Here is a 57,671-nt window from a genome sequence, read left to right on the forward strand (position 1 = left end):
ACTCTATATCCATTAAATTATAATACTCAATATTAGGAGCTGATTTCATGGAAAAAAAGCCTATCGTGTTCAAAATCCCACCAAATTCAAAGCTAAAAGTTACATTTTTCGGTCCTTGTAACGAAGTAATTACAAATGTGTCTATTATTAATCAACTATGCACCCCAAAATGTCAAACTATCACGCAATATCCAGACTTTAAGAAATATGTAACTGAAGTACGATCGTTATCCCGTTGTTAGTCCGCATAATGCACGATTTTCACAACTTTGTTACCTAAAATAACTGAGAAAGAAAATGACTGCATTTCTAGACTAAAATTACTCATTTTATGATATTCCATCGATAATTCATTGATTTTTTACACGTTTTTATTAAAAGGACATATATTATCGTATGGAGATTATCCACTCATAAAACCTATCTTTCTTTGGAGCGTACTTATTATGTATGCTCTTTTTTTATGTAACCGTCCCCTTCTAAATTGACCAACAATATATTAAAATTCTTTATGTACTCAAGGAGGTCAAATATGTTCAAGCTGCATCCAATACTACTCATCTTAGGATTGATTTTGTTTTTATATAGTGTAATCGCCTTTATGTTATTCTTTTCAGTGTACTAGCATTCCCTACACAAATTTATGTTCAATATGTAATTTCTATATAGTAAAGAAAAAACGTAATGATACGATCTTTTATGTATTTCGTCTTTCTTGTTCTATAAAAAAACTAGTAAACTTACTAACACTGAGTTTTCAGAAGCATGTTACTTATTTACATATTATTTTTTTCATTATCTGAATAAGGTTAAAGCCTCTACAAATTAAACTACACTTTACCTGTTTACTTATATATTTTAGAAAAACAATAATAATCCCCCACCATTTGGTAAGGGGATTAACTAAACCTACTAAAAAACATTTAATGATCTGTTTTATTTAATTGGAGAAGGAAATCTTGCCGCTTCAAAGTGAACCGTATTTAAACCATTAACATTTTGTACAATTACGCCCGCAATACTACTTTCTGCAAAAACTTCAACTGAATCTCCTGCTTCTAATTGAAGAATAGTAGTTACTGAAACATCATTATTAAAAAATACTCCTGTTCCAAAGAAATCATTATCTATCGCTATTGCTGGATTTCCATTTACACGAATTTCTACTCTAGCTCTGTAATTCACATTAAAATCATTTGGAGAAAATGTTATATTTCCTAATACACTATATACTCCTCTAGTTTTCGGAGTGAAAATGGATGTTACTGGATTATATTCATTCGCTAGATCAAATTGTTCATTTTGAAATAATACTTTAACAGGAGTATTTGCTAGAACAGGTTGATTAACTGTATTCACAGCTCTAAATGCCGATGCCCTTACAAGCTCCTCTTTCTTATCATCACAACACTTCACCTTTACATACTTCCTATCACATTTACTACTTTTTCTATAACAATCATGACTTTCCTTTTTGTAATCTTTACAATACTTACAGTAATAATAAGACATAGTTAGTCCCCCTTTACACTTATTTTTATATAGTATGCTATATAGATTAGAATAGCTTGGACGACCTGTTACTATTTTTAATAGAGTAAAAAACCCTCACCATTTCGGTGAGGATTTACCTTTAAGCTTCTGTAAACTCAATGTTTAATGACTTTATTTAATCGGAGAAGGAAATCTTGCTGCTTCAAAATGTGCACCATCTTCTAAAGGACTTAAAACTCCATCTATACTACTTTGTGCATAAACCTCAACTTCATCCCCTGCATTCAATTGAACAATCGTCGAAACACTTACTACATTTCCAAAACTTATTGGACCAAAAAAGTCATTATCTATAGCTATCGCTGCGTTTCCATTCACACGAATTTCTACACGCGCTCTATAATTTAAAGTTGGATCGTTTGGAAAGAAACCAATCGTTCCAATAATAGAATATACTCCTTTAGTCTTCGGCATAAAAATAGATGTTGCTGGATTATACTCATTCGCTAAATCAAATTGTTCATTTTGAAATAACACTTTCACAAAAGTATTAGCAGGAACATTTTGATTCACAGTATTTCTAGCTCTAAATGCCGATGCTCTAACAAGATTGTCCTTGTTATCATGGCACTTACTAGTGTTCTTACAACAATCATGGTGCTTCTTTTTATACTCCTTACAATACTTACAGTAGTAATAACAAGACATACTAATTCCCCTTTCAAACTTATTACTACATATTATGTAAGATTGATTTATAAGGTTTGGACTAGCTATTTTTATTGTTCATAAGGGCGCTATTAACCTGCACCCTTATTTATATACACCACATAATTCCTTACTAGTTATAAGTTGTATACAGTTCCATATGGAATAGTAAGAAAAGAACTTCCATACGGTGTAACATGATGTACTGGGTAAAAATACTCTACGGATGAGTAATATGGTTGTACTCCTTGCTGCTGCATTTGCATTTGTTGTTGCATTTGTAATGCTTGTTGAATAGCTTGGACTGTACTTTGTGCTCCACTATACGTTATAGACGTACCATACGCTGGTCGCATGCCAGCTTGAGAATTAAAATATGAATAAAACATGATTTTCAACTCACTTCCGTATAAGTTATTACAAAATATGTTATGATTCTATATTTCAGTGAGTGCAAAAGCTAATTCACTAGCTCTTATTAAGGTTAAACATTTTCAATATAAATATCATTCTCTAAATAAAAGCACACTCAACGGATGCTTTTTGTTTCTCGCTAAATTTTCCTACTGCCATAATTCATTAGCAATAATTTAGTTGTCCACGAATTTCACCATTAGGATGTTGTACTGTATGAACATTAATATATATGTTTCCAGATATAATCTCATTTATAAGAGTGCCTAATGTTTGACCCACTAGCGTTCCGACCAAATCTTCTTGAGTAATCATTCCCGTAAAAGTTGCACACTCTATTGAAATTGGATTTGTTATCGGTCCAAATAAAAAAGCTACAACAGGACCGTTCTTTCCTTTTAATCCAAGATGCAGATGTGCAGCTACTACATCCTCTATATCGAATAAATCCAACTTAAATTTTAGGCTAAGCTCGTCCCGGCTTAATTTAAAGAAACCTTCTCCTCGAGCATCTGTTTCTACTGGTGGAACTTCATTTCTACCACGCAACTTTGCAAAGAACATATCTATCACTCCTATAATTTTTATACTTCTAATATATTCTGACCCTTCTTATAAAGTGACAAAAAAGCAGCTGTTAGGTCAATTTTAATTTATTAAATATAATAGTTTAATTTATTAATTATATTGAATTCATACATTTAACTATTACACTTTTTAAGTTTAATCCATATACTATATTAGATTACTAGAAAGGAGGCGTAAGCATGGAAAGTTGTGTTTTGTTCGTTAATGGACAACCTCTTTTAGTGATTTCAGTTGCTGGAATCGAAATTGCTAGATTAGAACTTTCTCTTCAAGTAGCATTGACTCTAATAGCATTAGGAATTCCAATTTGCGCATAATAGTTAGATAATTATAAAAAAGAGGGTTTAAACTCTCTTTTTTATTTATTCCTTAACAATAAAAAAAGACACCACTTGGATAATGGCATCTATCGAAATATTCGTCATAAGTTTCATTACTACTAAACTAACAATCCTACTAATTCACGTGTAATTCCTGAGAACGAATAGCCATATGCAAAACCTACAATACGAACTCCTGTATTCCATTTTCAATAAGTATATGTTATTTTTCTAAAAAGCAGTTTCTATTACCAGTTTTCATGAAAACTTTTCGCTTTTGCTAACCGCTCTTTTTTATTAAACTAATAATACTCCTTGAACCCTTTTTACTTACTGCATCATATAATTTTAAACTTAGCATTCAATAAAAAAATTTCCTACTATCAAATATGCGCAATATGTGAGGCTCTTTTACAACTAGTCTATTTATCGCTCCCTTCTAACTCCTCACTTTCTTCACGTATTTGTCCAATTAATGAAAATATAGAACCTACGGCTTGAATCCAACTTCCTATGGTATCTATTGACTGGCCTTCTTTCTTTTTATCCAGTTGACTATTTGCTTGATTGTCTAAAATTTCCCCTGTATCATTTACTAGATTTTCTTTACTATCCTGCCGATCTCCTCTAATACTTTTTAGCTCATATATTCCTCCAATCGCTTGCAAGGAATTTCCTATAGCTTGCAATAAGTTTCCTACAACATTAAAAGACTCATCCTTATCTGAAGTATCTTCAAATTCATCTGCTAATGCTGTAAGTCCTCCTAAAGCCTGCGCCCAATTTCCAGAAATAACTAATTTAACTTTTGTTTCATCTGTAAAATCAATAACTAACCCTGATATTACAGTTACATTACCAATTGATTGGATTTTATTCCCAATTTTTTCAAGAGAAATTCCCCCTTGACCATCAGCCTCTAAAGCGTTACCAACTGCTTGCAATGTGTTTCCATATATATTCAGATTCTCCCTTACATTACTGCTTATAAAATAGAACGGTGTACTTCCAATAGCGGAAGTTATTGTACCTATAGCTGCTATCAATGCACCAAATATTTCTTTTAATTGGTTCTCCATTTATAACCTATCCCAACATTAAATAATTACTTTTATCCTATTTAATCACACAGCTCTCTGTTAGAAATTCAAACTGTCCCTTAACCTGTTCCTTCTTTATTATATTGTCTTATAAAAATAAACATCCTTAAAAATAACACCTATATATTGATCGTTTCTCTACATTGTTTTGTATAATACATATTACTAACACCGCTTTTTTTATGTTCCTATCTTTAAATGTATTAAACCACTCACTAGTCATTATTCTCTTCACATAAATTGCTCATTTTATGATTCGAAAAAATAAATAAATTTCCATTAAACTTTTTAACCTTTATTATATTTCCTATTAATAACCAAGCGTTGATATATATCCAATTAGAACCTCCCAATTTTCTTGAAAATTTTTTAAAAACTCAGAAGCGATAATAATTTATCTATATCACGATCTAAGCTAATCTTCCTAGCCATACATATTCTTCGCCTTCGAATCATGTCTCTATAAAATAAAAAAACAGCTATTAAACTGCTTTAAATTCATTTTATCCCCAAAAGAAATGATATATATATTCTCCCGTTACACTTTAATTGATTCCAACAATTCTAGCAAATCTCATCAAGTCCGCTCCCTGAAGAAAATACATTGTGAGCGTAACTGGCACTTGTGACCACATAAATTGATAAAACTCCTCGACTCTCCGATTTGTCGAAACAATTAAATCATTTACAGGTCCTTGATTCCATATTGAAGTTCTAACTGAAGTAAACGGAAGATCTTTCCCATTAACCACTATTCTGGCCATACTTTGAGTTATGTCCACACCAATTCCCTCCATCGTTATAAAGATCGGACCTGTTTCTACAGTCATATTTTATAAATATTCTTGGCTGTTATAAATGATTAAGGCAAATCCCTAATAAAATTTTTTATTAATTACTTTCCATTACATTTATATAAATTCTAGCCTTATACAGTTTTTATAATAAAATATGAAATATTCATGTGTTATCTTCAGTACGTTCTTTTCTTTTTATAATGTCGTGTGAGATATACCATGACTTGAAGCCCTAGCCTCCTAATCCTAGGGCTTCTCCATTGAAATAACGATTTTAATAAAACTTTTCACCTTTTAACTGGACAAGCATATATTATTGTATGGAGGCATCCACTCATAGAAATCTATCTTTCTTGTGAAAGAGCATGCTTATATGCATGTTCTTTTTCGATATTATGAAATAAAGACTTCACATACATTAGAGAAATACATACAATACTTATGATCATCTCATTATGAATCATTTAGTATCATTTTCCATACATTCCTTGGTCATGGAACGCCTTTCTCCCAAGGCGTTCTTTAATTTCCAGATAAGGGGTTTGTTAAAGAATTGAATAAAGTGAAACTCTAATCAATGGGGGGGTGTTCATCCCCCATTGATTATTAGCCCTCACCAATCGGGCTTTTACGGGCAGCCCGACCCCCACCTAACTTCTTTGCTTCTGCTGAATTTTAAGGTGGGGTCTTACTGCTCACAAATAGCGGGCTAAAATCTTTAAATCCACTGAAACCATGTTCCTTTTTCTCTCTGATTCCATCAATTATAGAAAATAGCTAAACTAATTAACGCCTTTGTTCACTGTAGTAATTTTCTTGTATAATAAAAGTTAATTAATCTAAAAGGAACTGAATTATGCGCAGATATCAATATTTTTAAACTACCTATTCTTACAACATAACGGAGGTAAAAGTATTGATTACTGAACTACACACACAACGATTATATTTAAGGCAAATGAAAGCATCTGATTCATTAAGTATGTTTAAAATATGGTCTGATCCTGATGTTACTAAATTCATGAATATAAGTAATTTCACCGATGAAAGCCAGGCAAAAGATATGATTCAATTTCTTAACGAACTCGCTCAAAATAATAAAGCTATACGTTTTACTATTATTGAAAAAGAATCTAATCACATTATCGGTTCATGTGGCTATAATTCCTTAGATTTTGAAAACTCAAAGACTGAGATTGGTTATGATATTTCAAAAAAATTTTGGGGTAAAGGATATGCCCCTGAAGCAATATCCTCTTTATTAGATTATGCTTTTACACATTTAAAACTATATCGTATTGAAGCAAAAGTTGAACCTGCAAATGTAAATTCCATAAAGGTATTAGAAAAATTAAACTTTACTTTTGAAGGGACTCTGAGAAAGAGCGAAAAATCAGCTGGAAAGCTTATCGATTTAAATATCTATTCGAAATTAATAAGCGATTAATTTTAGTCACTCTGCCCACACTCAATCAAAGTGTGGGCTTCTTTAATTGCTGTATAAAATTCAGAAGTTTGACACAATCCTGGAAAAAGCTTATAAAGAAAAGTGAGGTTCCGTTATTTTCACACTTAGAAGTCCAGTCATGTTATATACAATTTAAAATACAGTTTTATAAGTGTGAACGAACTACAAAACTAAAAAACAAATAATAAGTTTGCAACATGTTTGCAAATACGAATTTTGCATATAAATTCGTGTAATATTGAAAGGAGTTTTACTTATGAAAGAAATTAAAACAGAACAAGAATTCAAAGACATCATCGCAAGCGAGGAGCCTGTAGTTGTTAAGTTCTTTACTACATGGTGCCCAGATTGCGTACGTATGGACAACTTTATCGGAGATGTAATGGAAGAGTTCAATAAATTTGAATGGTATTCTATTAATAAAGATGAGTTTCCAAGTATCGCTGAAGAGTATCAAGTAATGGGTATTCCAAGTTTACTTGTATACCAAAATGGTGAGAAGCTAGGCCACTTACATAGTGCTAATGCAAAAACTGAAGAGCAAGTTACTGAGTTTTTAGAAGCATACTAAAATAAAAGCCCTCTGGAAAATATTTTTCAGAGGGCTTTCATCTGTTTTCACAATTATCTTTTGATGTTTTTCATCGTTTAATGAATTACACCCTGTCATTATAAGAATAGTACATATTAAGAAAAGTATTCGCTTCTTCATCCATCTACCCTCCTATCTCTTTAGTAAATAAACTCTAATTAGGTTCACACCCTGACTTTGTACTTTTCAACATATTTTTCCTTCACGAAACTTTGTTATCCCCTTCTTAAAAAGCTATAAAACGTCAACAATGTTTGTATAGACCCACACGACTTTCGTTTGATACTCTATTTATAGAAAGAAATTCCTTTAAAGAAAGGTGAGTGATTAAAATGGATACTCTTTCTCATAAAGAAGCTGATAAAGGTGCTATTGTCAGCATTATGGCCTACATATTTTTATCCTCTATGAAAATCATCATCAGTTATATTACCCTCTCTAGCGCATTACGTGCTGACGGTTTAAATAACTTAACGGATATCGGTGCTTCTTTAGCGATATTAATTGGTCTAAAAATATCTCGTAAACCTCGTGACCCAGATCATCCGTATGGGCATTCACGGGCCGAACAAATCGCATCACTTGTTGCGTCCTTCATTATGGCAACAGTCGGATTAGAAGTTGTTATTAGTGCCATTCAATCTTTCTTAAATCCGAAACAAGCAGCACCTAATGTACTCGCTGCATGGGTTGCTTTATTTTCTGCTGTCGTTATGTACTGCGTGTATTTGTATACGAAAAAAATTGCAGCACGAACAAAAAGTAAATCACTAGAAGCTGCTGCAAAAGATAATTTATCAGATGCACTCGTAAGTATCGGTACTGTAGTAGGTATTGTCGGTTCTCAGTTCCAAATGCCTATTTTAGACCCTATTGCCGCTTTAATTGTTGGTCTTATTATTTGTAAAACTGCATGGGAGATTTTCGTAGAATCTTCTCATATGCTAACAGATGGAATTGATCCTGATAAAATGGAGGAATACGCTGATGCTATTGAGCATATTGGCGGTGTGGAAAACATTGTAGATATTCGAGCACGTATGTACGGGAATCAAACGTACGTTGATATTACAATTGAAGTAGATGCTCGTATGGATGTTGGAGAAAGTCACTGTATTACCGACAACATCGAAGCTATGCTTCGCAAAAAGTTTGGAATTTACCATGCACACATTCATGTTGAGCCAATGAAAAAAGAACCTATTATGACATAGGTTCTTTTTTTATGAACGTTTTATGGAATATAACACATAAAACGAGCCAGCTACCGCCAGCTGCCCATCCTGCTAATATGTCAGATGGATAGTGCACGCCAAGATATATTCGGCTAACTGAAATAGATAATACAACAAAGCTTGCTATAAGAATAATTAGCAATTTTTTATGCAACGAAATACGATCTTCAGTAATTGTGACGTATGCAATAAATCCTAAAAAAGCCGTAGCATTCATCGTATGACCGCTCGGAAAACTATATCCAGTTGCAGTAACAAGCTGCGTAACATCAGGTCTTGCTCGTTCGTACCATAGTTTAAGCAGACTGTTTAAATAACGAGATCCGTAGTAATTAATTGTTAGAAGCAATGCACTAAGCAACTTTTTTCTAACGAGAAAATACATTACAAGAATAATGAGCAATGGGAAAAATATCCTTTTGGAACCGATAAAAGACACCCAAGTAAAATAGGTCGTCAAATAATCGTTTCGAAAGCTTTGAATAAAATGTGCGACTATATTGTCAAAATTCTCAATACAAGCGGTATGATACGAAAGTGATAATACGACAAAACAAATGAGTAACGTAAAACTTAGCAAGTATAAATGTCGATATCGTTTCACATACATAACCTCACTATGCAAAAAAATGGAGCGGTTGTTTTAGTTTTCCTCTCCATTTCTTTTTTATGCATAGTTTATTAAAAAATATAATTATTAATTTTTTGCTTCATCTCAGGGATATCTTCTCTTGTTACGGTAAAACGAATCACCTTCTCATCAAGATCAAGCGCCTCAGCGAATAATCCAGCTAAACCACGAGATTTTCTATCTACTTCCATAATAATTTCTAGTCGATCGTATGCATGTGGCAAGATTAATAATTCTAATTCATCTAATTTCCCATAATACTCTCCAGAAACTGGAATAAACTCAAATTCTTGTGCGAATGGAACTTGCTTACGTAATCGATGCGGTAATTCTTCACATTCTATATGACGTGCTTTAAACCCTAATTCATTTACACTATCTAAAACACTACTTAATAATGCATTGGGTAACACTTGAACGTAGTCGCGGTCACTTGGGTCTATACTACGTTTAATATCAAGACCTGTATGAATCCAAACCGTTTTCATACCAAGTGTAAGTGGTGCTTCAATTGGCATTGGAAAAGAAAATGGAATTTCAACTTTTTCATTCGGTTCTATAGAAAATGGTTCTGTTAAGCGTACTCGCTCTAAATCATACGTTGCTGTTACTTTTTTATCATCCACTTCTCGTACATACGACGTCGATAATGTTAAGTAAATGCTTTCAATTTGCTGGCTAACTGAACCTCCAGTTATATGAACCTTTCCAACTATTTCTTCCCCAACAATATACTCATCTTTTTCAAGAACAGTATCTACCTTTGCACTTCCAATACCAACGCTTGCTAAAAACTTTTGAAACATGGAGTCTCCATCCTTTCTAAAGCAGAAGCTACATCTTGTTTTAAATCTTGTACATTCTCATAGTACGGCGTTTTTATTTGTAACATTCGCATAAGCATTTCGCGATTATAATTTTCCAAAGTTAATTCTTCGTACCATGGTTTTTCCTGTTTTTCATTAGATTCATATCCTGCATATAATAAAAATAACGAGAAATGACCGAGTGCATAAAAGTCGCTACGAAAGTGGACTTCTCGCATCAAAGCTTGTTCACCTTCGTAAGTTGTAGCTCTCTCATCACCCTCACCTTTCCATTTAGCCAATCCAAAATCAATAATACTAATTTGATTTTCTTTCATTAATATGTTTGGAATGCGTAAATCTCGGTGAATAATGCCTTCACTATGAAACACCGATACAATTTCTAATATTTCATATAAAATCTCAAAAACTTCACGTTCTGTATATACATACCCATCTATGAAAATATAATCTTCAAAATTTTTACCAGGCATGTACTCCATCACAAAGAAGCTCTTTTTCTCCCATATGAAATGATCATACAGACTAGGAATTGCATGATGATTTAATGTTTGTAAAATCATTTTCTCTTGTTCAAATGATTTTCTACCAGACTCATATCTTTGTTTACTTTGTCTTAATTGTTTTAAGACTTTATATCTATTTACTTGTAAATCATTAACGACATATGTGACCCCATAACTGCCCATTCCAATTACTGATTCAATTTTATAACGTTCTGCAACAATTGTATTTTTCCGCAGTGGTCTATCAAATAATGCTAGTACACGACGCCATTTCATCAGCTACTTGAAAAGAAGCTACGGCTTTTACGTTTTCTTTTATAATGTTGATGTCCATAACCAGATGAACGTCGTTTATAATCGCTACTTGAATACGAGCGCCCTCTACGACGATAATCACTACTTGAATACGAACGATATTTTTTCTTTCCTAATAAAGAATCAATAATTTTTTTGAACATCCCTTCACCTCTTGAGTAAAATTTCATTTTAATTATACCAATAATTATTGACTATATTTGTGACAGGTTTGTAAAGAGTAAAAAAACGACGAGTTATGCCCGTCGTTACTTTCATTCATCCTCTTCATCAAAAACTTCATCAATCATGCATTTCTCTAATAAATACTCAAATGTAATATCTGCGAGATCTTCAATTTCTTCTCGTTTCGGGACGTACCCTCTTTCAATTAGTTGCTCATAAAAAAACTCCGCAATCTCTTCCGTATCAATCACGACTTCAATTTCCTTCATGAGCATCACTCCTTTATTTCTGTTTTATGAAAAAATCTCAAAATTATGTATATGAGATTAGAAAAATAGATTTTATTTTTTTATAGGTCATAAGCTTTGGACGAGATGCATACGATTGTAGTACAAGCTATTCAAAGGGGGAAATAATAATGGAAAATCAATATGAAGTAGGACAAACAAAAGAAGAGTTCATGCATGAAGATCAATGGGCAGACTCTCTTATAAAGTGGCTTTTTATTTTTTTAATAATTGTAGGCATACCTTATACTGCATATGTTGTTGTTCAATTTATTCTCTCTTTCTAGTTAACTATTTTTTCTCTGTCAATTTAACTAAATAATTATGAACAACATCCATTACAATTTTATATTCTTCATCTTTAAATGTATCGAACAATAATTGATAATCGTTATAAATATCAAGTAATCCATCAATGATTTCTTGACGATTCGTCTTAACACTCACTTTTTTCGAGTTGTTAATTGACTTTAACTTACCTAAATCTAATTTATTCATACCTGCTTTATCTTGTTTCAGTTTCTTCAAAATTGCATTTGCCGTTTGAGCATTGGCAAGTAACGTTAAATCTGACTCATCCGCTTCTAACCATTCACCATCCGTAATCCGTGACAATTCATAAATTGTATCTTCCCATGCGTCATTCTTATATCTCCATACTTCTGTACGAAAACCAACAATACGGAAAACATCTTTATCATATCCAGTTACTTGCACAAGATCACCAAACGTGAAATTATAATTTAATTCAATCCACTCCGTATCGCCCTTTTTCATATCTTGCTCTGTAACGTGCTGCAGCGTTTGCTCTACGTAAAATCCATCGTGATTATTGACTTCGTATACATAAACTCCATCTAAAACCTTCATATTTGTGATTTTCCCAACGGTTCCATATAGCGTAATCACGACTATGTCCCCTACGTTGTATTTAGGTTGTTTTTTTCTTGCCATCTCTATCTCTCCTTTTTTTGACGTCGTGATTTTGATATCAGTATATGCAACCTACATAAAAACGCTTATCACAGAAGCTTATATTCATAAATTTTTTCAATAAAAATTATAATCTTATAAAATTTACGTTACACTCAAAAAAAAGCTAGTAACTAGACTAGCTTCAAATCAACAAATTTCATATAAAAAAACATACAGAATACTTCACTTTAAACAAAGTAATGTATTCTGTATGTTTTCAAATAGTTTTTATCTATCTTGTATGTATAAATCCCAGGCTTCATCAAATATAGACATACTTTCTAGCATTCCGCTCAACTCTAAGTATGAACTAATTTCATCATAGTCTTCAGATTGCTTCGGAAAACTTAAATCATCATACATCGCCTCTGCTAAATCTGAAATTTCATTTCTAAATAAAGCTGCACGATGCTTCATCATATAATGGTAAAATGTCTTTTTCAAAAATATTCCCTACCTTTCTAACTTGGGTACATTATACAAGGCAAAAAAGAAAAAAACCAGCATAAAAGCTGGTTAAAAGTCGAAGTAATTTCTTTTTAATAGACGTGGTCTTCCCATTAATTCTTCATATGTTAGTTGTTTTGGTAAATCTTTCGTATAAATTAAAAATAACTGATCTTCAATTTCTTTTACTGTATGGTCTGATTGATAGTCCATCCCGCACGAGGAACAAGAAATACATGGTGTCTTTTGGATTTCAATGGCTTTCGTACCATCTGGTAATTCCCAATATACAGTATTCAAGCTTTCTTTCGCTTCTGTACTGTCACACCACATACAATTCATACTGCATCACCCTCAGTTTTTTTGTCGTTTTCTTCTAATTTAGCCATTTGTGCTTGATATTTTTTATCTTTTAATTGATCACGCTTATCACGTTTATCTTTTAAAGATGCATGAGTATCATTATCTTCGTAGTCTTTACGACGGTTCATACGCTGTAAGTCGTCTGGAACGAGGTTAAATTTCTTATCGCTCATAAGACCTGCGATACCAACATCTGAACGTTTTTCTTCGTAGTTCGGATAAATCTCTTTAAAGTATCCTTCCGCTCTTCCTGGAATATAGCTCTCTGGCTCTGGATACGTCGTAATAACACCTTCAAAGTTACGAAGTACAACTTTATCTGCACTTTGTGAGATTAAATAGTTTGGTTGAAGTGCAATTTTACCGCCTCCACCTGGCGCATCAACAACGAATGTCGGAACTGCATAACCAGATGTGTGTCCACGTAAACCTTCAATAATTTCAAGACCTTTAGATACTGGTGCACGGAAGTGACCGATACCTTCAGATAAGTCACATTGATAAATGTAGTATGGACGTACACGGATTTTTACTAAGTCATGCATAAGTTTTTTCATAATTGGAACGCTGTCGTTAATACCAGCTAAAATTACTGCTTGGTTTCCGACTGGAACACCAGCATTCGCTAACATTTCACATGCCTTTTTCGATTCTTCAGTAATTTCAATAGATGTATTGAAATGTGTATTTAACCATACTGGATGGTATTTTTTAATAATGTTACATAAATTTTCTGTAATACGTTGTGGGAATACTACTGGTGCTCTCGTTCCGATACGAATAATCTCAACATGCGGAATCTCTCGTAAATTTTTCAATACATATTCTAAAATTTTATCGTTAATTAGAAGTCCATCACCACCGGAGATTAATACATCTCGTACTTGTGGTGTTTCACTAATATAAGCAATCGCATCATCTAATTGTTTCTTCGGTACACCCATTCCAATTTGTCCACTAAAACGACGGCGTGTACAGTAACGACAATACATAGAACATTGATTTGTTACTAAGAATAGTACACGGTCCGGATAACGATGTGTTAGCCCTGGAACTGGTGAATCTTCATCTTCGTGAAGCGGATCTTCTAAATCATATTTTGTTTTATATAACTCTTCCGAAATCGGTACTGATTGCATCCGAATCGGACAGCGTGGATCATCAGGATTCATTAGCCAAGCATAGTACGGTGTAATGTTTAACGGGATCGTTTTCGTTGAAATTTTAACGCCCTCTTCTTCTTCAGGTGTTAAGTTAATTACTTTTCTTAAGTCATCTAACGTTTTGATCGTATTCGTTAATTGCCAAACCCAATCATTCCATTGCTCTTCAGTAACATCTTTCCATAATTCGATATCCTTCCAGTGACGATTTGGTTTGTATACATCATGTAACATTGCTATTCCCCCTTTTTATACGCTCACCCTTTATATAAGCAATAGTTATGCCAACTTTACATTGTTGATAAGTAAATGTGCGGAGAACCCTATTATATAAGCGAAAAAATATTTTTAAGCGTTGTATGAAATCAATACTTAACATTATATTCATTACTTTATATATATGTAAACGCTCTTTTATTCGTGCAAACACACAAAAACCGCCGATTATTCGGCGGTTTTGTCGTACTTGCTCAGTTTATATTGAAGCGTTTGACGAGGGATACCTAACATTTTTGCGGCTTGTAATATATTCCCTTCCGTTTCAATCAACGCTTGATCTATTAATTCTTTTTCTGTTTGATGAAGTGCTTCTCTAAGTGGCATTATACCCTTCTTCTTCGAAAACTTCTCTTTCCGAAATGTACGTGGTAAACAATTGGCTGTTAATGTATTCCCTTCTGCAATAATAACAGCATGTTCAATCGTATGTTTTAACTCCCGGACATTTCCAGGCCACTGATAAGCTTGCAGTCTATCTTTCGCTTCCTCATCAATTTGAAGTACACCTTTTTTATAACTTTTATTATATTCTTCCAAAAAATAAGATGCTAATAATAGTACATCCTCAGTTCTTTCACGAAGTGGTGGGATATATAATGAAAATACGTTTAAGCGATAATATAAATCAGTGCGAATTTTATTCTCTCGTAAACATATTTCTGGAGGCTGGTTCATTGCGGTAATAACGCGAACATCTACTTTTCTCGTCTTATTATCACCAATTCTTCTAATGACTCCATCTTCTAACACTCGTAACATTTTTGCCTGCAAATCAAGAGGCATTGAATTCAGTTCATCTAAAAATAATGTACCACCATCAACAAGTTCAAATAGCCCAGCTCTTTCAATCGCTCCTGTATAGCTTCCTTTTGTCGTTCCAAACAATAAACTTTCTAATAACGACTCTGGTAAAGCTGCACAGTTTTGTGCAATAAATGGCTTGTTTTTTCTTTTAGAAGCTTCATGAATTGCTTGTACGAACAGTTCTTTTCCTGTTCCTGTTTCACCATATATTAAAACATTTGCGTCTGTTGGTGCTACTTTTTGTGCTAGCTCTTTCGTCTGTTTAAACCGCGTATCATTTGTCACTATCGTCTCAAATGCAGCATGCTTTTTAATCAATTTTTTTCTAGATGACCGTTTTATTTTCGACTGTAAATCAACAATTGTGTCAGTAAGTTTTTGAATTGTAGAGTAATCCTTTGCAATTTCAACAGCCCCGGCAATATTCCCATCTATAAAAATAGGTAACGTCGTATTTACTGTACAAACATCTTCACCATTTAAATTTTGATAATGCTGTACTTGATGTACGATAGGTTTTTTTGTATCTAATACTTTCATCAATGTACTCGTTTCCCTTGATAAAGACGGGAACACTTCTAACAAATGCTTCCCTAACACTTTTTCAATCTTGGATCCATCGTGTTTTGCAGCTACAGAGTTATAAAATATTGTAATTCCATTTTCATCTACAGCGTGTATAGCCTCATCAATACTGCCCAAAATCGCTTCAATGACTTCTTGTGTCGAAACTGCTAGCAATGTCATCCCCCCTTTTGCCGAAAATCCAGCAATTACATGCCGAATTTTCGGCATACCTATGTGCGATTGTAAGCATGACGATTCCGTTCTATAATTTTGATCAATTTTATATTTTAATTAGTACGGCTTGTTCGAACACCCAGCTCCACCTAACTATTTTGCTTTACAGCCGAATTTTGAGGTGGAATTTTTACTGCTTTCGAATAGCTAGATAAATCTTTCACCCATATATTCATATCTTCCAACTTATCGAAAATGTAGCAATTATTCGCCAGTCTTCCTGTATACGTATAGCCTAATTGATGAAATGCAGCATTCATTCCGAAAGAAAGCGATCGAGCAATTGTATAGGAACAGAAAATAGATTTTTCTCGGAGCTCTTCCTCTAATTTAATTAGTAAACTTTTCATAAATCCATGTTTACGATATTCAGGTAAAGTAGCACAATTTGTTAATTCTGCATTCCCTTCTTTTATATTCATTTCTGCAGATGCTGTACTAATAATTTCCCCCTCAAATTCATACACGTAGTAAATTGTATCGTCTTCTTTCATCGTCTGTAATACATAACTCGCTTCATTTAAAGGTGTCGGATACACTTCAAATACTTTTCCGAATACAGTTGCTAATTCTTCTGCATCTTCTTCAGTCGCTTTTCTCAGCAGAAATTTCTCTGGAACTACTTTTTCTTTTATTTCTTTTCCTTTTACACCGCTTAATATAGTATCTTCCTCAGTCCAATGCATACTATTTCGTCTTTCATCATTATTATATTTCACAAAAAAGTATGCATCGTGTCCTTGAAAATAATGAGGTATCGTTGCTTCCAACAAAAAACCGAAAGAGAGCCATGTTGAAACATGCTCTCCCTTTCCTTTAATAATACATTTAGTGAAAGAATGTTTCTCTGCTAGTTCGTCAATTGTCTGTATAATACTTTCAACATTTCCTGTATAGTGGTCTACTCGGATACGTTTATTAAAATAATCTAAAACGCCTTCTACTGTATAACAATTCGTCTGTTCTCTAAAAGATTCATAGTATTTCATTTTTTCACCTCACACCAATCTAGTAATGTACATGCAATAATTTTTGCGGCAGCTATCATTTTATCAACTTCTATATACTCGTTTGGATAGTGTGCTACTTTTGTCTCTCCTGGACCAAATACTATAGTTGGTACACCTGAGATTTGTGTAAATAAACCTCCATCAGTCCCCCAAGGAGATGCTTCAATAATTGGTTCGTTCCCTTCGATTTCAACAAAGTTATGATGAAGTGCGGTAATAAGTTCATGATTTTCTTCTAATTCACCAGGAACCCATCTCGCTCCAAACCATTCTACTTCTACTGGATTTTCAACAAACCAATTGTCCACATCATTTAATTCAGCAATCCAATTCTCAAATTCTTCTTTTGCCGCCTCTATAGTCTCATTCGGCGCAACACCGCATCTTCCTTCTAAAATTAATTCATCGGGAACAGAACTTGGCCAACTCCCTCCTTCAATTTTCCCAATGTTAATTGGAATTGGAATCGGAATTCCTTTAAATAACGGATCTGTGATTCGACTATTTCTTTTCTCCTCTAGCTTTCTTACATGTTCTATAACAAACATACTTTTTTCAATTGCACTAACCCCTTCATAACGCGTTCCACCGTGTGCTGCTTTCCCTTTTACACGTAGACGAAACCACATGGAACCTTGTTGTTTCGGAAAAAACTTCATATTAGTAGGTTCTGGAATAATGACACCATCTGCCTTATATCCTCGTAATATAGTTGCTAATGTCCCTGCTCCGCCACTTTCCTCTTCTATTACACTTTGAAAATAGATGTCTCCTTTTAATTCAATGCTAGATTCAATAATCGCTTCCATCGCAAGCATGAGTGCGACATTTCCGCCTTTCATATCCGTCGTTCCACGGCCATATATACGATTTCCTATTCTCTCACCACTATAAGGATGATGTTCCCACTGATTCACATCCCCTTCCGGAACTACATCAATATGCCCATTTAATATCATAGATTTCCCGTCGCCACTTCCTTTTAAAGTTGCTACAATATTTGGGCTATCTGAAAAACTTGTACGGGGTGATACAAAATAAGGATGACCTTTCATTTTAGAAAAAGAAGGCTCCCAAATATCGAGGTCTAAACCTAATTCACGTAATTTTTCAATCACAATCGCCTGCGCACCGCTTTCATCACCAGATACGCTCTTTTCTTGAATTAATCGCTTTAAAAATTTTACACTTTCTTCTTCATGACTCTCAATATAATCACAAACTTGCTTTTTTAATTGCTCCACATATTACATCTCCCTTCATTCAATTACTAGTAAGTTAGAACTAATTTGAAAATCAGCTTCTGTATGTCGTTTTACATCTTCTACTGTGTATGGGCTCATTAATTCTTGTAATATAAGTCCACTCGGAGTTACCTCCATGACCGCCATATCAGTAATAATTAAATCTACACATTTCTTTGAAGTTAATGGCAATGTACACTCTGAAACAATTTTTGCATTTCCATACTTATCAACATGATTCATCACAACAACGACCCGCTTCGCTTTTTGTGCTAAATCCATTGCTCCACCAATGCCTGGAACACGTTTTCCAGGTACAATCCAGTTTGCTAAATCACCATTTTCACTTACCTGTAATGAACCAAGAATCGTTATATCTAGCAAACCTTTTCGAATCATACCAAACGCTGTACAGCTATCGAAATAACTCGCTCCTGTTATAAGAGAAGTTGGTAAACCTGCTGCGTTACACAAATTTTCATCTTCATTCCCTTTACTTGGTGTTGGTCCCATTCCGACGATTCCATTTTCCGCATGAAACATAACATTTATATCGTCAGACAAATGATTTGGTACAAGCGATGGTATGCCAATACCTAAATTTACAATCATGCCATTTTGTATTTCTTTCGCCGCTCGCCTAGCAATCTTATCTCTCACTTCTACGCCCATACCCATTTCCAGTTCACTCCTTCCGACGGTACAATATAATTTACGAAAACACCTGGAACGACGATTTCCTCTGGATCTAAACTTCCTAGCGGGACTATTTCTTCTGCTTCTACAATTGTTATATCCCCAGCCATTGCTACGTGAGGATTCATATTTCGTGCACTTTTGTCAAAAACAAGGTTACCAAACGGATCTGACTTTTTCGCATATACAATTGAAACTTCAGCAGTTAATGCTGTTTCAACTAAATATGTCTTACCATTCATTTCAACTGTTCGTTTTCCCTCTTCCACAATCGTATCAACACCTACATCAACTAAAACACCACCAAGACCAACACCACCAGCACGAATGCGCTCTGCTAATGTTCCCTGCGGAGAAAACTCAATTTGTAATCTTCCCTCGTTTAGTTGCCTTCCTGCATTTGGGTTGGAGCCAATGTGAGAAGTAATTAGTGATTTAACTCTTTCATTTGTAACAAGACGACCGATACCTACATCAGGAAATCCAGTGTCATTTCCAACCAAATTTAAATTTGTAACGCCTTTTTCTAAAATTGCCTGTATTAAAGATGGAGGGGATCCAATCCCTCCAAATCCCCCAAACATTAATGTCATATCATCATGGAACAAAGAAATTACTTCCTCAATTTCTTTTAATTTACCGAATGTATTTGTAATAGTTGTCATGCGATACTATGCCCTCCTTTTTGAATCATCTCTTCCACACTTTTAGAGAAAATTGAAAGTAATTCATCTAACTCGGAATATGTAGTTGTCATTGGCGGTGCTACTAGCAGTGCACTATCTTCTTTTCCTGCTTGCCCTGAAACTGCTTGGTATAAAAGCAGGCCATTTTTAGCTGCAACCGAAATAAGCTCCGACGCTTTTGTAAACGGTTGCAATTCTACTCCAATTAGCAACCCTTTTCCGCGCACATCAGCAATGATTGTCGATTGTTGTTGAACTTTCTGTAAGCCTTTTATTAAATATTCTCCCTTTTCTGCTGTTTTTTCAGGGAGATTATGTTTCTCCATATATTCAATAACAGCTAAAGCCGTTGCTGCAGACAATGGATTTGCACTTAACGTATGACCGCTCATTACTGAACGTGATCCACGTAATATTGGTTCTATAACACGATCACTTACAACTGTCGCTGCCATCGGTGTATATCCCGCTCCTAGCCCTTTACCAAGTGTCATAATATCAGGTTCTACACCCCAATGCTCCATCGCAAACCATGCTCCCGTACGACCAAGCCCAGTCATTACTTCATCCGCAATAAATAAAATATCGTAATGGTTGCAAATATCTTTAATGACTTTATAATAGTCTTTTGGCGGAACAACCGCGCCTCCAGCTGCTCCGATAATCGGCTCAGCAATAAAAGCAGCAATATGCTCTGCACCAATTCTTTCAATTGATCTTTCTAATTCAGTCGCACATGCCAGCTGACAAGTTGGATATACCTTTTGAACAGGACACCTGAAACAATATGGAGCTGGTATAGTCGGATAATCTTCCAAAATAGATACGAAACGTTGTCTACGTAGTGGGTGACCAGACATCGATAACGCACCCATCGTAATACCGTGATAACTCATCCATCTCGATAAAATTTTATGCTTACCTTGAATACCTCGCTCTTGAAAATGCTGAATTGCAATTTTCATAGCTGTTTCATTTGCTTCCGTACCACTATTTACAAAGAAACTCCAGTTCAAATCTCCTACACTTAAATCACTTAACTTCTTCGCTAATTTTTCAGCTGGTTCACTCGTAAACTGTGATCTATAAACAAAAGCAATCTCCTCAGCTTGCTTTTTAATAACGTCTGCAATCTCCTTTACGCCATGCCCAATACCTGCCGTAATTGCTCCTGACGAACCATCAAAATATTTATTACCATTTTGATCATACAAATAAACACCTTTTCCATGTGAAATCATTGGATACGGCTGACCAACAAGTGGTTTAATTAAGTAATCGCGCATAGCGCTCCCCCATTTCTCCAATTTGTATATATATATGAAGAAAATTGACGTTTCTTTCATAAAAAAGAATCCTCTGCAAAAGCAGTGAATTTATCAAAAAACTATTATAAAATATACAAATGAGTGCTTAAAAATACCTATAAAACAGAAAATTCAGAACTTGAAATGAAGACCAACCCTTTTCTATACGCCCAAGTAACCCTCCCTTTTATATGAAATGACTACATCACCAAATGTTTTTATAGCATAATGCCAGCTGCCCTCAAATGCCGACATTCTGTACACTTCGACGGAACTCCCGTTAAACTCCTTCCTATTATCCTACTTTAAATTGCATATTTTAAAACAAATTTCGACAACGCTACACCTTTCTAATCAGTTCAGATTCATATTTAATATGTAAATTTTTCATTTTTAAACTATAAAAAAAGAACCGATTAACCACATTAATCAGTTCGTCATGACGCTCTCTTATGGGTTAATACTGTCAATTGCTAAAATAAATAGAAAAATCAAGTTTACAAATTCATCCTACAGCCTATAACACAAAACCTTTTCATAACTTCATTCACAATTACTATCAGGATATCCCTATCCCGAAGTGGCACCCCTTTCCTCAGATTCAAACTACCTTTCCTTTATAATTTATGTAGGACAATTATCACTTTGTATGTGTATTTGCCTATAATTAAAAAAAACCCTAGTTTTCTAGCGATTGCTGGACATGTATTCAATATGTTATTGGAATGCACTTTCAATTTGGCATTTATTTTACTTTCGTGCAATCATATGTACTGCTTTACTCTGCAAAATACTCGTAAGCACAAGCACCTCTTTATGACAACATATTTGTTGTAAATTTTTAATTTTCCCCTTTATAAAATCATTTTTTCGCATAACCGCTTTCTTGCTTCGCATATAATTTTAATGATGACAAAGGAGGAATGTTCATGTCTCAATCTGAAATTGAAAAATATGGACAAGAAGTTACGCAATACGAACAGCTCGCACGTTACTATCAGTTTCGTAATCCTAAAAAATATATAGAATTATATATGAAATATTGCGATGCACTTTCAAAACTTGTACAGGCGCATGAAACAAGGGATTCACAAGAAGCTACTTTACCGTCACATATAAGAATTTTTCATGCCGATCCAAATATACCGGCGGTTGACATTTTAGTAAACGGACAAAAAGTTATTAAAAATATTTCATTTAAGCAATTCAGCCCTTATTTATCATTAGTACAAGGTAAATACCGTATAGATATTGTCCCTGTCGGAAATGAAACTCCAATCTTTTCAGCATTGGTACCAATAATGGGAAATCATACTTATACTCTTGCTGCAATAAATAGTGATAATCACCTACAATTACAACCTATACTTGATAATACACATTTACCAGCTGGTCAAGCCAAAATACGCTTTGCACATTTCTCTCCAGATACCCCTGTTGTAAATGTCGATTTAAAAGATGGAGATCATTTATTTGAAAATGTAATCTTTAAACAGATAACAGATTTTTTGCAAGTTAGCCCCGGTACAGCGGATATTGAAATTTCACTCGCAGATAATAAAAACGTTTTATTGACTATACCGAAATTCAATGTTGAACCAAATGTTATTTATACAATTTCAATAGTAGGTTATTCAACTAAAGATCCTAAATTAGAAGCCGTTATACTCACAAATTAAAACAGTCTACACCATTCATTTGGTGTAGACTGTTTATTTTTGAAATGCAATTTGAAATTCTGTCCAATCGTTATCTGATCGACACATAATGGACCCATTATGTTTTTCCACAATTTGTTTACATACAAATAAGCCAATACCAGTTCCTAACTTTTTAGTAGTTACAAACGGTTCAAAAATCGTTTCTACATTTTCAGCAGGAATCATTGGTCCATTATTTTTTATCACAATTCGAATAGCTTGATCTTCTTCAAATACATCAATGATAATTTTTCGTTCTTCTTTCATTGATTCAAGAGCATCAATTGAATTCATTAATATGTTTAAAAATACTTGTCTCACTTCACTTCGATAACCAACAAGCGGAATTGGATACGGTAAATTCTTTTCAATTGAAACATTCGCATTGACCAAACTCGGATATAAGAATTGTATAATGTCTTGAAACAAGTCATTAAGCCAAAACCGTTCCGATTCATTCCACATTTCTTTTTTCGATACGAGTAAAAATTGCGAAATACGAAAATTTAATTGATCTAATTCATGCGAAATAATATCTAAATACGATAAACTCGGATGATCTGCCTTTAATAGTTTGACAAATCCCATAATGGAAGTAAGCGGATTACGAAATTCATGTACAAAACTAGCTGACATTTGCCCTAAAATCGTCAGCCTTTCTTTATGTGTTTCATTAATATATTGCTGTTTTTCCTCTAAATTCTTCGATATAATTTCCGAGTATTTTAAAACGGTATAATAAATTAATTTGTCAAAACAAGTATGTATTTTTGCCATAATTGGTTTCAATTCACGAGCGCTAACATCTAATTCACACATCGCTTCGAAAAGTTCATTTCTTCCCACGTTTGCGTTATAAACAAAATCTCCAATATTCGCATCTGCTCCAGCACGTTCAATAGCAATTTTCTCGCATAACGGTTGAAGATAATTTATATCTTTATCTTCCATAGTAAGTTCGATAATCAACTCTAGTAAATCCTCTCCATTTTGAACTACTTCTAGTTTAAATGGATCTTTTTCGGAAATTATCATTTTGTTTTTCCAGTTCTCTACGAATTGGTGCCTATTGTTTTTCAAGTGTGAACAAAATATTTCTTTAATATCCTTATCGATTGGAAAAACCTCCATTCCCTCCATTTCCATACGACGAATACCCTTTATATTTTGAATATTAACACAAAAAAGATGATTCGTTAATAGATTTTTGTCACATTTTGTTAATTTCTGTTGATAAAATTATTTTTTTCTTTCTTATTTAACTAATTGTATGCAAATACCCTTTTTCCTTCACACATTTTCATTATTTCCGTAGTCAACACGACTTTTTTTTGCATCATTTTTAATTCTTGCGTACAATAGAAAATGAAAGGTGTGAAAAATATGGTAAATAAAAATGTGGAAGATTATCTCCAAGAAGGCATTTACGGCCAAAAGCAAAACAAACCAGAAGAACGTAATATGTATTTAACTACATTACGTGAGCGTGTAGAAATCGCTTTAACGATCGGTCAAGTAATGCAAAGTAATGTATACTCTGAAGTGGCGGGTAGCATGCGCTCTTCTCAATCATTACAACTCCTCCTAAATGGTGGCATTGCTTACCCACATTTATCAAAATACATTAAATTAGCAAACGAAAAAAATGTTCCTTTTACAATTGTTCAAAATAAAGATACAAAAACACCAATCGGTTTAGTATTAACTCATGCTACTGCTGTAGATAAAGAACAAATTTATGTAGAAGATACTATTTTCAAACAAGAAATGAAGTAAAAGTTACACTTAATTAAATAGTTACTAGAAGCGTAAAAAACGAGTATGGAATCGTAAACATTTCCTACTCGTTTTTTAGCGCAAAGTTTAAGTTTTTCTACTTTATTTTTTAATACATACTAATTTCATTTCTGTCATTTCTTCTATTGCATATTTAATTCCTTCGCGCCCCGTGCCACTTTCTTTCACACCACCATAAGGCATATGATCTACTCTGAACGTTGGAATATCATTAATCATGACACCACCAACCTCTAACTCATCGATTGCACGCATTGCTTTAAATAAATTATTTGTAAATACTCCTGCCTGTAAGCCGTAACGCGAATTATTTACTTGCTCAATCGCTTCATCAAATTCTTTAAATGTATTTACTGTCATGAGTGGACCGAATACTTCTTGGCACTGCACAGATACATGATTTGGAACATTTGTTAATACAGTCGGTTCAAAAATTCTTGCATCCCGCTTCTTACCACCGTGTAAAATAGTTGCTCCTTCCTTGATTGCTTCTTGAACCCACATATCAATTCGCTCTACATCTTTTTTTGAAATTAAAGCTGATACATCCGTTTCTTCAAGCAGTGGATCACCAACAACTACTGATTCCATCGCTTTCTTTAGCTTCGAAAGAAATTCATGCATTTTCGTTTCATGTACAAAAACACGTTGTACGGAAATACAAACTTGCCCATTATTAACAAATGCTCCCCATTTTACACGTTCAATGATTTCATCTGTTAACTCTACATCTTCATCAATTATAACAGCAGCATTTGATCCTAGTTCTAACGTAACTCGTTTTAACCCAGCCTTTTGTTTTATTCCGATTCCAACTTTTGGACTTCCGGTAAAAGTAATAGAAGCAACATAATCATTTTTAACGATTGCCTCACCCACCGTGGAGCCAGGACCAGAAATGATATTTAAAGCTCCATTTGGCAATCCTGCCTCTTCAAATAACTCAACTAATGCATAAGATGATAATGGCGTTTGATCAGCTGGCTTTAACACAACTGTATTTCCGGCAGCAATTGCAGGTCCAACTTTATGCGCAACTAAATTTAATGGGAAATTAAATGGTGTAATAGCCCCTATTACACCAATCGGCTTTCGGATTGTATATGCAATACGCCCATCCGCACCAGGTGCGGCGTCTAATGGCAATGTCTCACCATATATACGCTTCGCTTCTTCAGCTGCAAATTTGTATGTTTGAACAGTACGATCCACTTCTCCCCTAGCAGCACGTATTGGTTTTGCAGCTTCTTTTGCAATAATCTCTGCAAATTCTTCTCTTCTTTCATCCATTTTTTGTGCAACCTTCTCTAAAATAATCGCACGATCATATGCGGATAATTTATTCATTTTTGTCATTGCATTTTTTGCAGCAATAACAGCCTCTTTTACATCTTCTTCCGTTCCTTGTGCAATTTCTGCTAATATTTCTTCAGAATATGGTGCGTATAATGGTTTATACGTGTTTACAGATTTCCAATCTCCATTTATATATAAATGCTTTTTCATACTTCTTCTCCTTCCAAATATATGTATACAACAATAATTCACCTAGTGAAAGGTCTGGCTTATGTCATTGTATCATAGCCCCTATCCCTCAAAAAACATTATGCTCAAAAAAACTCTGCTATTTAGCAGAGTTTACGAGCTAATTTGCTCTTGTAATGAAATTTGTTTTTCATCTTCTAAAATAACAATCGATTCTACTATCTTTGTAACTTCCAATCTTTTTATATAGTGTCCATCTAATTCTTTCACACAAAACTTATAATTTTCAATTTCAATGGAATCCTCTTCAGCAATCTCTATATTCTTCGTTAAAATCCAACCACCAATTGTATCAACACCATCATCATCAATCCCTAAACCAAATAACGTATTCACTTCACTAACAAGTACTTTTCCCTCTAGTATCGTCTTCGTTTCACTAACTTGTTGAATTTCTGGCTGCTCATCCGTATCAAACTCATCCTGAATATCTCCAACAATTTCTTCCAGAATATCTTCAACAGTAACAAGTCCAGATGTCCCACCATATTCATCTATCAATATAGCAATATGTGTTCTTTCTTTTTGCATTTTTAAAAACAAATCATGAATTGGGATAGAATCGATAACTAAAATAATTGGTCTCATATATTGCTCTACTGTCTTTTTATTAACAGCTTTATGTTGTACAAACTCAGTAAAAATATCTTTAAAATTCACAAAACCTATTACGTGGTCTTTATCGCCATCAACAACTGGATACCTTGTATATTTTTCACGAGACATTTTTTGCAAAGCTTCTTCAGCAGGCATTTCTTTACTTATAATATTCATTTCGGTTCGAGGTACCATTATTTCTTTTGCAATCCGATCATCAAATTCAAAAATTTTATTTACATATTTATATTCAGATTGATTAATTTCACCATTTTTATAACTCTCTGAAACTAACAACCGTAATTCTTCTTCTGAATGAACCTCATCATGCCCCTTCGGCGGTTTCAACCCTAGCAACTTCGTAATGATTCGAGCTGAACCATTTAATATCCAAATAAATGGGAATGCAATACGATAAAAGAAAATTAACGGCTTAGAAACAAGCAAACTTACTTGTTCAGATTTTTGAATTGCAAATGTTTTTGGGGCCAATTCCCCTATTACAACATGTAAAAAAGTAATTAAAAAAAATACTAAAATTACAGCAAAAATGTCTGCTAGTTGAGTAGAGATATTCCAATTTGCAAAAAGCGTATCAAACATTTGCTTTAACGCAGGTTTACCAAACCACCCAATTCCTAAAGCTGTAACAGTAATTCCTAGCTGACAAGCAGATAAATATTCGTCTAAGTTTGTAATGACTGTTTTGACCGATGTTGCACGATTATTTCCTTCTGCAATTAAATAGTCAATTCGTGAACTTCTCACTTTAACAATTGCAAATTCTGCTGCAACGAAAAATGCCGTTAAGGCAATTAAAACAATCACTATACTTATACTATATATGTCCAAATACTTTTCCTTACTTACATTGTAAGCAAGGAAGCCACCTCCTACTTAATTATATTCAAGTGAAGTAAGCATTCTAATACTCTAACAAAATTCTACATTAGCAACCACCTTTTTATATATTATATGCATACATAAAAAAGATATTTATCATTATGATAATCTAATTCATTTACACTAGTCAAATTATTCTAAATGTTACGATAAAACATTTTTATTTAAACGAACTATTCTTCTCAACTCAATTTCGTGAAAAAACACTTTCTTTGCCGATTCCACACTTCTTTTGTCGCACTAGAAGGGAACTTACTTCATAGCTCGAAATCATTCAACAGGATATATATAGGAGGGATTATTTTGGAATATAAAACACCATTTATCGCAAAAAAATTAGGTGTTAGCCCAAAGGCTGTTGTCCGGATCGCGCAACAATTAAATCTTACGATAGAAAAAAACAAATATGGCCACTTTATTTTCACACAAGATGATGTCGATCAAATGTTAGAACACCATCTATTTCAAATAGAGCAGTCTCAAAATCCTCAACCTACTCAAAAGGCTTCCTCAAATGAGGTTGAAGAATTAAAAACTCAAGTCAATACAATTGTTCAAAACATATCATCGAATGATTTTGAGCAATTAGCTAATCAATTAAACACTATTACAAGAAGGCTCGATCGAATGGAAGAACAAATGCAAGATAAGGCAAATGATGTCGTCACGTACCAACTTTTACAACACCGTCGTGAAATGGAGGAAATGTTAGAGCGAATTCAAAAGTTAGAAGCTGCGCTAACGAAAGAAGAACCCATTTATATTACTCCTGATTCAAAACCAACATACGAACGAGAAAAGAAACCGAAGCGCCGCAAAATGATTTTTAGTATATTTGGATTATAATTTTTAGACCCTTATTAAAATAATAAGGGTCTTTTTTAATGAAGAGTTATATCTTATAAAAATATTATTCTCTTTATTATACATATTCACTTCGTTTTATTTCGTTAACATAATATTTTTACTGTATTCTGCAATTAATGCCTGTGCATGAGCATTCCCTTGAATCACATCACGAAATTCTTTTAAAGAATACAAATGCGTAACCCCTTTTCGAGCATGAATTCTTACTGGTACACCTTGTAAAGTATCATGAAACTGAAATGGATTATCTATCGGTTCAATTGGAAAACCGAGTGTAAGTAAATACATATACATTCTTTTTGTCACTGCTGCAATGTACCATTCAGCTTTTGTTTCTAACGCATGTATAAATAAAATAGCTGTTAACCTTTTGAAATGTCCTCTCCCACGAGATGTTTTCGAAATACTTAACTTGCCTATTTCATACACATTCTTCAAATCTTTTACTAAATCATTTTTAGAAAACGGATAGAAAAACTCAGAATTTGATTGTTCAGGTACCGTATACTTAATACATTCTACTGTACCAATAGGATGTTCATCTTCTATTAATAAAAATCGTGATGGATTTAAATTACGTTCTACAAACATTAAGTTTCTTTCTTCACAAAAATCTCCCCATAGTTGCTCGAACCCAAAATGTTCTTCCTTTGTTTGAACACGCTGGAACATATTTAACCGCCTTTCCCATCGCCGCTCTGTTTTTGATAACGCTTTCACTATCTATCATATAAGAACAAATCTTCGTATGCAACTAAAAATATTTATGACTTATTATATTCTGCAAAGTGAATTAGATTCCAATTTAATCGACTTTTATCCCGCGCTCACATTCCTTTTAATAACACATTCGTATCACTTTTCAAACCTAAATTACATTATGTTTCTTTCCATACAGCATATAATTCTTCTTAATCTAAAAAAATCCTTTATGAAAAAGGATTTCTTTTACTTCTGAATGCTTTTTAACCATTTTTCAAAAATTTGTACCATCCCATGTTTTCCAGCTAATTTCTCTTCCCCTTGTTTCGTCTTATATGGATATAACTGCAAGAAAACACCGCATCCAGACTCAATTTTTTTACTATGCATATGGCTTCCTGGATATACACAAATGACTTCATAAATTGACCTTCGATAATAGACTCGCTTTCCATCCTGTTCTTCTACATACTTTATAGACCAGTACTTATACATTTGCTCAGTTGCTTTTGTATTTCCGACATGCTGAAAAATATTGTACATTGGACTGTATTTCACTTCAATAATAATAGAAGATTTATATACGTAGTTCCCATCTTCTTTTACATAACAGTCTAAGCGAATATCTGGCTTCTTCGTATCCTCACCATTGTAAAAATTACTACCTTTACTTAATGCAATAAGAGGATGTGTTTCAATTAAATCATTAAATGCGACATGCACCTTTATATCATCTCGTTCTAAAACTACTGTCGTTCCATCTTGTAATCCATCTACATAAAAATGTTCTTGTATTTGTTCACGAATTGAGTTTCTAGCCTCAAAACCAATTTGCTCTAAAATTGAAATAACGATAAAAAAAGCGTAATATTCATACACTAAAAACGTTGGCTTATAAACAAATAATAACGATGGAGATTGATCCGTATATTGCGGGAGTACTTCTAAATGATGTAGTAATTGTTGATGTGGTATCGGTAAATCATGTAAGTTCATGTTACTTGTTTCAGTAACTTCCCTCCAAAACGAAGAGTGCATTAACATTTGAAAGTATTGTACATTTTCATGCACGATATGCGCCAATATTTTATATTCTTGTATTTTCATTGAGCTCTTTCGTAAATCGGCTTCTTTTAGTAAATGTATATTTTTATATTTTTGCTTCTCTCTATCGGTTACCGATCCATTTCGCTCAATTGTTTGTATAATCGTTTTTACGGCTTGAAACTCTTCTGATTTTTTCTTTTTTTCTCTTTCTAAGATTTCAATTGTTTGACGTAAAAAACTTTTAGCTTCAATTAAATAATAATAAAATTGCATCGCTTTATATTTAAGAAATGCATTTTCCTTACTATTTTTTTGTTCCATAAACTTACGATTATAATGTTTGGCATAAGGTTTTCTTTCTGCCACTATAGTTCCTCTTCTTGTTGGCTTTCGCTCTTTTCCTTCCCATTTATATGCATTTATAAATTTTGAACTTGATTCTATTTTCTTAAAGATTTGCTTTATCATTTTCATTTTTTGGGGTAACTTTCTAAGCAACACTAAATAAGAAGAATCCTCAATATCGCTAAGTGCAGAGAAAGTCTTTTTATAATAACCTCTATCCAAAATCAACTCATTTAAAATTGACTTCACATAGTCTTGAATCATTTCAAATTGATCATCAAAAAAGTTTTTCGGTACGATTTGAAAAGCGCCATAATACGTTGTATCTTCTATGCGCACTTCAAAATGGTATAAACCGCAGCGCCATGGATAAAAGAATTCTGTTTTCCCATGTTCATATATTAATACTCTTTGTTTTTTTTCATTTATTTCATATTGAGCCTCTTTTATATTTTTCTGTCCCTCATATACTTTATTCCATATAAAAGTAATATTCATTGGGATTTCATAATTATACTGCAATCTAATTGGTTTTAATTCTTGTACTTTATAAATACATTGAACCAATGCTGTAGTAGATGTACAAAGACGATTTAATAAAATATAATCTCCTTTCCCCTCATTTCCAATGATTAACTTTAATACAAAAGGGAGCGTTTCATTCGTATCAACGATTTTTGTTTCGTAACGCCCTTCATTTTGCATATCCATACAGCTCCAGTTCCCTACGTTTTTCTCGTATATATGCTAAAGAATGTTCAAATGTAGATACTCTGTTTGCAAGTGCAGATTGCAAAAGAGGTACTAAGGTCGCTCCCCTTTTTGCTTCTTCAGAAAGTAAAGACCCAACCATCATTTCGGTCCCTCTGATTTTCGTTAATACACGCTGCTTTATTTGTAAATCAAACCCCTCTTCTCTACTGATCATATAGGTATGGTTATTTTGGAACGGTATGTTTTGCAAATAAGTCGCAATTGCATTTGCACATCGGAAAGAAATTCCCTTAGACGCATCATGTGATGACAATACGACATGCAACTTATCTAATAGCTCTAATTCTTCTTCAGAAAACACTTCAATCATCGCTTTATTTCTCATCCAATTTATCCGAAATTCTCCCGCTGTTACTTTCAAAGGTGGGTGTAATACGACTTTCCCCTGTTCCATGCCCATCTCACAAAACGGAATTTTCTGTAACGTTATTAGGTTCGTTCGGTCTAATAATCGATCGGAGAGCTCTTTCGTTGTTTCATCAAAATTCACAGTACCTACAAATATAATATTTTCTCCAATTTCAATTGTTGATGGAATTGAATTCTCAATGTCCTGAACACCCTCATACAAGTTTAAAATACGATTTTTTGTTTCAAGTTGAAGAACAGATAGAAATGGAGTAAACCAATGCTCAATATGAGACATGTTCATTTCATCAAAAACGATTATATACAGTTGATTTTGATTTTCTTTCGCCTTCATTAACGTCCTAACTAACTTCGTTTCACTTTCAATAAAAGTACCATTCGGATGAAGGTAACCAAGTAAATCATGTGGTTCTTGATACGATGGCGAAATTGGAATCCAAACCAATTCCTCCCCATACTGTAACCCTAATGCTTCTGCATAAGTTTGCACAAAACGTGATTTCCCAACGCCCGGTATACCACCAAGAATCGTTAACATATTTGTTTTTACACTTATATGGAAATTATAAATATCCGTTTCATCCAAATATAGCCCTTTATTATGCACCATACTTTGTACATACTGTAAAAAGGACGATTCACGCTCATCCCATTCCCATTCCTCTTTTTGCACTTTTATATCCTCTACTTCAACTATCTTACCTTCTTCATGCATTCGTTTTTTTAATTGCTCATACACATGATCACTTACAAAATATAATTGATCTTCTACCGCTATTTCTACATACTTCGTCCAGTCACTGCAGTTTATATATTTACATTCCCGTTTCTGTTCAAAATATGCGATTGAGCTAATTGATGACTTTAAGGATATGTTTCCGTACAGTCTTCCATCATGCCACAATAATTCGGGAGGCTCAAAGTCTTTCGGAAATTTTGGCATAAGAAATGATAAATAACCGTTGCTAAGTTTTCGTTCTAAAGACTCTCTTTTTTTATTATTTGTAACTTTAGGTGCCGGAATCATTTTATAGCTGCTTGCTATTTCTTTCGGTTCTTCTGTACATATTAACTCCACGTATACATTTCCTCTTTCATAATAAAGACGAAACATCACTAATTGCTTTTCTAATTTCCTCTTCTTTAATTCCGAAAAGATTTTTTCATTCTTTTTATTACTACATACCCCTTCAAATACATATGGTTCATTTGCAAATTGTTCCTGTAAAGTGAATGGTATTGGCGATAAGCATTGTACAAAGAAATTCTCTCCACTCTTCTCTTTCTCAGCTTTTGTAAATTTCCCTAAAAATCTCATATAGTACATTCGTTTTATAAAACTTGGCTGAAGAGCTTTATGTAATCTCACCTTAGTCACCTTCTTTTTTCATACTATTCTTAGTGTATGAAAGAAACGAAAAACTAGAAATAAAAAACCTGACGTTATCCGCCAGGTTCAAAATTAAAACGTATATTAATGAGAAGGAAATGCTTTTTTCTCTTGTAAAATTGCATTATGAGCAATTTTCATTTTAGCAAGTACGTAACGTAATCGATCTTCAGCATTTTCATCTTTACTTTTTTGTAATTCCGCCAAATTTTCAACAGAACTTGCTAAATTTTCAATGACTCCTCTCAATTCAGGATGATGATTAAAAAAAGATTCTTGCACTAATACTTTCCTTAACTCACTAGCTAAATCAATTATTCTAGACAACTGTTCTTTTTCTTCCATTCTCATCCCTCCTGAATATCTTATGTAGTAAATATTCTCTAAACAAAGAAAAAAGCCCTTTAAATAAAAAGGACTTTTTACATTTTTATATTTCCAGTTAATAACATATACAGGGATGTGATAGCCGCAACAATAATTGCCCACATCACATATCTCTCTGCACCTGCAAAACAACGGTTCCCTTGTTCTTTTCTTGCAAACGTGTAAACAATAATTCCAATTCCATACACAATTGAAACTAGTAGTAAATTCTTTAAACCAGCTGCATAAAGAAGCCATACAGAGTAAATCGAAGCAATTAAAGCTAACGCTCCATTTTTTAATTTAGCGTCTTTTAGCTCGTTTGTAATGACTAATTTTAATTGGAATAACGCTGATAATAAATATGGTAATAAAATTGATGTTGATGCAATGAAATACATAATTTGATATGTTGATTCTGAAAACAGAACGATGATAAATATAATTTGAGCAACACCATTTGAAATCCATAATGCCATGTGCGGTGTTTGCTTTTTATTTGTTTTCGTAAAGACTTTTGGAAATACGCCATCTTTTCCTGCTACATGAGAAATTTCAGAAACAAGTAAAAACCAGCCAATTAATGTACCGACAAGTGAAGCAACTAACCCGATATTAATCGCACCTGCCCCCCATGGACCAACAACATGCTCTAATACATGTCCCATTGACGGAGTTTCTAACACAGAAAGTTCGCCTCTTGTCATAGCTCCCATTGATAGGACAGAAATTAAAATATAAATGGACATTACTAAAATAAGCCCCATTACTGTTGCCTTACCAACGTCTCGGCTATTTTTCGCTCTTCCAGATAATACAACCGCTCCTTCAACTCCAATGAAAACCCAAAGTGTTACAAGCATTGTATTTTTCACTTGACCAAGTATAGCGGAAACTGAGATTGTTCCTTCCCCCCAAAAATCATGTGTAAATGTGTCCCAGCGAAATGCTGTTACCATTACAGCGATAAATAGTACGATTGGAACTAACTTTCCTATTGTTGCGATAACATTCATAATAGAAGCTTCACGAATTCCAAATAAAATTAGAAAGTGAAGTGTCCATAATAAAAGTGATGCCCCAACGATTGACGCAACATTATTTCCTCCTTTAAAAATTGGGAAGAAATAACCTAATGTACTAAACAGTAACATAATTGTTGCGACATTACCTAAGATTCCTGCTAGCCAATATCCCCAAGCACTATTAAACCCAATATATTCACCGAAACCAGCACGTGCATAACTATAAATTCCACCTTCAAGTTCCGGTTTTTGTCTTGCTAACGTTTGATATACGAGCGCAAGTGGAATCATTCCCATCGCTGTAATACACCAGCCAATTATTATTGCGCCACTGTTTGCTCCTACTGCTAAATCATGCGGTAAACTAAAAACACCGCCACCAACCATCGTTCCAACTACTAATGCGATTAATGGAAAGAATCCTAATTTCTTTTCTATTTGTACCACCCCATCTGTCATTCTAGGTGTTATGTTCGTTCAACTATTAAAGTCACCTTTTTCTCTAATAGACGTTTCTCTTATATTTTTTCAGGAAAACATTACTTATTCTAAAAGAAAATGAACAAAAATGGAATACTTTTTTGAAAAAATGTATAAGTATGCACAAAAAAACCGCTCATTTTGTAATGAACGGTCATTTCAAACATATAAATTTGTATATTTCTTGTAAATTTAACGAAGTAAATTCTCTTTTTGTAAAAATTGTTTTGCGACTTCTTCACTACTTTTACCATTCACATTAACTTCATAATTCATTTTTCGCATTTCTTCATCTGTAATCTTTCCAGATAATTTATTTAATACCTTTTCAAGTTCAGGATATTTCTGTAACGTTTCTTTTCTTAATAATGGTGCTCCTTGATAAGGTGGGAATAACCCTTTATCATCTTTTAGCACTTTTAGTCCGTATTGCTCCAATTCACTATCTGTTGAATATGCATCAATTACGTTAACATCTCCAGATTGAATTGCGCTATAACGCAGCTTCGGCTCCATCGTTTTAACATTCGAGAACTTATAGTTATATAATTTTTGCATTCCTTTATAACCATCTTCACGATCAGCAAATTCCAATGTAAATCCTACTTTGGCTTCCTGCGCAACATTCCCTAAATCAGAAATAGTATTTATATTCTTTTGATCTGCTATTTTTTTCGGCATGGCTAGTGCATATGTATTGTTATACTCCATTGGCATCAACATAATCATATTATATTTCTTTTCCAGTCCAACGCGAGCCTGCTCATATACTTCATCACGATTTGTACTCTTTGGTTCTTCTTTCACGAAAGTAGATAGCGCTGTTCCTGAAAATTCTGGGTACACATCTACTTCACCTGATTTCAACGCTTCAAATACAAATGCTGTTTTCCCAAGACCTGGTTTTAATTGTACGTGTAAATCGGTATCTTGTTCAATAAGCTGCTTATACATTTGAATTAAAATTTCAGGTTCTGATCCAAGTTTGCCCGCAATAACAATATCTTTCTTTTCTGTACTCCAAAGAAATGGAGAAGCAATCATTACTACAACTATACATATCGTCAATATAACACGCTTAGAAGAGCGTTTCGGTCGTTCAAGTATGCGAAGTACTATATCAAAGAATAAAGCGAGTAACGCGGCTGGTACGGCCCCTAAAATGATAAGTGCATGATCATTTCGATCTATACCTAATAATATAAGCTTACCTAGCCCACCAGCACCAATGAGAGCTGCTAATGTAGCCGTTCCAACAATTAATACCATCGCTGTACGAATACCGGCCATAATGATAGGCAATGCAAGAGGAAGTTCTACCTTCCACAACCTTCTCCAACTATTCATCCCCATAGCTCTCGCGGCTTCTATTAGTGATTCATCTAATTCCCTTATTCCTGTATATGTATTTCGTAAAATAGGTAATAGTGCATACACAACTAATGCGATAATCGCTGGAAGTTTTCCGATTCCTACTAACGGAATTAATAGTCCAAGTAATGCAAGTGATGGCACTGTCTGCATTACCGCAGAAGTTCCTATTATAAATTCAGCCATTCGTTCTTTTCTTGTTAATAAAATGCCAAGTGGCACCGCTATAATTACTGCAAAAAATAATGAAATAAGCGATATTTGTAAATGCTCACTTAATGCAGTTAGTAATTCTATTTTTCGTTCTTGGAACGTTTGTATAAAATTAGTCACTGTTTAACCTCTTTCCTTCATTTGTTCAACAATGTAATTGACAATATGACGACTTGTTAACGCTCCAATATATTGACCGTTTTCTTCAACTGGAACGACCTCCTCGTCACGCACACGAACTAGCGCTTCTTCTAAAGAAGAATGTAATGATAGTGCCTGCCCTTCTAATTGCACACTTTGATCAAGCGGCAATACATCTGCTACACTTTTCTCCTCATACCAAGTTCGTCCACGATTTCCAATGAACTCCTCTACAAATTCATTTTTCGGATTATGTATAATTCCTTCTGGTGTATCTAGTTGAACAACTTTTCCTTCTTTCATAATACAAATGCGATCTCCAAGTGATAATGCTTCTTGCATATCATGTGTTACGAACACGATTGTTTTTTGAATCTTTTTTTGCAACTGTACAATATCCTTCTGAAGCTGTTCCCTACTTAATGGATCTAACGCACTAAATGGTTCATCCATAAGAACGATTTTCGGGTTTGCGGCTAATGCTCGCACGACACCGACACGTTGTTTTTGTCCTCCTGACAATTCATCAGGCATACGATCTCGATATATATCCGGATCTAATCCAACCATATGTAACAAGTCATCGACGCGTGCTTTTATTTCCTTTTTGCTCCATTGCCTCATTTCAGGAACAACTGCAATATTTTCAGCGATTGTCATATGAGGAAACAAAGCAATCTGTTGCAACACGTATCCTATATCCCAACGTAATTCGTTTATATTATATTGTTGAATATCTTTTCCATCGATTAAAATCGACCCTTCAGTCGTTTCGATTAAACGATTAATCATCTTCATTGTCGTTGTTTTCCCGCAACCACTCGGACCGATGAGAACAAAAAATTCTCCCTTTTTAATTTCTAAATGCAATGAATCCACTGCTTTCGTGCCATCTTCATACGATTTTGACACATGATTAAATTGAATCACAAATACAACTCCTTTACTGTTGTTTCCTTTATTTTGATGGAATATGGCATTCATTTCAAATGATACGCTTTTAAATTAAAAAAGAGCTCGCATTTGAGCTCTAACGATCGAACAATATTGTTTTCATAATAGCAGCATATTCGCGAACATACATTTTTCTCTTAGAACGAATTGGTGTTTCAGCAGCTAGTGCCTCCATCTTCATGCCTAAACGCTTTGCAATTATTTTCGTTCGATATAAATGATACGTATTACTTACAACTACCGCATGTTTCACATTATATAAATCCATACTAAACTTTAAGTTTTCATACGTATTTGTAGATTGATCTTCTATTAAAATACGACTCTCATCTATACCATGTACCATTAAATAGTTTCTCATGCTGTGAGCTTCCGATATATCTTCATCTTCTCCTTGACCACCTGAAACAATTACTTTCGCTTCAGGATGGGAAAATAAATACTCCAACGCTACATCCAAACGATTTTGAAGAGATAAAGACGGTCTATCTCCAAATAACTTTGCACCCAGTATAAGAACGTACGGAGAGTGATAGCTCAATTTTTCACGAGCAACTTTGTTCATTCGAAACGTCATATAAATGATGTATAGTGGCGGTAATAATAAAATTATAAGAAAGATCCATTTGTTCATAAATAAGTATTCACTCCCTTTCTTTTGATTATATAGAAAAAGAAAGGGAGGCAGAAGTGTTTTTTCAAACGATTGATTTATTAGAAACATGCGCCGCTACTTTACGTTGTGATAGTACATAATAAATAGCGATTCCTAATGAGAAGATCAATATGCAGCTTAATACGTAAAACGGCAGCATGACTCCGACTTTAGATACACCCGCTGTAAACAACATTAATAATAAAATTCGTATTCCAGTACCAATTAGGCGAAATAAGCTGTCTACACGTCCCATTACTTCGTTTGGAATTTCCTCCATCATCAATACATTTCTCGCCACTCTTGTACCCGCATTTCCAACTGCATGAAAAATTGCAAGTCCATATAAGAAAATTACGGAAGGTTCAATAATCATTACGGTAATTGAAATTACATAAATGAACATCGTCATAACGATTGAAACTTCTGTTTTTACATATTTCATTATGAGTGGAATACAGATTCCTGCAACAACCGCTCCAACACCGTACATCATCCCCTCTATTGCGTATACAAAGGCATTGACTTTAAGTATATCCGAAATATAAACTGGTATTAAATAATTTGCCATCATAACACCTATAAACGGCATATAAGTGGCCAGTAAGAACCAAAAGAGCTTAGGACGTTTTTTCATAAAGTGAATTCCTTCAAACAATTGCTTCTTAAATATTATTTTTCTTTTCACTTCTTTTTTCTTTACGTACGGTATACATAAGAAAAGAAAAAATGCTCCAGCAAAAGTTAACATGTCTACTAACAAAATCCACTTCAAAGATACAATTTCAATTAAGAAGCTCGCGGCCGCTCCAGAAATAACTTGTGTTAACTGTCCTTGTATTTCCATCGTTCCACTTAAACTTTTATAATGTTCCGCTTGAAATATCTCTTGGTTGAACGCAAATATTGTAGGATAAAATAATAAATAGTAGAATGATCCGGCTATATAAATAAGAATATAGTGAATAGAATGATAAGGTTGCCCCGCAAATCCCCATATAACCATTATTCCAATTACGGCAATTCCGATTCCTTCGTTACATAGCAATAAAGATTTTCTTGAAAAACGATCAATACTTTGCCCAATGAGTGGTGTTAATAAAAACATAATGAGGGTTGCAATGATAGAAACATAACCAAACGTTGTCTCTCCTCCACTCTCTTTAATTAACAGCCACGGAATCGTTATCATAACAATTCCGGAACCAATAGCAGATAGACTATTGGCCCCTAGAATGTAATACAAGCGAGAATCATGATAAAGTGAGGACATATCACTCCACTCCTAGTTGCTTTTTCACCTCTTTATATACGCTCATATATGCTTTTAATTCTTTAACTACATCATGAATTAATGGTTTGGCATCTTCCCCAAGTTCACCATCTTGCACATGTAATCCATCAAGCACAACTTGTTTTGGAATTGCATTTGCATAAACACCTCTAGCGACCGTTCGCATGCTGTTTAATGCATTTATTCCACCTTTACCGCCACCAGCAACCGCTAACAACGCAACTGGTTTATGAATAAATTCACTACTACTTAAGTAATCTAAAGAGTTTTTCAGCGCACCGCTCATCGCATTATGATATTCTGGTGTACATAATACAACCCCATCCGCAGCTTTCACTAACGTTTTCAATTTTTTTACTGCCTCTAAATCACGTTGTGACTCTTCTCCATTGTATAAAGGTAACTCCTCAATTGCTAAATCATATAATTCTCCTTCAAATTGATCCGCAATATATTTTGCCACCACGCGAGTTCTACCAAATTTTCTTGGTGTACCGTTAATAACGACTAGTTTCATGATTATTTCTCCCCTTTGTTTTCAAGTTCTATCTATATATTATCAGAAATTTCTATACAAAACACAATATAAAGAGTTAACTTGTTTCATAAAATAGTATGATAAACAAAAAAGAACTCATACTTTCGTATGAGTTTCGTATAATTACTTTGTTTCATCTCTCAGACTCAATGTACCTAAACTTTCATTTGCTTCAAAATGATTATATGCTTTTTCCGCTAATTTTTTCCGTTCTTCTGGTAATTCTATATATTTCATTACGTTTTCAATTATTTTTTCGTACGGAGTAAATACAATTCCCGGCCACTCTACCTCATCTTCTGGATTACTATTTTCGGAAATAATAAATTTCTTATTTGCGACTGCATAAGACACGCGAGGTGTTTCAAGAATTCCTGATAAGTAAAAATGAATATTTAATATAATTTTAGCTCTAGCAATCAATTCATTTCTAACAATTCCCCACGCATTATTTTTAAAAACTATATTTAAATTCGGGGCAATCGCTTTTAGATGATCAAAAATAGCTTGCCGCCTCGGATTAAGGGCACCTATAAACAGAATATCAATATCTTCAGTAATCTCATCTTCAAATGCATCTTTTTTTATTTCCAAAGTTGGAGCATAGTTCATTTCTACATGTTTTATTTCTTTTCCTACCCCTTTTTGTTTTAGCCATTCTATATTTTGTTTACTATAATCCCAAATCACTCTATCTTTTAATAATATTAAATAAAGGGGGTGCGCATATGGACTTCCTTCGTATAGCTGTTCTAAATTATAAATAATTGCATCTTTCGGAAGAAGATTCGGGTTATATGCGTATGTATGTGCTCCAAAAACAACTGTATTCTTTACATTTTCCAGTATTGTTTCTGATATAATTACTGTATTTCCCTCCTGCTCCAACCGCCACTTTAAAGCTCGCGCAACATCTATGAAACTACCGTATGTCTTTGGACATATAAAAAGACAATAATCATATTCTTTATTCAAATAAGCTTCCATTAATTTTAAATTATTTTTATATAAATCTACATCCGGATGTTTAAGTGCTAACTCATTTGCATGTTTTCTTGCTACTTTATATAATCCAGCATAATAAGCAGCGATGCATCTTCTTAATTCGATTCTTTCACGATGTTCATCTAATACATCCATGTTTAAAAGAAGATTTGCGATACAATACGCTTTTAAATGATCACGATCATAATAATAGTCTAGTAGTGGCATCAATTCTTCATACGTATTTCCATGCACCGATTCTCCTAGTTCAATCGCCCATCGCATTAATTCCATGATTACTCCACTACTCCTTTAACCGAAAATGTATTTAATAAAATTTCGCATTATTCTCTACTATATTTGCTATATGAAATGGAATCTCTTCTTTAATCGATTCCAAATACTTTTGCGACACGGCCCCTAAATGTTTTTTATGAGGTATATAGAAAGCACTAATAGAAATTTCATAGTCAAATAAGTAATCATACACATGATAATCTACAAATAGAAGATCATCCTTTGGAAAAGGAATTTCCTTCCCTTGCAGAGCATACATCAAAGCAATATTGTTTTGAGATCGTAATCGATACAACCTTGCAAGTTGGTATAATGGCTCAGCCCGAGTTGGTCTATATTCCCACGCTTTTTGAAAATAAAAAACAGCTAATGCTAAATATTGCTCTTCTTGCCCTTTAACATTTTCTTTTTCATCAGCATCTGTCACTTCATTTTGTTTATTTGCTGAACGATTTGCTAACTGCTCATAACAAAATCCTATTCGCAATAACGAATAGAATACCTCTTCAACCCATCCCCCTGCTTCCACTCGTTTTTTATACCATTTAATCGAATCTTCAAATTGACTTAAATGAAAATAAGTCTGGGCTAAATAAAATAAATATCTTATATGCAAATCTGGCGTTGTTTCTGGGTCATTTATTCCTTGTAACAACAACCTCTCATCTCTTTCAAATTTATCAGCTTTACTCCCCCCATCTCCGGGATCATTCACGACAAGAGTCTCTAACCGATCTACCCTCGTATTGTAATTCGCTCCAACTTTTGAACGATCTATATCCCAATACTCATGAGTAACACCGACAGATTTCCATGGTAAAGAAGCTTTTAATAGACGTGTAAGCCAATATTTAATATGAACATCATATTGCAATGTAAGATAATGATCTTCCGTTAAGCTCGTTTTATCGAAATTCGGATCAACCTCTAAAATCATATCCGCATCTAATATTAATAAATAATCCGCTTCTGGATATGTTTTTTGCGCTAATGAAACTGCTAAGCTTCTGTTATAACCAAAGTTTTTAAACGGCTCATGATGAACTGTCCCAGGTATCTCATTTTCCTTACACCAATTTCCAATAATTTCAGGCGTATTATCCGTCGATCCAGTATCACAAATAGAAACAAAATCTACAATTGATTTTGTTGCATTTAAACATCTTTCCATAATTCTAGACTCATTTTTGACGATCATACAAAGACATAACTTTTTTTCTTCCTTTACAGACTTCACTTGCTCATTTCCCATTTAACCACCTCATATTTTATTAACACGCTCTTCTCATATGTAACAACATTTTTTAGCTATACTGATGACATAAGCACCCTTTTACTATTTATGAAAACTTCATTTTATTTATTCTTACTTTTATGTTGGGACATATTTCATGCTTCGCTTTATATTTGATACAATCAATATAAAAAAACATAATACGGGAATCCGTACATTTCAAAGTCTAAGAGGAGGTTATATTTTGTTGGATTACATTTGGCTAGATGACAAATCACCAATTTTAGAACAACTACCAAGAAACTTTAAATCTGCAGCTATATTGCTACATCCTTTTGTCCAAATGCCTTTAGGATGGGAAAAGTCTGTGAGAAAAAGACCATATGAGCACATCTATCCTAGCGCTGAAGAAATCATTCATAATGGGAAGTCCGTTTCTTGGAAGGAAATGATGTCTTGTAGTGGATTACATTCATACGCAGACCTAGCAATGGCCATGTTGACTTCCATTAGTGCCTTTTCAGAAGAATATAAAAGAGAGGATTTAGCTGAAAAGCTACATTCAAACTTAAAAAAAGATTTTTATTATCCAACAGAAGATTATACGTCTATATTTTTATTACACAAATTACTTAAACTCCTCGGTTCTAGAGGTGCAAGAAATCTATATTTCTCTGAACCAATTCTTGATACAAACGGATTATTACAGGTAAATAATACTACTCCATTAGATATTTGGGACATTAGCAATAATGAGTTAATTATTACTGGCGAAGACAATGAGTATGCGTTTATGAGTATATACGATTCCTTTACAACCTTATTATTAGCTAAAGAAGAAAATATAGAATATATTGTTCAATCAATGAATGTTGAAGCTGTCATTTGTGACAACAAAACGATGATTGATTGGTATTTGTACATTAGTAATTTCTTAAACTATAAAAAAGAAACTTGCGCTTATGCACAAGTTTCTTTTCAAAAACATCCTTATTTTTTTACAACTTCATGTCCACCGAACTGATTACGTAGTGCTGAAACTACTTTTCCATGGAATGTATCATCTTCCTGAGAACGATAGCGCATAAATAATGACATCGCGATTACTGGTGCCGCTGCTTGTAACTCAAGCGCAGTTTCAACAGTCCATTTCCCTTCTCCTGAAGAGTTCATTACACCTTTAATGCCATCAAGTTTAGGATCATCTGCAAATGCTTTTTCAGTTAAGTCCATTAACCAACCGCGGATTACTGATCCGTTCGCCCATACTTTTGCAACATCTTCATAATTGAAATCAAAGTCACTCTTATCTAGTACTTCAAATCCTTCAGCGATTGCTTGCATCATGCCGTACTCAATACCGTTATGAACCATTTTCAAGAAATGACCACTACCAACGCGGCCAGCATAAGAATAGCCATTTTCTACTGCTAAATCTTTAAATAAAGGTTCTAATTGGTCGTAAATTTCTTTTTCTCCACCAACCATTAAGCAAGCACCATATCTAGCGCCTTCTACACCGCCTGATGTACCGATATCTACATAATGTAACCCAAAGCTTTTCGCTTCTTCAGCACGGCGTAACGTATCTTTATAGAATGAATTTCCGCCTTCAATAACGATATCACCTTCATCTAATAATGGATATACATCTTTTAGTACTGACTCTACAACTTCTCCTGCAGGCACCATTACCCAAATTGTACGAGGTGCTTCTAATTCAGCGATCATTTCTTTTAATGTATGACGTGCAGTAACTCCTAGTTTTCCTGCCTTTTCAACAAGCTCTTTATTTACATCGTATACAACTACTTCGTGCTTGTCTTCATGTAAGTGTTCAGCTAATGGAAATCCCATTTTTCCTAATCCAATTAAACCTAGTTTCATATTAATCAATCTCCTATTCTATACAAATATATTTAATATCGAAATTAGCCCAAGCGCTACTACAGATAATATAGTCTCCATTGCAGTCCATGTTAATAATGTTTCTTTCACAGTCATTCCGAAATACTCTTTAATCATCCAAAATCCTGAATCATTCACGTGTGATAAAATTAATGACCCTGCGCCTGTTGCAAGTGCTAGTAATTCAACATTTACACCAGGTATACTTGCTGCAATCGGTGCTACAATTCCAGCTGCTGTCATCATAGAAACAGTTGCCGATCCAGTTGCGATTCGGATTAGTGCCGCAATTCCCCACCCTAATAATATCGGTGAAATATGCGATTCTTTCGCCATATCTGCAATTGTCGTTCCAATTCCAGAATCTAATAGTACTTTATTAAATGCGCCGCCTGCACCAATCACTAACAATATGTTTGCAATTGGACCAAGGCAATCATTTGTAAATTGTAATACTTTATCTTTCGAGAAACCTTTTGCATATCCAAGACTAAAGAAAGAGTAAATAGTTGCAATTAATAAAGCGACAATCGGATCTCCAGTAAAGTGTAATACTTGTGCTAGTTGACTCGTTTTATTTAATGCAACTTCTGCTATTGATGCACCAAGCATAAGAAATACTGGAAGTAAAATTGTAAACAATGTATTCCCAAAGCTAGGAAGCTCTTTTTTATTATCTTTTTCAGCAAATTGCTCCGCTATATCTAACGGTACTTCCTTATGTATACGAGCTCCAATCCATTTCCCGTAAAGTGGACCTGATATGATTGCAGTTGGAAGTCCGACAATTAATGCATATAAAATTGTCTTCCCTACATCTGCTTTAAAAATACCAACTGCCGCCATTGCCGCTGGATGCGGTGGAACAAGTCCGTGTACGACTGACAGTCCTGCTACTAGCGGAATACCGATTGTAATAAGTGATACCCCAGTTTCTAACGCAATTGTAAATACTAACGGAATTAATAGGACAAATCCAACTTGGAAAAATACCGGAATCCCTACTAAAAATGCAACGAACATCATCGCCCAGTGAACTCGTTTCTTCCCAAAACGATTAATTAATGTGTTAGCGATACGTTCAGCACCACCAGATTCGGCCATCATTTTTCCAAGCATCGTTCCTAGTGCTAAAACTATTGCTAAAAATCCTAACGTATTACCAAGCCCTAGTTTAATAGAATCAATAATTCCTGGATCTTTTGGTGAAGTTCCAATTAAAGGCATTCCCATTGCTAATCCTACACCAATTGCTGTTAAAATTAATGCGACAAATGGATGCCATTTTACTACCGTAATAAGTAAAAGTAGTATGACAACTGCCGCTAGTACGATCCCAACTACCATTTCTCCCAATCCCCCTATTATTTACGTTGGAAAGCAGCTATACAATCAAATTCTTCTTTCAAGCGATTGTAAAGTCGTTCATACATATAAAACATTTCTAAATATATAGCCGTATTTTCTTTATTCGGTACATGGTGATGAACAATATCAATCCAATCCTTTACCTCTTCAAGAGAATCAATTTTTCCTACAGCATATAAAGCAACTGCCGCTGCCCCAAGCGCAGATGCTTCATGACTTTCAGGTACAAGCAATTCTTTCCCCATCATATCGGACAACATTTGTCTCCAAAATGCAGATTTCGCAAACCCTCCTGAAACTCGTATTTCAGTAAGTGGCCCTGTACAATCTCTAATTGCGAGTGCTACTGAATATACACTCATACAAACACCTTCCATCACTGCACGTATAAAATGTTCTCGCTTATGTTGAAGATTGATTCCAAAGAATGTGCCACGAGCATTTGCATTCCAGTAAGGTGCGCGTTCTCCAGATAAGAAAGGTAAGAACAATAGCCCATCCGCTCCAGCTGGTACGCTTTCTGCATATTTAATTAATAAATCATAAGGATCAATTCCGAGCTTTCTTGCTACTTCTTGCTCTGGACTACCAAATTCATCACGTAACCATCTCAGTAATATTCCGCCGTTATTCGTTGGACCACCGATTACCCAGTGCTCATCTGTTAATGCGTAACAAAACGTTCTCCCTTTCTCATCTGTATTTATATTTGATGAGATTGTTCGAACCGCACCACTCGTTCCAATGGTAATTGCAGCCGCACCCGGTGATATCGCCCCAACTCCTACATTTGCAAGAACCCCATCACTTGCTCCTATGACAATTGGTGTCTCTGCACTTATCCCCATCTTCTGTGCTAATTCTGGCTTCATACCTGATAAAATATATGTAGTTGGTACAGGGGTTGATAATTGTTCTGGTGACATATGTAACATAGTTAAAACATCTTCATCCCAGTTTAATGTTTCTAAATTAAATAACCCCGTAGCAGAAGCAATCGAATAATCAACTACGTAGCGTGAAAATAATTGGTAAATCACATACTCTTTAATGGAAATGAATTTATAAGCACTTGTATATAACTCTGGTTCCTCTTCTTTCATCCATAACAATTTAGAAAGTGGTGACATCGGATGAATTGGTGTACCTGTACGTCTATAAATTTCATGCCCATTCATTTGTTGTAATAATTTTTCTGATTGCTTCGTACTTCGATTATCTGCCCAAATGATAGAACGCGTTAATGGCGCACCATTTTCATCTACTGCAATTAATGCGTGCATAGCTGTACTAATACCGATTGAAGAAATATCTTCTGGTAATACATTACCCTTTTCGATGGCAACGCTTACACTTTTGTATACAGCGGCACATATTACATCAGGATCTTGCTCAGCCCATCCGACGTTCGGTTGAATAATTGGGTAATCGATTGCATGTGATGCAATGACTTTTCCTTTTTCTGTGAACACAACCGTTTTCGTACTTGTGGTACCGATATCAATCCCGATTACTCTCCCCCTTGTTTCCATGCGAATCTTCCCTTCATTTCTAGCAAAATACGATTTAGTAAACCGTTTACATGAATTAGTATATAAAATATTTTTTCATTTATCAAGTTATAAAAAGAAAATTTTTTTCATATAAAAAAATAAATCTACTCATTCCATTTCACTTATACACTAAATTTAGCTACTCCTTGCGGTAAAATTACGTTATATTCGTTACGCAATACACTCTTTCCTCTCATTAACAACACATACATAGTCCTCCATACGTTCTACTCATTTGCATGAAGAAAGAGTTGAAAAGCAATATTCATTTTTAGCGGTCACGTAATATCGCTATCAAGCCAAGAAAAGTAACTACCCGCAGAATGAAAATTCTGTGCATTTTGCTCTTGTTTATTGTTTTAAGTTCACTAGTCCTTTTGTCTTGATAAAAATAGAGCGCGGCCCCTACTATTACTTTTTTATCTTGTAAATATATCTTGCATACTATAAAATTCAACAGTATTTTTATTTTTCAGAAAAATAAAACAATAATATAGAATTTATTGTATAATGTTGTAAAAAGATGTCGGAGGGATTTAATGTTAAATACAATATCTCAATTCACAATTAAGCTTTCATCAATTCTTTTATCACTCTTACTATTATTAAATTTACCTTATTTATTTATCACTCAACAAGGATTTACCTTTCAACCAATTTATTTTTTTAATCAGATCGTTACCATGTTAAAACAGGTCTTCTCCCTTGAATCATTAGTGATTATAGGATCCGACCCGAAGTTTGGCCATTTCAAAAAAACACCATTATTTCCAACTGTTTTAGAACCTTACCTATATTCATTTACTATATTATTTTTAGCCTTTTTTCTTGCTCTCTTTTTATCATCTAGCACGGCATTTTTTTATTTTTTAGCAAAAGATTATATAAAAAAATGGATAAACCGAATTGTGTTCATATTAGAAGCTGTCCCTGATATGATGATGATGATTTGTTTGCAAATATTTTTCATATGGGTACTTCAGAAATTTGGGGAATCTCCTGTCACTATTATTTCTTTTAATGAAAATCGAGCTTATTTACTCCCTATTTTATCATTAGCTGTCTTACCTACATTACAAATGTTTCGGATGATGGTGTTATACATAAAAGAAGAACAAGGAAAACATTACGTAGAGGTTGCATATGGAAAAGGCCTTTCATCAAGTTATATATTATCCATTCATTTATTCAAAAATATATCTATCCACTTCTTCCACCATTTAAAAACGATTTTTGTTTTCTTACTTTCTAATTTATTCATTTTAGAATTTGTTTTTAATATGGAAGGCATTATTCAATTTTTATTTAATAAGGCGTTTGTTTCACCTCCAGCTACATTTATTATACTTGTTATGATTATTTTACCGTTTTACGCCATTTTCCAAATAATCTCATTCATGATGAATAGATGGAAAAAGCAATTGAAAGGAGTATCATTATGAAATCTATTTGGAAATCAAAACGCTTTTTAATCGGCTTTACTTATTTATTCATACTTATTTCAGCTAGTTTTATTTATAGTTGGTTCTTTAAAGATAACATCCCAAAACCTCCTCAGTTACTTTACAATGAAAATAACGAATTACTTGGAAAGGCCCCCTTTCCGCCTTCGTTAATTCCACCTTTTGGATCTGATCGTTTTGGAGAGTCTGTTTTCTTACAAATTGTAGAAGGAGCAAAATTTACTATTTTATTAGCCGTGGCAATTAGCTTCTTTCGAATTTTATGCGGAACATGTATAGGAATCCTCTTAAGTTTATTTGCTCCAAAACTCAAGAGATTTTTCCAGTCATGCTCAGAAGTTTTTTATTATATTCCAACTCTATTTATCGCATTCATACTTATCACGCCCGTTAATATTGTAATCACGTCAAATGCTGATGGGGTAGATCCAAATATTTCATTTACGTTTTATCAAGTACTCGTACTTATTTTCGTCGCTCTGCCTACACTTTCTTTATACATATCCTCAGAGGTTGATGAATTTATGAAACAAGATTACATCTTAAGTTCACAATTACTGGGGGCTAGTCGTTTTCATATTATTAAAAAACACTTACGAGTCTTATTACTTGACCGCTTATTTGTATTATTTATGGAACATATCGTCCAAACACTCATACTCGTTATCCATTTAGCGTTGCTTAACATTGTAATTGGCGGCATACAAATGCGTGAACTCTATGACGGAGTGCTCAAACCTGTTTCTCTATCTAATGATTGGGCAGGCCTTATTGGATTAAATCGTAATGAAATGAATCTTTCGTGGTGGATTATTTTTTATACTCTCGCTTCATTCTTTATTACGATTCTATTTATTAAGCTTATGACCATCGGGATTCAAGATGCACTGAAAGCAAGAGATTCGCAAATTGTAGCAATTCAAAACGTTCCAGATCATAAAAAATTTGTTAAACATAAAGATTCTTTTTCGTTTGCAAATAAAGTAAACCTTTAATCGTTTCTCATTAATCAAGTATTAATTGGCATCGATATTAGTAGAAAATAAAGAAGATGATCCCTATTAAATACAGGGATCATCTTTTTATACCGTCTAACTTTTTTTACATGTCCTTTGCTAGACTCACAATTTTTATATTTAAAGTGAATTATTTGCAATCACAATTATGTTTTTTAAAATCAATTACCATACGCCCTTGAATTCTACCTTGTTCCATTTCTTCGAATACATTTTGTACTTTATCTAGCGAACAAGTTTGAACAACCGGCACTACTTTTCCTTCTGCCCCAAACATAAACGCCTCTTCCAAATCTTTACGAGTACCAACTAGAGAACCAACTACTTCAATTCCATCCAGTACAAGTCGCGGGATGTTTAAGTCCATTGTTTCTACTGGTAGCCCTACTGCAACTACTTTACCGCAAGCACGTACTGCATCAACTGCTGAGTTAAAGGCTACTTTAGAGACTGCTGTTACTACCGCAGCATAAGCGCCACCAAGCTCCTCTTGAACAATTTTATCAGCAGGACCTTGAGAAATTGGATTGATAGTCATATCAGCACCAACTTCTTTCGCTAAGGCTAATTTGTCGTCATTAATGTCTACTGCGATTACCTTTGCACCAAATACATTTTTAGCATATTGGATAGCTAAGTTACCTAATCCACCGCAGCCATAGATTACAATAGGTTGACCAGGTTTAATATCTGATACTTTAATAGCTTTATATGTAGTTACACCAGCACATGTAATTGATGATGCTTGAGCAGGATCTAATCCTTCTGGTACTTTTACCGCATAATCAGCTGTAACGATACATTGTTCAGCCATACCACCATCTACTGAATAACCTGCGTTTTTAACTTCACGGCAAAATGTTTCTCTACCAGTTACGCAATATTCACAACGTCCACAAGATTGGAACATCCATGCAATACTTACACGGTCACCTATCTTTAGCGAATTAACATCATCAGCTATTTTCGTAACAATACCTACACCCTCATGACCAAGAATACGGCCATCAGTGTTACCAAAATCATGATTCGCAACGTGTAAATCAGTGTGGCAAACTCCACAATACTCTACATCTACTAACGCTTCACCTGAGCGTAACGGACGTAATTCTTTTTCAACCACTTCGATGTTTGCTTTGCTGTTTTTATTAACCACTACTGCTTTCATATGTGATCTCCCCTTTAGTGTTCTAGCGTTTTAATGAGTTTATCTCACAACTACTTTCCTCACTACTTTGGCTAGTTACCGTACCAAATTTAAGTATTCAATCATCATTACATGTTCATCATAACATGACACTTCATAAACAAATTGTGAAATTATGAACAATATTTGAATCATTACACAAATCGGTCTTTATTTTTAATTTTTAAAAATGAGAGTTTATCACTGACTATATGTAAGTCATACATTTCTAAAAGAAAATAAATTAACAAACTTCTCAACGATAAAAAAAAGCTCTTTACTCAATATTTTCTACATTTAAACACTTAGTTTCACAGTAATAGCCTTTACCGCCAACATAAACTTTTTCTATTTTATTTTTGCTATTGGTTGCTAATTTAACTAATATTTCGGAAGGCGAGTGTAAAGAATAACCTTGTTCAAATACATAGACTTCTTTTTGCAAATAGTGCTGTTCATAAAGGTAGCAAGCTAATGCACCGTTTGAAGTTCCAGTCGCTGCTTCTTCATTAATGTCGTATAGTGGAGCAAAATTTCTGCATATAATTCGATTGTCATTAAAAGTATATAGATGCATCCCAACAACATTATAATACTTGCTGATTTCTTTAATTTTTTCAAAATTAGGTTGCAGTGCATGTAATTGTGTTTCGCTTTTTATAGGAATTAAAATATCTTTTAAGCCCGTGGAGACAATTTGGATTGGGTATTTATTGTCTATATCTTTAATGTCAAAACAGTCGGTGAACTCATTTGGAGATACAACATCATAGAATATCGGTTTATTTTGTTCCATGAATATGATGTCATCTGTTATGGTAATAGTAAGAACACCGCTGTTCGTTTCAATCGTATAGCGATTCTTGAAAATTTTATTTAAATGCATCAGTATCGCGAAAGAGCCAATTGTGGCATGACCACATAAATCAACTTCTTCTTTTGGAGTAAAATACTCAAATTTATAATCAGCAATTTCAGATTCTGATATAAATGCGGTTTCCGCATAACCCAGTTGTTTCGCTATTGTCATTTTTTGAGTAGTGGTCAATGTATTTGTATTCTCAATAAATACCACTCCTGCTTTATTTCCGCCTTTATGATCCTTGCTAAATGCACTTGCAACATAAACGGATATTTTCATAAGACACCTTCCTCACTTATAGTAAATTATATATAGAAAGCACTACATATAAATGTAATTGGATAAATTATCCATAAAATACGAGACAAACTATTTTTAGCATTTGAACTCTCCAAAAATAGTTTGTCTACAGTCTGAAAGCTCTTCATTTGAAGAGCTTTTTTATATTCGCTTCATCGAAATCGTTTCACGTATACTTTGTAAATTTTTAAGCGTTTCCTCTTGTCGCTGCAACGACAACCCTACATACAAAGTATCTAATAAGCTTAACTGTGCTAATCGTGATGAACTTGCTTCTGTGCGGAACTCAGTCTCACGTGTTGATGTATATAACGTTATATCAGCAAGTTGACTTAATGCTGATTTCTTATAGCTCGTAATCGCAATAATTTTGGCCCCTCTTGCTTTCGCTACTTCTAATGCTTCAAGTAATCCTTTATTGCTACCAGAGTGAGAAATGCCAATAACAACTGAATTTTTCGAGAGTAAACCTGCTCCCATAATTTGAAAATGCGAATCAGTATGAGCGATACAAGAAATACCCGTTCTCATAAACTTATGATACGCATCCATCGCAATAATACCAGAGCCACCATTTCCATAAAACTCAATTCGACTTGCTTCTTGCAAGGCTCGTACAGCCTGCTCAAGTGCTGTTTCATTTAGCAAATGTAAAGTATCTTGCAGTCCTGTAATATGCGAATGAAAAACTTTTTTAGCAACAGTTACCATACTATCTTCTGCTGATACCTCTTCATGAATATTTTGCATTGGTGTATGTACAATTTCACGGGCTAATGTAATCTTTAAATCTTGAAAACCTTGCAAACCAAGGTGTTTACATAAGCGGAATATCGTAGCTTCGGAACTATTCGTAACTTCAGCTAATTCTGTAATAGATTTATGTACAACATCTTGTGGATGTTTCAAAATATGTTCGGCAATACTTCGCAATTTCGGTGATAAACCATTTAACGAAGCCTGAATCTTTCCAATCCCACTTCTTGTACCAGGCATAGCATATCTTCCCCTTCCATCGTAGCTTTATCCTGTAAAAATCGATTAGTTTAACTAATCATCAGTGGGGATGGTCCCCCCTGATTAGAGTTTCACTTTATTGTACCTAATTATTAAAAGAAGAAAAACCTATATTAGGGATTACTATAAATTTTAATTGCTCCTATGTATTCTGTCATACGATATAACAGAATTATTCATACTTATGAATAATTCTCCCCATGTTTCACTGCGTATAATGCGGCTTGCGTACGATCATCCACTTCCAATTTAGCTAAAACGTTTGAAACGTGTGTTTTCACAGTTTGTTCTGTAATATGAAGTTCTGCTGCAATCTCCTTGTTGCTTCTTCCTTTCGCAATTTCACGAAGTACCTCTTGCTCTCTTTTCGTTAACATTGAAAAAGGATTTTCTATTTCCTTCTTTACTCCGGAACGCCCCATTAATGCAGGTGTTACTTTCGGGTGAAAATTCGCATTTCCTTGATGTACTGCAATAATAGAAGCGACAAGTTGCTCAGGTTGTACTTCTTTTAATTGATAACCATCTGCTCCAGCTTCAAGTGCTGGTATAACATAATCTTGCTCTGAAAAACTACTTAATATAAGTACCTTTATCGTCTCATCGTATTGCTTTAGACGTTTTGTCGCCTCAATTCCATCCATTTTCGGCATTGATACATCCATTAGTACGACATCTGGTTTTTCTTTTTGCACGAAATGTAATGCCTCTTCGCCATTTTCCGCTTCCCCAATAATTTCAAATTCTCCTCTCGTTTTCAAAAAGAATACAAGTCCTCTTCGAACGATATGATGATCCTCAACTAATAGCAATTTAATCTTCAATCTTATTCTCCCCTTCAAATCGGCAATTGAATTTCTATTTTTGTACCCTTTCTCAGCTCTGTTATAATTTGAAACGATCCCTTCATTAATTGAATACGTTCCTTCATACTTTTCAGGCCAAGTGCTGACTCCCTTACTTGATCTTGTATAAATCCTATTCCATTATCTTCTATGTAAAAAAATAACTGGTTATTTTCTATTTTTAAAAGAACATGTACCTTTTCACACGAAGCATGCTTTTTACAATTATGTAGCGCCTCTTGGCTAATACGCCATAAAACTTCTTCTATTTCATCCCCAATTGAAACCATCCCATCAATTCGAACTTCCACTTGAACTCCTAACAACTTCCCGTAATTTTGAATTGCTTCTGCTAATCCTTTCTCTAATCCTTCAGGTCTTAATTGCCAAATTAATAACGTCATCTCTTGTAATGCTTCTTGTGATAATTCTCCAATATAACTTAACATCTCTTGCAATTCTCTATCTTGCGTCATATTCAAAGTACCTTTTGCTGTTAGCATAATAGAAAATAACAATTGTTTTACTGAATCATGTAAATCACGTGCAAGTCGATTTCTTTCCGCTACCACTACATATTTACGTTCTTTCTCAACTAATTGAATACGTTGTATTGTCGTTCCAATTTGAAATGCAATTGATTCTAATAACGCTAACTCTTCCTCAGAAAAATGTGTCTTATGAGGCGCGGCTACATTTAATAGGCCAAATTTCTCTGATCCAGACCTAAGCGGAATTGTCGCATGATGTGTAACATCTTCTGTCTCTCCCCAATTACATTCAATTGCATCTTCTATTCGCTTACATTCAATAATATTAGTCGCTTTTTCTAATCTCCCATTCACAAAACGTTCTACACACCAACAGTTTCCTTCACACATCGGCTTCTTCTCTTGCCACGTAAGAGCCTCTGGTAAATTTTCGTCTACAAGCATGCTATGCTTTCCACTTTCATCAATAAAGAATATCCACCCTGTTTGTAAATTCATTACTTGTAACAATGTATGCAACACTTTTTCTAACATATCCTGTAAGTTTGTTGCTTCATTTAATAATTCAGCAATTTCTTTTAATGCTTCTAAACGATGCATCTCTTTTTCTTCAAAGTTCATTCTCATCACCAACTACAATTATAACATTAAGAAATTTCTAAATTCTATAAATAAAAAAAGAACCGAATTCCTTCAGCCCTTTCTTTATATCAATCATTTTATTATTGTTATTCTATCCAATGTTGGAATCAGAATTTTTGTTAACAAGCGATTCTACTTTAGCTGTCCGATAAAGATTGTCCACCATGAATATGCTGTAAACTTTCAGTAGTAACAACCATATTCGCTGCCGGCATTTGCACTTGATTCTTATGGAATATAGACATTAATTCAAATCTTACTTGTCTAGAAGTTTCAAAATAATCTTCTGGCTTTATTAAACCTGTAATACAAAATTCATAGCCAACATATTTCAGGTTAGGATTTAAGTCTGTAACACCGACGTATTTAAATGGTTCAACAGCCTCATCCTCTACTCTATAAAGAGTTTGATCCAATTTTTCATTGCATATAACACATACTTCTTCTAACAATTCCTTCACTCTTGTTGGATCTTCCTGATAACTTACCGTGATGCGTTCAATTACACGCATCCATCCTTTATTAAAATTTTGTATCGTTCTAATCTCTCCGTGTGGGATGGTAAGTAATTTTCCTGACCATTCACGTATTTGCATAAAACGAATACTAATCTCTTCAATAGTTCCTGAATTTGTTCCGTTAAAAGTTACAAAATCACCAACTCGAAACTCTTTGTCCGCTAATCTTGCAAAGCCTAATATAACATCTTTTAACATCTGTTGTGCAGCAAAACCGATGACAACTCCAGCTATCCCTGCACCTGCAATAATACTTTTTATATCTACAAATTGGCTAATTAAATATATGATAAGACTGATGATAATGATATATCTAAAAATAGATCGAATTACACTTTGAATCGTCTGCTCTACCTCTTCATCAAAAAAGCTTGATTTCCTAAAAAACCAATCAATAATACGGTTTATTACAAACGAAATAATGATTAAAACTAAAGCAAATAGCAAAAATCTTAAAAGTAAAAACTCCCTTACATAATTAAAAAATTCTTCAGTATACGTTAATAAACTCATCCATCCACTTCCTTAACTAATAAAAATTCTATACAAAGCCGCTATATTTTTTAAATTCATTAGACATTCTTCTATAAATATACCCTTTTTCATAACCTAAAGGGAGCTGGCAATTGAAATTTTTTATGACTTTACTTTAAAACTACACTACTCATCTCAACAAAAGGAAAACATTTACATTATATCGAATAGTTCATTTGAAAATATTATTACTCACGGAGGTTACAACCAATGGGATATATTGAAGAACTAAGAGAAGTTGTTGGATCAAGGCCACTCAATTTAGCAGGCGTTGCGGTAGCTGTTTTCAATGAACAAGGACAAATATTACTACAACAAAGGCGAAATGGCATGTGGGGTGTCCCAGGAGGTTTTGTGGAACTTGGTGAATCTACAGAAGAAGCTGGAAGACGAGAAGTACTTGAAGAAACAGGAATTGAAATTGGTACACTTCAGCTAGTAAGTGTATTTTCAGGTAAAGAATTTTTTGTGAAATTACCGAACGGAGATGAATTTTACCCTATGGCAATCGCTTACCTTTGCAAAGATATTACAGGTGGCTCGCTACAAGCTGATCGAGTCGAATCATTACATGTACAGTTTTTTAATTTAAATGAGCTACCACAAAATATTAGTCCATTCATAAAAAAATTAATTGAGCAAAATGTCGTCTCGGTTTAAACGCAAAAAAGAGACCTTTTTAAAGGCCTCTTTTTCATTTCACTTCTGCATGTAAACAAGATTTAAAATGTCCAAGTGCAAATTCATGCCCTTGCGCATTAAAAGATGCAACTGCCTTTTCATAAACAACAATTTTAAATCCTTTATTATACGCATCTACTGCTGTATGAAGAACGCAAATATCAGTACAAACACCTACAAGATGAACTTCTTCTATTCCTCTTTCTCTTAACTTCATCTCTAAATCTGTTCCAGCAAACGCACTGTATCGCGTTTTATCCATATAATATACATTCTCAGCATTTTTATATGTTTCGTATACTTCTTGTAACTCACCGAATAAGTCTCTACCATTTGTACCTGCTATATTATGAGGAGGGAATAATTTCGTTTCGGGATGATATTCATCATTTTCTTCATGTTTATCAATTGCAAACACTACGTAATCTCCATTTTCAATATATTGCTTCGTTATATGTACAATTTCCTGTTCGATTT

58 protein-coding genes and 1 pseudogene (1 of these 59 running past the window's edge) are annotated in these 57,671 nt (G+C 34.0%); 13 read left to right on the plus strand and 46 right to left on the minus strand.

Annotated elements, in window-relative coordinates; genetic code table 11:
* Positions 1-47: 47 nt before the first annotated feature.
* Positions 48-242: a hypothetical protein gene (locus tag DN403_RS02070; protein WP_000412557.1), complete on the plus strand. Its 195-nt coding sequence runs from the start codon at positions 48-50 to the stop codon at positions 240-242.
* Positions 243-936: 694 nt separating this feature from the next.
* On the opposite strand, the gene DN403_RS02075 is transcribed toward DN403_RS02070, so the two are convergent.
* From DN403_RS02075 to DN403_RS02090, 4 genes are all read right to left on the minus strand, one after another.
* Complete coding sequence (locus DN403_RS02075) at positions 937-1,512, minus strand: complement C1q domain-containing protein (RefSeq protein ID WP_000122944.1); 576 nt, start codon at positions 1,510-1,512, stop codon at positions 937-939.
* A 153-nt stretch (positions 1,513-1,665) separates the two neighbouring features.
* Positions 1,666-2,202 (minus strand): C1q-like domain-containing protein, encoded by a 537-nt coding sequence (locus tag DN403_RS02080; protein ID WP_014894775.1) that lies wholly within the window; start codon positions 2,200-2,202, stop codon positions 1,666-1,668.
* Between the two features lie 137 nt (positions 2,203-2,339).
* Positions 2,340-2,591, minus strand: coding sequence for a DUF3947 family protein (locus tag DN403_RS02085; protein WP_000500101.1), 252 nt, complete (start codon positions 2,589-2,591; stop codon positions 2,340-2,342).
* A gap of 190 nt (positions 2,592-2,781) precedes the next feature.
* Positions 2,782-3,180: a CHRD domain-containing protein gene (locus tag DN403_RS02090; protein ID WP_016077766.1), complete on the minus strand. Its 399-nt coding sequence runs from the start codon at positions 3,178-3,180 to the stop codon at positions 2,782-2,784.
* Positions 3,181-3,383: 203 nt separating this feature from the next.
* Between DN403_RS02090 and DN403_RS02095 the strand changes: the two genes are divergently transcribed.
* Positions 3,384-3,521, plus strand: a complete 138-nt coding sequence (locus DN403_RS02095) for a DUF3956 family protein (protein ID WP_000443218.1) — start codon at positions 3,384-3,386, stop codon at positions 3,519-3,521.
* Between the two features lie 425 nt (positions 3,522-3,946).
* Here DN403_RS02095 and DN403_RS02100 read toward each other — a convergent pair whose 3' ends face one another.
* Positions 3,947-4,603, minus strand: coding sequence for a DUF6944 family repetitive protein (locus tag DN403_RS02100; protein WP_098437205.1), 657 nt, complete (start codon positions 4,601-4,603; stop codon positions 3,947-3,949).
* A gap of 566 nt (positions 4,604-5,169) precedes the next feature.
* The gene (locus DN403_RS02105) at positions 5,170-5,454 is read right to left on the minus strand and encodes a hypothetical protein (protein ID WP_002082840.1); all 285 of its coding nucleotides are present in this window, start codon (positions 5,452-5,454) and stop codon (positions 5,170-5,172) included.
* An 883-nt stretch (positions 5,455-6,337) separates the two neighbouring features.
* On the opposite strand from DN403_RS02105, the gene DN403_RS02110 reads away from it, so the two are divergent.
* The 3 genes from DN403_RS02110 (at position 6,338) to DN403_RS02120 (ending at position 8,695) form a co-directional block, all read left to right on the plus strand.
* Positions 6,338-6,868 (plus strand): GNAT family N-acetyltransferase, encoded by a 531-nt coding sequence (locus DN403_RS02110; RefSeq protein WP_149185284.1) that lies wholly within the window; start codon positions 6,338-6,340, stop codon positions 6,866-6,868.
* A 277-nt stretch (positions 6,869-7,145) separates the two neighbouring features.
* Positions 7,146-7,460: a thioredoxin family protein gene (locus DN403_RS02115; protein ID WP_000658787.1), complete on the plus strand. Its 315-nt coding sequence runs from the start codon at positions 7,146-7,148 to the stop codon at positions 7,458-7,460.
* Between the two features lie 353 nt (positions 7,461-7,813).
* Positions 7,814-8,695, plus strand: coding sequence for a cation diffusion facilitator family transporter (locus DN403_RS02120; protein WP_000380385.1), 882 nt, complete (start codon positions 7,814-7,816; stop codon positions 8,693-8,695).
* On the opposite strand, the gene DN403_RS02125 is transcribed toward DN403_RS02120, so the two are convergent.
* From DN403_RS02125 to DN403_RS02145, 5 genes are all read right to left on the minus strand, one after another.
* Positions 8,685-9,320, minus strand: a complete 636-nt coding sequence (locus DN403_RS02125; protein WP_002082842.1) for a phosphatase PAP2 family protein — start codon at positions 9,318-9,320, stop codon at positions 8,685-8,687. The genes DN403_RS02120 and DN403_RS02125 overlap by 11 nt on opposite strands.
* Positions 9,321-9,397: 77 nt before the next feature.
* A complete protein-coding gene (locus DN403_RS02130; RefSeq protein ID WP_098834010.1) occupies positions 9,398-10,153 on the minus strand; it encodes a sporulation protein in 756 nt (251 codons plus the stop codon).
* Complete coding sequence (locus DN403_RS02135; RefSeq protein WP_000872072.1) at positions 10,135-10,956, minus strand: serine/threonine protein kinase; 822 nt, start codon at positions 10,954-10,956, stop codon at positions 10,135-10,137. The genes DN403_RS02130 and DN403_RS02135 overlap by 19 nt, the downstream gene beginning before the upstream one ends.
* Positions 10,956-11,138: a hypothetical protein gene (locus DN403_RS02140; RefSeq protein WP_000473371.1), complete on the minus strand. Its 183-nt coding sequence runs from the start codon at positions 11,136-11,138 to the stop codon at positions 10,956-10,958. Before DN403_RS02140 ends, DN403_RS02135 begins: the two co-directional genes overlap by 1 nt.
* 111 nt (positions 11,139-11,249) lie before the next feature.
* Positions 11,250-11,429, minus strand: coding sequence for a YozD family protein (locus tag DN403_RS02145; RefSeq protein WP_000658451.1), 180 nt, complete (start codon positions 11,427-11,429; stop codon positions 11,250-11,252).
* A 149-nt stretch (positions 11,430-11,578) separates the two neighbouring features.
* Here DN403_RS02145 and DN403_RS02150 point away from each other — a divergent pair, with 149 nt between their 5' ends.
* Positions 11,579-11,734, plus strand: coding sequence for a DUF3930 family protein (locus DN403_RS02150; protein ID WP_000431485.1), 156 nt, complete (start codon positions 11,579-11,581; stop codon positions 11,732-11,734).
* A gap of 4 nt (positions 11,735-11,738) precedes the next feature.
* Here DN403_RS02150 and DN403_RS02155 read toward each other — a convergent pair whose 3' ends face one another.
* The 10 genes from DN403_RS02155 to DN403_RS02205 all read right to left on the minus strand — a co-directional run bounded on the left by DN403_RS02155 (position 11,739) and on the right by DN403_RS02205 (position 21,201).
* Positions 11,739-12,401, minus strand: a complete 663-nt coding sequence (locus DN403_RS02155) for a hypothetical protein (protein WP_000101498.1) — start codon at positions 12,399-12,401, stop codon at positions 11,739-11,741.
* Between the two features lie 249 nt (positions 12,402-12,650).
* Complete coding sequence (locus DN403_RS02160; protein ID WP_000750717.1) at positions 12,651-12,866, minus strand: YozE family protein; 216 nt, start codon at positions 12,864-12,866, stop codon at positions 12,651-12,653.
* 72 nt (positions 12,867-12,938) lie between these two features.
* The gene (locus tag DN403_RS02165) at positions 12,939-13,211 is read right to left on the minus strand and encodes a YokU family protein (RefSeq protein WP_000995766.1); all 273 of its coding nucleotides are present in this window, start codon (positions 13,209-13,211) and stop codon (positions 12,939-12,941) included.
* Positions 13,208-14,629, minus strand: a complete 1,422-nt coding sequence (kamA, locus tag DN403_RS02170; protein ID WP_000902145.1) for a lysine 2,3-aminomutase — start codon at positions 14,627-14,629, stop codon at positions 13,208-13,210. Before kamA ends, DN403_RS02165 begins: the two co-directional genes overlap by 4 nt.
* 210 nt (positions 14,630-14,839) lie before the next feature.
* A complete protein-coding gene (gene rocR, locus DN403_RS02180) occupies positions 14,840-16,225 on the minus strand; it encodes an arginine utilization transcriptional regulator RocR (RefSeq protein WP_014894777.1) in 1,386 nt (461 codons plus the stop codon).
* 143 nt (positions 16,226-16,368) lie between these two features.
* Positions 16,369-17,268, minus strand: coding sequence for a putative beta-lysine N-acetyltransferase (gene ablB / locus DN403_RS02185; RefSeq protein ID WP_000878599.1), 900 nt, complete (start codon positions 17,266-17,268; stop codon positions 16,369-16,371).
* Positions 17,265-18,533, minus strand: a complete 1,269-nt coding sequence (locus DN403_RS02190) for a peptidase (RefSeq protein ID WP_000436696.1) — start codon at positions 18,531-18,533, stop codon at positions 17,265-17,267. Before DN403_RS02190 ends, ablB begins: the two co-directional genes overlap by 4 nt.
* A 15-nt stretch (positions 18,534-18,548) precedes the next feature.
* On the minus strand, positions 18,549-19,211 hold the full coding sequence (locus tag DN403_RS02195; protein ID WP_149185285.1) for a CoA transferase subunit B: 663 nt from the start codon (positions 19,209-19,211) through the stop codon (positions 18,549-18,551).
* Complete coding sequence (gene atoD, locus DN403_RS02200) at positions 19,196-19,894, minus strand: acetate CoA-transferase subunit alpha (RefSeq protein WP_000208111.1); 699 nt, start codon at positions 19,892-19,894, stop codon at positions 19,196-19,198. Before atoD ends, DN403_RS02195 begins: the two co-directional genes overlap by 16 nt.
* Positions 19,891-21,201 (minus strand): aspartate aminotransferase family protein, encoded by a 1,311-nt coding sequence (locus DN403_RS02205; RefSeq protein WP_098437203.1) that lies wholly within the window; start codon positions 21,199-21,201, stop codon positions 19,891-19,893. The genes atoD and DN403_RS02205 overlap by 4 nt, the downstream gene beginning before the upstream one ends.
* 950 nt (positions 21,202-22,151) lie before the next feature.
* Between DN403_RS02205 and DN403_RS02210 the strand changes: the two genes are divergently transcribed.
* The gene (locus tag DN403_RS02210; RefSeq protein ID WP_000083277.1) at positions 22,152-22,901 is read left to right on the plus strand and encodes a DUF4397 domain-containing protein; all 750 of its coding nucleotides are present in this window, start codon (positions 22,152-22,154) and stop codon (positions 22,899-22,901) included.
* Between the two features lie 33 nt (positions 22,902-22,934).
* Here DN403_RS02210 and DN403_RS02215 read toward each other — a convergent pair whose 3' ends face one another.
* Positions 22,935-24,068 (minus strand): BA2291 family sporulation histidine kinase, encoded by a 1,134-nt coding sequence (locus tag DN403_RS02215; RefSeq protein ID WP_000425087.1) that lies wholly within the window; start codon positions 24,066-24,068, stop codon positions 22,935-22,937.
* Between the two features lie 237 nt (positions 24,069-24,305).
* On the opposite strand from DN403_RS02215, the gene DN403_RS02220 reads away from it, so the two are divergent.
* Entirely contained in the window at positions 24,306-24,698 is a 393-nt protein-coding gene (locus DN403_RS02220) for a YueI family protein (protein WP_000247560.1), read from the plus strand.
* A gap of 102 nt (positions 24,699-24,800) precedes the next feature.
* Here DN403_RS02220 and DN403_RS02225 read toward each other — a convergent pair whose 3' ends face one another.
* Both DN403_RS02225 and DN403_RS02230 read right to left on the minus strand, forming a co-directional pair.
* Positions 24,801-26,225 carry an aldehyde dehydrogenase family protein gene (locus DN403_RS02225; protein WP_000716437.1) on the minus strand — a complete coding sequence of 475 codons (1,425 nt, stop codon included), beginning with the start codon at positions 26,223-26,225 and terminating at the stop codon, positions 24,801-24,803.
* A gap of 132 nt (positions 26,226-26,357) precedes the next feature.
* On the minus strand, positions 26,358-27,713 hold the full coding sequence (locus tag DN403_RS02230; protein WP_000356245.1) for a hemolysin family protein: 1,356 nt from the start codon (positions 27,711-27,713) through the stop codon (positions 26,358-26,360).
* A 354-nt stretch (positions 27,714-28,067) separates the two neighbouring features.
* Here DN403_RS02230 and racA point away from each other — a divergent pair, with 354 nt between their 5' ends.
* Positions 28,068-28,610: a chromosome-anchoring protein RacA gene (gene racA, locus DN403_RS02235; RefSeq protein ID WP_000456012.1), complete on the plus strand. Its 543-nt coding sequence runs from the start codon at positions 28,068-28,070 to the stop codon at positions 28,608-28,610.
* A 96-nt stretch (positions 28,611-28,706) separates the two neighbouring features.
* Here the strand turns inward: racA and DN403_RS02240 are convergent, their stop codons facing one another.
* The 12 genes from DN403_RS02240 to DN403_RS02295 all read right to left on the minus strand — a co-directional run bounded on the left by DN403_RS02240 (position 28,707) and on the right by DN403_RS02295 (position 42,828).
* The gene (locus DN403_RS02240; RefSeq protein WP_000487795.1) at positions 28,707-29,303 is read right to left on the minus strand and encodes a hypothetical protein; all 597 of its coding nucleotides are present in this window, start codon (positions 29,301-29,303) and stop codon (positions 28,707-28,709) included.
* A gap of 276 nt (positions 29,304-29,579) precedes the next feature.
* Entirely contained in the window at positions 29,580-31,430 is a 1,851-nt protein-coding gene (locus DN403_RS02245) for a hypothetical protein (RefSeq protein WP_098437232.1), read from the minus strand.
* Positions 31,420-33,237: an AAA family ATPase gene (locus DN403_RS02250; RefSeq protein WP_001236574.1), complete on the minus strand. Its 1,818-nt coding sequence runs from the start codon at positions 33,235-33,237 to the stop codon at positions 31,420-31,422. The genes DN403_RS02245 and DN403_RS02250 overlap by 11 nt, the downstream gene beginning before the upstream one ends.
* A 105-nt stretch (positions 33,238-33,342) precedes the next feature.
* Complete coding sequence (locus DN403_RS02255; RefSeq protein WP_000391447.1) at positions 33,343-33,603, minus strand: hypothetical protein; 261 nt, start codon at positions 33,601-33,603, stop codon at positions 33,343-33,345.
* 77 nt (positions 33,604-33,680) lie between these two features.
* Positions 33,681-35,108 (minus strand): basic amino acid/polyamine antiporter, encoded by a 1,428-nt coding sequence (locus tag DN403_RS02260; protein WP_000129439.1) that lies wholly within the window; start codon positions 35,106-35,108, stop codon positions 33,681-33,683.
* 213 nt (positions 35,109-35,321) lie between these two features.
* Positions 35,322-36,833, minus strand: a complete 1,512-nt coding sequence (locus DN403_RS02265; RefSeq protein WP_000181021.1) for an ABC transporter permease/substrate-binding protein — start codon at positions 36,831-36,833, stop codon at positions 35,322-35,324.
* Between the two features lie 3 nt (positions 36,834-36,836).
* Complete coding sequence (locus tag DN403_RS02270; RefSeq protein ID WP_000614075.1) at positions 36,837-37,784, minus strand: ABC transporter ATP-binding protein; 948 nt, start codon at positions 37,782-37,784, stop codon at positions 36,837-36,839.
* Positions 37,785-37,884: 100 nt separating this feature from the next.
* Positions 37,885-38,442: a YdcF family protein gene (locus DN403_RS02275; RefSeq protein ID WP_014895232.1), complete on the minus strand. Its 558-nt coding sequence runs from the start codon at positions 38,440-38,442 to the stop codon at positions 37,885-37,887.
* Between the two features lie 64 nt (positions 38,443-38,506).
* A complete protein-coding gene (locus DN403_RS02280; RefSeq protein ID WP_016077771.1) occupies positions 38,507-39,736 on the minus strand; it encodes an MFS transporter in 1,230 nt (409 codons plus the stop codon).
* Position 39,737: 1 nt separating this feature from the next.
* Positions 39,738-40,274: an NADPH-dependent FMN reductase gene (locus tag DN403_RS02285; protein ID WP_000780355.1), complete on the minus strand. Its 537-nt coding sequence runs from the start codon at positions 40,272-40,274 to the stop codon at positions 39,738-39,740.
* 144 nt (positions 40,275-40,418) lie between these two features.
* Positions 40,419-41,573, minus strand: a complete 1,155-nt coding sequence (locus DN403_RS02290; RefSeq protein ID WP_000422331.1) for a CgeB family protein — start codon at positions 41,571-41,573, stop codon at positions 40,419-40,421.
* Positions 41,574-41,607: 34 nt separating this feature from the next.
* Positions 41,608-42,828, minus strand: a complete 1,221-nt coding sequence (locus DN403_RS02295) for a glycosyltransferase (RefSeq protein WP_098437202.1) — start codon at positions 42,826-42,828, stop codon at positions 41,608-41,610.
* Positions 42,829-42,967: 139 nt separating this feature from the next.
* Between DN403_RS02295 and DN403_RS02300 the strand changes: the two are divergent.
* Positions 42,968-43,726, plus strand: a pseudogene (locus DN403_RS02300) (DUF2711 domain-containing protein); the annotation flags it as partial.
* A 74-nt stretch (positions 43,727-43,800) separates the two neighbouring features.
* Here DN403_RS02300 and gnd read toward each other — a convergent pair.
* From gnd to gntK, 3 genes are read right to left on the minus strand one after another with little or no spacing between them, the layout of a single operon-like run.
* On the minus strand, positions 43,801-44,697 hold the full coding sequence (gene gnd / locus DN403_RS02305; protein WP_016077774.1) for a phosphogluconate dehydrogenase (NAD(+)-dependent, decarboxylating): 897 nt from the start codon (positions 44,695-44,697) through the stop codon (positions 43,801-43,803).
* Between the two features lie 18 nt (positions 44,698-44,715).
* On the minus strand, positions 44,716-46,065 hold the full coding sequence (locus DN403_RS02310; RefSeq protein ID WP_016077775.1) for a GntP family permease: 1,350 nt from the start codon (positions 46,063-46,065) through the stop codon (positions 44,716-44,718).
* A 17-nt stretch (positions 46,066-46,082) separates the two neighbouring features.
* Positions 46,083-47,618: a gluconokinase gene (gene gntK / locus DN403_RS02315; protein ID WP_000449998.1), complete on the minus strand. Its 1,536-nt coding sequence runs from the start codon at positions 47,616-47,618 to the stop codon at positions 46,083-46,085.
* Positions 47,619-48,178: 560 nt separating this feature from the next.
* Between gntK and DN403_RS02320 the strand changes: the two genes are divergently transcribed.
* Positions 48,179-49,081, plus strand: a complete 903-nt coding sequence (locus tag DN403_RS02320) for an ABC transporter permease subunit (protein ID WP_000935300.1) — start codon at positions 48,179-48,181, stop codon at positions 49,079-49,081.
* Positions 49,078-50,097 carry an ABC transporter permease gene (locus DN403_RS02325; protein ID WP_000836579.1) on the plus strand — a complete coding sequence of 340 codons (1,020 nt, stop codon included), beginning with the start codon at positions 49,078-49,080 and terminating at the stop codon, positions 50,095-50,097. Before DN403_RS02320 ends, DN403_RS02325 begins: the two co-directional genes overlap by 4 nt.
* Before the next feature lie 151 nt (positions 50,098-50,248).
* Here DN403_RS02325 and adhP read toward each other — a convergent pair whose 3' ends face one another.
* From adhP to DN403_RS02355, 6 genes are all read right to left on the minus strand, one after another.
* Entirely contained in the window at positions 50,249-51,286 is a 1,038-nt protein-coding gene (gene adhP, locus DN403_RS02330) for an alcohol dehydrogenase AdhP (RefSeq protein ID WP_000649140.1), read from the minus strand.
* 295 nt (positions 51,287-51,581) lie between these two features.
* The gene (locus DN403_RS02335; RefSeq protein WP_000704327.1) at positions 51,582-52,445 is read right to left on the minus strand and encodes a PhzF family phenazine biosynthesis protein; all 864 of its coding nucleotides are present in this window, start codon (positions 52,443-52,445) and stop codon (positions 51,582-51,584) included.
* Between the two features lie 162 nt (positions 52,446-52,607).
* Positions 52,608-53,462, minus strand: a complete 855-nt coding sequence (locus DN403_RS02340; RefSeq protein WP_001119645.1) for a MurR/RpiR family transcriptional regulator — start codon at positions 53,460-53,462, stop codon at positions 52,608-52,610.
* A 203-nt stretch (positions 53,463-53,665) separates the two neighbouring features.
* On the minus strand, positions 53,666-54,307 hold the full coding sequence (casR, locus tag DN403_RS02345) for a two-component system response regulator CasR (RefSeq protein ID WP_149185286.1): 642 nt from the start codon (positions 54,305-54,307) through the stop codon (positions 53,666-53,668).
* Positions 54,308-54,321: 14 nt separating this feature from the next.
* Complete coding sequence (gene casK / locus DN403_RS02350) at positions 54,322-55,440, minus strand: two-component system sensor histidine kinase CasK (RefSeq protein ID WP_001008458.1); 1,119 nt, start codon at positions 55,438-55,440, stop codon at positions 54,322-54,324.
* A gap of 158 nt (positions 55,441-55,598) precedes the next feature.
* Positions 55,599-56,492, minus strand: a complete 894-nt coding sequence (locus tag DN403_RS02355) for a mechanosensitive ion channel family protein (protein ID WP_000055429.1) — start codon at positions 56,490-56,492, stop codon at positions 55,599-55,601.
* A 231-nt stretch (positions 56,493-56,723) separates the two neighbouring features.
* Between DN403_RS02355 and DN403_RS02360 the strand changes: the two genes are divergently transcribed.
* Positions 56,724-57,173, plus strand: a complete 450-nt coding sequence (locus tag DN403_RS02360) for an NUDIX hydrolase (RefSeq protein WP_149185287.1) — start codon at positions 56,724-56,726, stop codon at positions 57,171-57,173.
* Positions 57,174-57,207: 34 nt separating this feature from the next.
* Here the strand turns inward: DN403_RS02360 and DN403_RS02365 are convergent, their stop codons facing one another.
* Positions 57,208-57,671, minus strand: the 3' portion of a protein-coding gene (locus DN403_RS02365) for a cysteine hydrolase family protein (protein ID WP_000816792.1). It continues 85 nt past the right edge of the window; only the last 464 of its 549 coding nucleotides appear in the window; the start codon falls outside the window, past its right edge; the stop codon is at positions 57,208-57,210.

Origin of the sequence: Bacillus sp. AY2-1, from assembly GCF_008368965.1 — a bacterium.
Taxonomy (GTDB): Bacteria; Bacillota; Bacilli; order Bacillales; family Bacillaceae_G; genus Bacillus_A; species Bacillus_A thuringiensis_S.

Bases quoted from the DNA above. Each gene is read 5' to 3' on its own strand.
- DN403_RS02070 (WP_000412557.1), top strand. From the start codon at position 48: ATGGAAAAAAAGCCTATCGTGTTCAAAATCCCACCAAATTCAAAGCTA.
- DN403_RS02075 (WP_000122944.1), bottom strand. From the start codon at position 1,512: ATGTCTTATTATTACTGTAAGTATTGTAAAGATTACAAAAAGGAAAGT.
- DN403_RS02080 (WP_014894775.1), bottom strand. From the start codon at position 2,202: ATGTCTTGTTATTACTACTGTAAGTATTGTAAGGAGTATAAAAAGAAG.
- DN403_RS02085 (WP_000500101.1), bottom strand. From the start codon at position 2,591: ATGTTTTATTCATATTTTAATTCTCAAGCTGGCATGCGACCAGCGTAT.
- DN403_RS02090 (WP_016077766.1), bottom strand. From the start codon at position 3,180: ATGTTCTTTGCAAAGTTGCGTGGTAGAAATGAAGTTCCACCAGTAGAA.
- DN403_RS02095 (WP_000443218.1), top strand. From the start codon at position 3,384: ATGGAAAGTTGTGTTTTGTTCGTTAATGGACAACCTCTTTTAGTGATT.
- DN403_RS02100 (WP_098437205.1), bottom strand. From the start codon at position 4,603: ATGGAGAACCAATTAAAAGAAATATTTGGTGCATTGATAGCAGCTATA.
- DN403_RS02105 (WP_002082840.1), bottom strand. From the start codon at position 5,454: ATGACTGTAGAAACAGGTCCGATCTTTATAACGATGGAGGGAATTGGT.
- DN403_RS02115 (WP_000658787.1), top strand. From the start codon at position 7,146: ATGAAAGAAATTAAAACAGAACAAGAATTCAAAGACATCATCGCAAGC.
- DN403_RS02120 (WP_000380385.1), top strand. From the start codon at position 7,814: ATGGATACTCTTTCTCATAAAGAAGCTGATAAAGGTGCTATTGTCAGC.
- DN403_RS02130 (WP_098834010.1), bottom strand. From the start codon at position 10,153: ATGTTTCAAAAGTTTTTAGCAAGCGTTGGTATTGGAAGTGCAAAGGTA.
- DN403_RS02135 (WP_000872072.1), bottom strand. From the start codon at position 10,956: ATGAAATGGCGTCGTGTACTAGCATTATTTGATAGACCACTGCGGAAA.
- DN403_RS02140 (WP_000473371.1), bottom strand. From the start codon at position 11,138: ATGTTCAAAAAAATTATTGATTCTTTATTAGGAAAGAAAAAATATCGT.
- DN403_RS02145 (WP_000658451.1), bottom strand. From the start codon at position 11,429: ATGAAGGAAATTGAAGTCGTGATTGATACGGAAGAGATTGCGGAGTTT.
- DN403_RS02150 (WP_000431485.1), top strand. From the start codon at position 11,579: ATGGAAAATCAATATGAAGTAGGACAAACAAAAGAAGAGTTCATGCAT.
- DN403_RS02155 (WP_000101498.1), bottom strand. From the start codon at position 12,401: ATGGCAAGAAAAAAACAACCTAAATACAACGTAGGGGACATAGTCGTG.
- DN403_RS02165 (WP_000995766.1), bottom strand. From the start codon at position 13,211: ATGAATTGTATGTGGTGTGACAGTACAGAAGCGAAAGAAAGCTTGAAT.
- kamA (WP_000902145.1), bottom strand. From the start codon at position 14,629: ATGTTACATGATGTATACAAACCAAATCGTCACTGGAAGGATATCGAA.
- rocR (WP_014894777.1), bottom strand. From the start codon at position 16,225: ATGACATTGCTAGCAGTTTCGACACAAGAAGTCATTGAAGCGATTTTG.
- ablB (WP_000878599.1), bottom strand. From the start codon at position 17,268: ATGAAATACTATGAATCTTTTAGAGAACAGACGAATTGTTATACAGTA.
- DN403_RS02195 (WP_149185285.1), bottom strand. From the start codon at position 19,211: ATGGGTATGGGCGTAGAAGTGAGAGATAAGATTGCTAGGCGAGCGGCG.
- atoD (WP_000208111.1), bottom strand. From the start codon at position 19,894: ATGACAACTATTACAAATACATTCGGTAAATTAAAAGAAATTGAGGAA.
- DN403_RS02205 (WP_098437203.1), bottom strand. From the start codon at position 21,201: ATGCGCGATTACTTAATTAAACCACTTGTTGGTCAGCCGTATCCAATG.
- DN403_RS02210 (WP_000083277.1), top strand. From the start codon at position 22,152: ATGTCTCAATCTGAAATTGAAAAATATGGACAAGAAGTTACGCAATAC.
- DN403_RS02215 (WP_000425087.1), bottom strand. From the start codon at position 24,068: ATGGAAATGGAGGGAATGGAGGTTTTTCCAATCGATAAGGATATTAAA.
- DN403_RS02220 (WP_000247560.1), top strand. From the start codon at position 24,306: ATGGTAAATAAAAATGTGGAAGATTATCTCCAAGAAGGCATTTACGGC.
- DN403_RS02225 (WP_000716437.1), bottom strand. From the start codon at position 26,225: ATGAAAAAGCATTTATATATAAATGGAGATTGGAAATCTGTAAACACG.
- DN403_RS02240 (WP_000487795.1), bottom strand. From the start codon at position 29,303: ATGTTCCAGCGTGTTCAAACAAAGGAAGAACATTTTGGGTTCGAGCAA.
- DN403_RS02245 (WP_098437232.1), bottom strand. From the start codon at position 31,430: ATGCAAAATGAAGGGCGTTACGAAACAAAAATCGTTGATACGAATGAA.
- DN403_RS02255 (WP_000391447.1), bottom strand. From the start codon at position 33,603: ATGGAAGAAAAAGAACAGTTGTCTAGAATAATTGATTTAGCTAGTGAG.
- DN403_RS02260 (WP_000129439.1), bottom strand. From the start codon at position 35,108: ATGACAGATGGGGTGGTACAAATAGAAAAGAAATTAGGATTCTTTCCA.
- DN403_RS02275 (WP_014895232.1), bottom strand. From the start codon at position 38,442: ATGAACAAATGGATCTTTCTTATAATTTTATTATTACCGCCACTATAC.
- DN403_RS02280 (WP_016077771.1), bottom strand. From the start codon at position 39,736: ATGTCCTCACTTTATCATGATTCTCGCTTGTATTACATTCTAGGGGCC.
- DN403_RS02285 (WP_000780355.1), bottom strand. From the start codon at position 40,274: ATGAAACTAGTCGTTATTAACGGTACACCAAGAAAATTTGGTAGAACT.
- DN403_RS02290 (WP_000422331.1), bottom strand. From the start codon at position 41,573: ATGGAATTAATGCGATGGGCGATTGAACTAGGAGAATCGGTGCATGGA.
- DN403_RS02295 (WP_098437202.1), bottom strand. From the start codon at position 42,828: ATGGGAAATGAGCAAGTGAAGTCTGTAAAGGAAGAAAAAAAGTTATGT.
- gnd (WP_016077774.1), bottom strand. From the start codon at position 44,697: ATGAAACTAGGTTTAATTGGATTAGGAAAAATGGGATTTCCATTAGCT.
- DN403_RS02310 (WP_016077775.1), bottom strand. From the start codon at position 46,065: ATGGTAGTTGGGATCGTACTAGCGGCAGTTGTCATACTACTTTTACTT.
- gntK (WP_000449998.1), bottom strand. From the start codon at position 47,618: ATGGAAACAAGGGGGAGAGTAATCGGGATTGATATCGGTACCACAAGT.
- DN403_RS02320 (WP_000935300.1), top strand. From the start codon at position 48,179: ATGTTAAATACAATATCTCAATTCACAATTAAGCTTTCATCAATTCTT.
- DN403_RS02325 (WP_000836579.1), top strand. From the start codon at position 49,078: ATGAAATCTATTTGGAAATCAAAACGCTTTTTAATCGGCTTTACTTAT.
- adhP (WP_000649140.1), bottom strand. From the start codon at position 51,286: ATGAAAGCAGTAGTGGTTAATAAAAACAGCAAAGCAAACATCGAAGTG.
- DN403_RS02335 (WP_000704327.1), bottom strand. From the start codon at position 52,445: ATGAAAATATCCGTTTATGTTGCAAGTGCATTTAGCAAGGATCATAAA.
- DN403_RS02340 (WP_001119645.1), bottom strand. From the start codon at position 53,462: ATGCCTGGTACAAGAAGTGGGATTGGAAAGATTCAGGCTTCGTTAAAT.
- casK (WP_001008458.1), bottom strand. From the start codon at position 55,440: ATGAACTTTGAAGAAAAAGAGATGCATCGTTTAGAAGCATTAAAAGAA.
- DN403_RS02355 (WP_000055429.1), bottom strand. From the start codon at position 56,492: ATGAGTTTATTAACGTATACTGAAGAATTTTTTAATTATGTAAGGGAG.
- DN403_RS02360 (WP_149185287.1), top strand. From the start codon at position 56,724: ATGGGATATATTGAAGAACTAAGAGAAGTTGTTGGATCAAGGCCACTC.